Origin of the sequence: Lentzea sp. NPDC003310, from assembly GCF_040610935.1 — a bacterium.
In the GTDB taxonomy this organism is placed as follows: Bacteria; Actinomycetota; Actinomycetes; order Mycobacteriales; family Pseudonocardiaceae; genus Lentzea.
Genome location: NZ_JBEXNC010000029.1, coordinates 8,610 through 64,774, shown reverse-complemented (window position 1 = coordinate 64,774; position 56,165 = coordinate 8,610). Strand labels below are relative to the sequence as shown.

At 69.9% G+C, this 56,165-nt stretch carries 57 protein-coding genes (1 of these 57 only partly in view); 38 read left to right on the top strand and 19 right to left on the bottom strand.

Annotation, left to right across the window (positions count from 1 at the left end; all coding sequences use genetic code 11):
* Nucleotides 1–735, bottom strand: partial view of a GAF domain-containing protein gene (locus ABZX02_RS40970; RefSeq protein WP_355307027.1) — the beginning only. 939 nt of this gene lie to the left of the window's left edge; only the first 735 of its 1,674 coding nucleotides appear in the window; it begins with the start codon at nt 733–735; its stop codon lies beyond the left edge, outside the window.
* A 139-nt stretch (nt 736–874) separates the two neighbouring features.
* Between ABZX02_RS40970 and ABZX02_RS40965 the strand changes: the two genes are divergently transcribed.
* Entirely contained in the window at nt 875–1,873 is a 999-nt protein-coding gene (locus ABZX02_RS40965; protein WP_355307025.1) for a nitroreductase family protein, read from the top strand.
* A gap of 74 nt (nt 1,874–1,947) precedes the next feature.
* Here ABZX02_RS40965 and ABZX02_RS40960 read toward each other — a convergent pair whose 3' ends face one another.
* Entirely contained in the window at nt 1,948–3,321 is a 1,374-nt protein-coding gene (locus ABZX02_RS40960; protein WP_355307023.1) for an MBL fold metallo-hydrolase, read from the bottom strand.
* A 155-nt stretch (nt 3,322–3,476) separates the two neighbouring features.
* Here ABZX02_RS40960 and ABZX02_RS40955 point away from each other — a divergent pair, with 155 nt between their 5' ends.
* The 6 genes from ABZX02_RS40955 to ABZX02_RS40930 all read left to right on the top strand — a co-directional run bounded on the left by ABZX02_RS40955 (nt 3,477) and on the right by ABZX02_RS40930 (nt 7,763).
* On the top strand, nt 3,477–4,169 hold the full coding sequence (locus tag ABZX02_RS40955; RefSeq protein ID WP_355307021.1) for a universal stress protein: 693 nt from the start codon (nt 3,477–3,479) through the stop codon (nt 4,167–4,169).
* Nucleotides 4,117–4,716, top strand: coding sequence for a hypothetical protein (locus ABZX02_RS40950; protein ID WP_355307019.1), 600 nt, complete (start codon nt 4,117–4,119; stop codon nt 4,714–4,716). The genes ABZX02_RS40955 and ABZX02_RS40950 overlap by 53 nt, the downstream gene beginning before the upstream one ends.
* Nucleotides 4,713–5,603: an ABC transporter ATP-binding protein gene (locus ABZX02_RS40945; RefSeq protein WP_355307018.1), complete on the top strand. Its 891-nt coding sequence runs from the start codon at nt 4,713–4,715 to the stop codon at nt 5,601–5,603. Before ABZX02_RS40950 ends, ABZX02_RS40945 begins: the two co-directional genes overlap by 4 nt.
* The gene (locus ABZX02_RS40940) at nt 5,593–6,393 is read left to right on the top strand and encodes an ABC transporter permease subunit (protein WP_355307016.1); all 801 of its coding nucleotides are present in this window, start codon (nt 5,593–5,595) and stop codon (nt 6,391–6,393) included. The genes ABZX02_RS40945 and ABZX02_RS40940 overlap by 11 nt, the downstream gene beginning before the upstream one ends.
* A gap of 210 nt (nt 6,394–6,603) precedes the next feature.
* A complete protein-coding gene (locus ABZX02_RS40935; protein ID WP_355307014.1) occupies nt 6,604–7,044 on the top strand; it encodes a prealbumin-like fold domain-containing protein in 441 nt (146 codons plus the stop codon).
* Between the two features lie 257 nt (nt 7,045–7,301).
* On the top strand, nt 7,302–7,763 hold the full coding sequence (locus ABZX02_RS40930) for a cyclic nucleotide-binding domain-containing protein (RefSeq protein ID WP_355307012.1): 462 nt from the start codon (nt 7,302–7,304) through the stop codon (nt 7,761–7,763).
* A gap of 27 nt (nt 7,764–7,790) precedes the next feature.
* On the opposite strand, the gene ABZX02_RS40925 is transcribed toward ABZX02_RS40930, so the two are convergent.
* Nucleotides 7,791–8,093 (bottom strand): HPF/RaiA family ribosome-associated protein, encoded by a 303-nt coding sequence (locus ABZX02_RS40925; protein WP_355307010.1) that lies wholly within the window; start codon nt 8,091–8,093, stop codon nt 7,791–7,793.
* Between the two features lie 151 nt (nt 8,094–8,244).
* Here ABZX02_RS40925 and ABZX02_RS40920 point away from each other — a divergent pair, with 151 nt between their 5' ends.
* Genes ABZX02_RS40920 through ABZX02_RS40910 form a run of 3 tightly spaced genes read left to right on the top strand, consistent with a single transcriptional unit; the run spans nt 8,245 to nt 11,962 of the window.
* Entirely contained in the window at nt 8,245–10,575 is a 2,331-nt protein-coding gene (locus ABZX02_RS40920; RefSeq protein ID WP_355307009.1) for a phosphoketolase family protein, read from the top strand.
* Nucleotides 10,572–11,630 carry an acetate/propionate family kinase gene (locus tag ABZX02_RS40915; RefSeq protein WP_355307007.1) on the top strand — a complete coding sequence of 353 codons (1,059 nt, stop codon included), beginning with the start codon at nt 10,572–10,574 and terminating at the stop codon, nt 11,628–11,630. Before ABZX02_RS40920 ends, ABZX02_RS40915 begins: the two co-directional genes overlap by 4 nt.
* The gene (locus ABZX02_RS40910) at nt 11,627–11,962 is read left to right on the top strand and encodes a spore germination protein GerW family protein (protein WP_355307005.1); all 336 of its coding nucleotides are present in this window, start codon (nt 11,627–11,629) and stop codon (nt 11,960–11,962) included. Before ABZX02_RS40915 ends, ABZX02_RS40910 begins: the two co-directional genes overlap by 4 nt.
* 12 nt (nt 11,963–11,974) lie before the next feature.
* Here the strand turns inward: ABZX02_RS40910 and ABZX02_RS40905 are convergent, their stop codons facing one another.
* Complete coding sequence (locus ABZX02_RS40905; protein WP_355307004.1) at nt 11,975–12,568, bottom strand: hypothetical protein; 594 nt, start codon at nt 12,566–12,568, stop codon at nt 11,975–11,977.
* Between the two features lie 227 nt (nt 12,569–12,795).
* On the opposite strand from ABZX02_RS40905, the gene ABZX02_RS40900 reads away from it, so the two are divergent.
* From ABZX02_RS40900 to ABZX02_RS40885, 4 genes are read left to right on the top strand one after another with little or no spacing between them, the layout of a single operon-like run.
* On the top strand, nt 12,796–13,254 hold the full coding sequence (locus tag ABZX02_RS40900; protein WP_355307002.1) for a universal stress protein: 459 nt from the start codon (nt 12,796–12,798) through the stop codon (nt 13,252–13,254).
* Nucleotides 13,211–14,134: an ABC transporter ATP-binding protein gene (locus ABZX02_RS40895; protein WP_355307000.1), complete on the top strand. Its 924-nt coding sequence runs from the start codon at nt 13,211–13,213 to the stop codon at nt 14,132–14,134. The genes ABZX02_RS40900 and ABZX02_RS40895 overlap by 44 nt, the downstream gene beginning before the upstream one ends.
* A 2-nt stretch (nt 14,135–14,136) precedes the next feature.
* Nucleotides 14,137–15,306: an ABC transporter permease gene (locus ABZX02_RS40890; RefSeq protein ID WP_355306998.1), complete on the top strand. Its 1,170-nt coding sequence runs from the start codon at nt 14,137–14,139 to the stop codon at nt 15,304–15,306.
* Nucleotides 15,303–16,400 carry an ABC transporter permease gene (locus ABZX02_RS40885; RefSeq protein ID WP_355306996.1) on the top strand — a complete coding sequence of 366 codons (1,098 nt, stop codon included), beginning with the start codon at nt 15,303–15,305 and terminating at the stop codon, nt 16,398–16,400. The genes ABZX02_RS40890 and ABZX02_RS40885 overlap by 4 nt, the downstream gene beginning before the upstream one ends.
* Here the strand turns inward: ABZX02_RS40885 and ABZX02_RS40880 are convergent.
* Nucleotides 16,357–17,664, bottom strand: coding sequence for a wax ester/triacylglycerol synthase family O-acyltransferase (locus tag ABZX02_RS40880; RefSeq protein WP_355306994.1), 1,308 nt, complete (start codon nt 17,662–17,664; stop codon nt 16,357–16,359). The genes ABZX02_RS40885 and ABZX02_RS40880 overlap by 44 nt on opposite strands.
* 190 nt (nt 17,665–17,854) lie before the next feature.
* Here ABZX02_RS40880 and ABZX02_RS40875 point away from each other — a divergent pair, with 190 nt between their 5' ends.
* Complete coding sequence (locus ABZX02_RS40875; RefSeq protein WP_355306992.1) at nt 17,855–18,118, top strand: DUF4342 domain-containing protein; 264 nt, start codon at nt 17,855–17,857, stop codon at nt 18,116–18,118.
* A 5-nt stretch (nt 18,119–18,123) separates the two neighbouring features.
* Complete coding sequence (locus tag ABZX02_RS40870) at nt 18,124–18,765, top strand: LiaF domain-containing protein (protein ID WP_355306991.1); 642 nt, start codon at nt 18,124–18,126, stop codon at nt 18,763–18,765.
* Nucleotides 18,766–18,822: 57 nt separating this feature from the next.
* Here ABZX02_RS40870 and ABZX02_RS40865 read toward each other — a convergent pair whose 3' ends face one another.
* The 5 genes from ABZX02_RS40865 to ABZX02_RS40845 all read right to left on the bottom strand — a co-directional run bounded on the left by ABZX02_RS40865 (nt 18,823) and on the right by ABZX02_RS40845 (nt 23,034).
* Nucleotides 18,823–20,202, bottom strand: coding sequence for a DUF4389 domain-containing protein (locus ABZX02_RS40865; RefSeq protein ID WP_355306989.1), 1,380 nt, complete (start codon nt 20,200–20,202; stop codon nt 18,823–18,825).
* A 54-nt stretch (nt 20,203–20,256) separates the two neighbouring features.
* Nucleotides 20,257–20,691, bottom strand: a complete 435-nt coding sequence (locus tag ABZX02_RS40860) for an OsmC family protein (RefSeq protein ID WP_355306987.1) — start codon at nt 20,689–20,691, stop codon at nt 20,257–20,259.
* A 9-nt stretch (nt 20,692–20,700) separates the two neighbouring features.
* A complete protein-coding gene (locus ABZX02_RS40855) occupies nt 20,701–21,195 on the bottom strand; it encodes a universal stress protein (RefSeq protein WP_355306985.1) in 495 nt (164 codons plus the stop codon).
* An 80-nt stretch (nt 21,196–21,275) separates the two neighbouring features.
* Nucleotides 21,276–21,836: a CBS domain-containing protein gene (locus ABZX02_RS40850; RefSeq protein WP_355306984.1), complete on the bottom strand. Its 561-nt coding sequence runs from the start codon at nt 21,834–21,836 to the stop codon at nt 21,276–21,278.
* A gap of 88 nt (nt 21,837–21,924) precedes the next feature.
* Nucleotides 21,925–23,034 carry a lycopene cyclase family protein gene (locus tag ABZX02_RS40845; RefSeq protein ID WP_355306982.1) on the bottom strand — a complete coding sequence of 370 codons (1,110 nt, stop codon included), beginning with the start codon at nt 23,032–23,034 and terminating at the stop codon, nt 21,925–21,927.
* A gap of 108 nt (nt 23,035–23,142) precedes the next feature.
* Between ABZX02_RS40845 and ABZX02_RS40840 the strand changes: the two genes are divergently transcribed.
* The 6 genes from ABZX02_RS40840 to ABZX02_RS40815 are packed head-to-tail and all read left to right on the top strand — an operon-like array spanning nt 23,143 to nt 29,225.
* Nucleotides 23,143–23,748 (top strand): hypothetical protein, encoded by a 606-nt coding sequence (locus ABZX02_RS40840; protein WP_355306980.1) that lies wholly within the window; start codon nt 23,143–23,145, stop codon nt 23,746–23,748.
* A gap of 1 nt (nt 23,749) precedes the next feature.
* Nucleotides 23,750–24,136, top strand: a complete 387-nt coding sequence (locus tag ABZX02_RS40835; protein ID WP_355306978.1) for a hypothetical protein — start codon at nt 23,750–23,752, stop codon at nt 24,134–24,136.
* Nucleotides 24,133–24,963, top strand: a complete 831-nt coding sequence (locus ABZX02_RS40830; RefSeq protein WP_355306976.1) for a hypothetical protein — start codon at nt 24,133–24,135, stop codon at nt 24,961–24,963. The genes ABZX02_RS40835 and ABZX02_RS40830 overlap by 4 nt, the downstream gene beginning before the upstream one ends.
* Before the next feature lie 20 nt (nt 24,964–24,983).
* Nucleotides 24,984–27,236, top strand: a complete 2,253-nt coding sequence (gene pflB, locus ABZX02_RS40825) for a formate C-acetyltransferase (protein WP_355306974.1) — start codon at nt 24,984–24,986, stop codon at nt 27,234–27,236.
* Nucleotides 27,233–27,961, top strand: a complete 729-nt coding sequence (gene pflA / locus ABZX02_RS40820) for a pyruvate formate-lyase-activating protein (RefSeq protein ID WP_355306972.1) — start codon at nt 27,233–27,235, stop codon at nt 27,959–27,961. The genes pflB and pflA overlap by 4 nt, the downstream gene beginning before the upstream one ends.
* Nucleotides 27,962–27,992: 31 nt before the next feature.
* Complete coding sequence (locus ABZX02_RS40815) at nt 27,993–29,225, top strand: wax ester/triacylglycerol synthase domain-containing protein (protein WP_355306971.1); 1,233 nt, start codon at nt 27,993–27,995, stop codon at nt 29,223–29,225.
* Nucleotides 29,226–29,303: 78 nt separating this feature from the next.
* Here the strand turns inward: ABZX02_RS40815 and ABZX02_RS40810 are convergent, their stop codons facing one another.
* The 5 genes from ABZX02_RS40810 to ctaD form a co-directional block, all read right to left on the bottom strand.
* On the bottom strand, nt 29,304–31,874 hold the full coding sequence (locus ABZX02_RS40810; RefSeq protein ID WP_355306969.1) for a cation-transporting P-type ATPase: 2,571 nt from the start codon (nt 31,872–31,874) through the stop codon (nt 29,304–29,306).
* Nucleotides 31,875–31,993: 119 nt separating this feature from the next.
* A complete protein-coding gene (locus ABZX02_RS40805; protein WP_355306967.1) occupies nt 31,994–32,902 on the bottom strand; it encodes a universal stress protein in 909 nt (302 codons plus the stop codon).
* 3 nt (nt 32,903–32,905) lie between these two features.
* Entirely contained in the window at nt 32,906–33,499 is a 594-nt protein-coding gene (locus ABZX02_RS40800) for a hypothetical protein (protein WP_355306965.1), read from the bottom strand.
* A gap of 105 nt (nt 33,500–33,604) precedes the next feature.
* On the bottom strand, nt 33,605–34,450 hold the full coding sequence (locus ABZX02_RS40795) for a hypothetical protein (protein WP_355306963.1): 846 nt from the start codon (nt 34,448–34,450) through the stop codon (nt 33,605–33,607).
* A gap of 104 nt (nt 34,451–34,554) precedes the next feature.
* Nucleotides 34,555–36,270, bottom strand: a complete 1,716-nt coding sequence (ctaD, locus tag ABZX02_RS40790; RefSeq protein ID WP_355306961.1) for a cytochrome c oxidase subunit I — start codon at nt 36,268–36,270, stop codon at nt 34,555–34,557.
* Nucleotides 36,271–36,794: 524 nt separating this feature from the next.
* Here ctaD and ABZX02_RS40785 point away from each other — a divergent pair.
* From ABZX02_RS40785 to ABZX02_RS40755, 7 genes are all read left to right on the top strand, one after another.
* Entirely contained in the window at nt 36,795–37,220 is a 426-nt protein-coding gene (locus tag ABZX02_RS40785; protein WP_355306960.1) for a hypothetical protein, read from the top strand.
* A 241-nt stretch (nt 37,221–37,461) separates the two neighbouring features.
* Nucleotides 37,462–37,944, top strand: a complete 483-nt coding sequence (locus tag ABZX02_RS40780) for a flavodoxin domain-containing protein (protein WP_355306958.1) — start codon at nt 37,462–37,464, stop codon at nt 37,942–37,944.
* Nucleotides 37,945–38,965: 1,021 nt separating this feature from the next.
* Nucleotides 38,966–39,289 carry a helix-turn-helix domain-containing protein gene (locus ABZX02_RS40775; RefSeq protein ID WP_355306956.1) on the top strand — a complete coding sequence of 108 codons (324 nt, stop codon included), beginning with the start codon at nt 38,966–38,968 and terminating at the stop codon, nt 39,287–39,289.
* An 80-nt stretch (nt 39,290–39,369) separates the two neighbouring features.
* Entirely contained in the window at nt 39,370–40,509 is a 1,140-nt protein-coding gene (locus tag ABZX02_RS40770) for a tyrosine-type recombinase/integrase (RefSeq protein WP_355306954.1), read from the top strand.
* Between the two features lie 163 nt (nt 40,510–40,672).
* Nucleotides 40,673–41,416: an ion transporter gene (locus ABZX02_RS40765; RefSeq protein WP_355306952.1), complete on the top strand. Its 744-nt coding sequence runs from the start codon at nt 40,673–40,675 to the stop codon at nt 41,414–41,416.
* A gap of 17 nt (nt 41,417–41,433) precedes the next feature.
* Nucleotides 41,434–42,144: a type 1 glutamine amidotransferase domain-containing protein gene (locus tag ABZX02_RS40760; protein ID WP_355306950.1), complete on the top strand. Its 711-nt coding sequence runs from the start codon at nt 41,434–41,436 to the stop codon at nt 42,142–42,144.
* Between the two features lie 217 nt (nt 42,145–42,361).
* Nucleotides 42,362–43,582 carry a putative glycoside hydrolase gene (locus ABZX02_RS40755; protein ID WP_355306949.1) on the top strand — a complete coding sequence of 407 codons (1,221 nt, stop codon included), beginning with the start codon at nt 42,362–42,364 and terminating at the stop codon, nt 43,580–43,582.
* Nucleotides 43,583–43,591: 9 nt separating this feature from the next.
* Here the strand turns inward: ABZX02_RS40755 and ABZX02_RS40750 are convergent, their stop codons facing one another.
* A complete protein-coding gene (locus ABZX02_RS40750) occupies nt 43,592–44,185 on the bottom strand; it encodes a TetR/AcrR family transcriptional regulator (protein WP_355306947.1) in 594 nt (197 codons plus the stop codon).
* A 66-nt stretch (nt 44,186–44,251) separates the two neighbouring features.
* Here ABZX02_RS40750 and ABZX02_RS40745 point away from each other — a divergent pair, with 66 nt between their 5' ends.
* Complete coding sequence (locus tag ABZX02_RS40745) at nt 44,252–45,670, top strand: aldehyde dehydrogenase family protein (RefSeq protein WP_355306945.1); 1,419 nt, start codon at nt 44,252–44,254, stop codon at nt 45,668–45,670.
* A 16-nt stretch (nt 45,671–45,686) separates the two neighbouring features.
* Here the strand turns inward: ABZX02_RS40745 and ABZX02_RS40740 are convergent, their stop codons facing one another.
* The 3 genes from ABZX02_RS40740 to ABZX02_RS40730 are packed head-to-tail and all read right to left on the bottom strand — an operon-like array spanning nt 45,687 to nt 48,557.
* Nucleotides 45,687–46,631 carry a TIGR03564 family F420-dependent LLM class oxidoreductase gene (locus tag ABZX02_RS40740; protein WP_355306943.1) on the bottom strand — a complete coding sequence of 315 codons (945 nt, stop codon included), beginning with the start codon at nt 46,629–46,631 and terminating at the stop codon, nt 45,687–45,689.
* Nucleotides 46,632–46,687: 56 nt separating this feature from the next.
* Complete coding sequence (locus ABZX02_RS40735) at nt 46,688–47,611, bottom strand: LysR substrate-binding domain-containing protein (RefSeq protein WP_355306941.1); 924 nt, start codon at nt 47,609–47,611, stop codon at nt 46,688–46,690.
* 34 nt (nt 47,612–47,645) lie between these two features.
* A complete protein-coding gene (locus ABZX02_RS40730; protein ID WP_355306939.1) occupies nt 47,646–48,557 on the bottom strand; it encodes a TauD/TfdA family dioxygenase in 912 nt (303 codons plus the stop codon).
* On the opposite strand from ABZX02_RS40730, the gene ABZX02_RS40725 reads away from it, so the two are divergent.
* The 8 genes from ABZX02_RS40725 to ABZX02_RS40690 all read left to right on the top strand — a co-directional run bounded on the left by ABZX02_RS40725 (nt 48,548) and on the right by ABZX02_RS40690 (nt 56,041).
* Nucleotides 48,548–48,871 (top strand): putative leader peptide, encoded by a 324-nt coding sequence (locus tag ABZX02_RS40725; protein WP_355306938.1) that lies wholly within the window; start codon nt 48,548–48,550, stop codon nt 48,869–48,871. The genes ABZX02_RS40730 and ABZX02_RS40725 overlap by 10 nt on opposite strands.
* Before the next feature lie 77 nt (nt 48,872–48,948).
* Complete coding sequence (locus ABZX02_RS40720; protein ID WP_355306936.1) at nt 48,949–49,953, top strand: ABC transporter substrate-binding protein; 1,005 nt, start codon at nt 48,949–48,951, stop codon at nt 49,951–49,953.
* Complete coding sequence (locus ABZX02_RS40715; protein ID WP_355306934.1) at nt 49,950–50,771, top strand: ABC transporter ATP-binding protein; 822 nt, start codon at nt 49,950–49,952, stop codon at nt 50,769–50,771. Before ABZX02_RS40720 ends, ABZX02_RS40715 begins: the two co-directional genes overlap by 4 nt.
* Complete coding sequence (locus tag ABZX02_RS40710) at nt 50,768–51,619, top strand: ABC transporter permease (protein ID WP_355306932.1); 852 nt, start codon at nt 50,768–50,770, stop codon at nt 51,617–51,619. Before ABZX02_RS40715 ends, ABZX02_RS40710 begins: the two co-directional genes overlap by 4 nt.
* 9 nt (nt 51,620–51,628) lie before the next feature.
* Nucleotides 51,629–53,185 carry an FAD-binding protein gene (locus ABZX02_RS40705; protein ID WP_355306930.1) on the top strand — a complete coding sequence of 519 codons (1,557 nt, stop codon included), beginning with the start codon at nt 51,629–51,631 and terminating at the stop codon, nt 53,183–53,185.
* Nucleotides 53,182–53,535 carry a ferredoxin family protein gene (locus tag ABZX02_RS40700; protein WP_355306928.1) on the top strand — a complete coding sequence of 118 codons (354 nt, stop codon included), beginning with the start codon at nt 53,182–53,184 and terminating at the stop codon, nt 53,533–53,535. Before ABZX02_RS40705 ends, ABZX02_RS40700 begins: the two co-directional genes overlap by 4 nt.
* Complete coding sequence (locus tag ABZX02_RS40695; protein ID WP_355306926.1) at nt 53,532–54,692, top strand: ROK family protein; 1,161 nt, start codon at nt 53,532–53,534, stop codon at nt 54,690–54,692. The genes ABZX02_RS40700 and ABZX02_RS40695 overlap by 4 nt, the downstream gene beginning before the upstream one ends.
* A 2-nt stretch (nt 54,693–54,694) precedes the next feature.
* Nucleotides 54,695–56,041 carry an LLM class flavin-dependent oxidoreductase gene (locus ABZX02_RS40690; protein WP_355306924.1) on the top strand — a complete coding sequence of 449 codons (1,347 nt, stop codon included), beginning with the start codon at nt 54,695–54,697 and terminating at the stop codon, nt 56,039–56,041.
* The last annotated feature ends 124 nt before the right edge of the window (nt 56,042–56,165 follow it).

Sequence of the window (56,165 nt, the reverse complement as noted above, 5' to 3'; positions counted from 1 at the left end):
CACCACCGCCCACGAAGCCGACGCGAGCTCGACGGCGCGCTGCACGATCAGCCGCAGCGCTTCGTCCGCGGTGGCGCCGCCGAGGAGCTGCGCGTTGATCTCCGCAGTGGCCTCGAGCCAGCGTTCCCGCATCCGTGAGCGTTCGAACAGCCTGGCGTTCTCCACCGCGACGCCGGCCGCCGCGGCCAGCGCCTCCAGCACCACCTCGTCGTCCGCGGTGAAGTCACCGCCACCGACCTTCTCGGTCATGTAGAGGTTGCCGAACACCTCGTCGCGCACCCGCACGGGAACGCCGAGGAAGCTGTGCATCGGCGGGTGGTTGGCTGGGAAACCGACAGAGGCAGGGTGCTCCGCGAGGTCGTGCAGACGGATCGCCCGCGGGTCCTTGATCAGCAGGCCCAGCAGTCCCTTGCCCTCCGGCAGATGGCCCATGTGCGACCGGGTCTCGGGGTCGATGCCGACGTAGACGAACTGCGAGAGGTTGTGCCGCGAACCGAGCACGCCCAGCGCGCCGTAGCGGGCACCGACCAGTTCGACCGCTGCCTGCACGATGCGCTGCAGCGTGGAGTCCAACTCGAGGCCCGCGCCGACCGCGAGCACCGCGTCGAGCAGGCTCTGCATCTTGTCCCTGGTCGACCCGATCTCGGCGAGCCGGTCGCGCATCTCGTCGAGCAGCTCGTCCAGCCGCAACCCGCCGAGCAGGCTGCGGGACGGTCCCTCCTGCGGCTCCACCATGGATCAAGCTTTCCACGTGATCGAGGGCGCGCCAACCGGTCCCGGTCAGGTCAGGACCTTCGACAGTGGGATCACCCGGCTGCCTCACAGACAGTGAGAACTCACACGTTCCACCAGGCAACACGACGGGATGAAGGACATGGCAGAAGTGGCGGCGGCGCTGGGGCTGGGGCCCGAACAGATCGAGGACGCCCTCAGAGCCGCCTCGCTCGCTCCGTCCGTGCACAACACCCAACCTTGGCGATTCCGCGTTCAGCGAGACCGGATCGAGTTGCACGCGGACCCGGCTCGCAGGCTGGCGGCGACCGATCCGGAGGACCGCGAACTGCGGCTGTCGTGCGGTGCCGCCCTGTTCAACCTGCGGCTGGCCCTGCAGAGCATGGGCGTGCGCCCGCTGGTGTCGATGCTGCCCGGCCACGACGCGCCCGGCGCACTCGCCGTGGTGCGCCGAGGAGGCACGCTCAAGATCGACGACGAACATCGTGCTCTCCTTGCCGCCATACCTCACCGCCGCACCAACCGCCGGCCTTTCCTCGACGCGGATCTCGACGCTCGCCAGCGACACGCGTTGGTGCGCGCGGCCGAGCTGGAACGCTCCTGGCTGCACGTCATCACGACGCCGGAGGAGCGCGCCCAGCTCAAGCGGTTCGTCAAGCAGGCACATGAGATCCAGCTCGACGACGAAGCCGTGCAGGCCGAGCTCGCCGCCTTCACCGGTCATCGGCCGGACGCCGCCGACGGCGTGCCGGCCGGGTCAGCGGGCGTGCGCCCGGAGATGCAGGACGAGTGGGTGTTCCGCGACTTCCAGGGTCCCGAACGCCACCCCGGCAAGGACTACGAGTCCGACCCCCTGGTCGTGGTGCTCTGCTCGTTCTACGACGGACCTCTCGGCGACCTCCAGGCAGGACAGGCGTTGCAGCGAGTTCTGCTCACCGCGACCACCTTCGGTTTGTCCGCGTCGTTCATGTCGCAGCCGATCGAGGTCAAGCGGGTACGTGAGGACCTGCGGCGGGCGCTCGGTGGCTCGCTCGTCCCTCAAACCGTGCTGCGCGTGGGCTTCAGCACGCCGGTGCCGGCCACCCCACGACGTGCCGTCGCCGAGCTGCTGTTCGACCACGACGAGCACGCGCCCTGCTAGCGGCCGTCTCGCACCGCTGGCATGGTCACGATCCAGAGGTGGAGACCGCACGAGCGGTCTCCACCTCTTCCCGTTCACACCAGGACCCGCTCACCATCCCCCGGCACCACGGCCGTCCAGCCTTGCTCGGCCTCCAACCGGTCCGCCAAGACCGCTGCACTCTCCGGTTCACCGTGCACGACATACGTCGTTGTCGGGGTGGGTCCACTCGTCACCCAACCGAGCAGTTCGTCGGCATCGGCGTGCGCACTGAACGCGTCCAGCACCTGCACCTCCGCCCGGACCGGCACGTACCGGCCGTGGATCTTGATCTCCCGGGCGCCCTCGGCCAGGCGGCGGGCTCGCGTGCCGGCCGCCGCGTACCCGACGACCAGGACGGTGTGCCGGTTGTTCGGCAACATCGCCTTCAGGTGGTGCAGCACGCGGCCACCCGTGGCCATACCGGACGCCGAGATGATGATTGAAGGTTGTTTCGGATCGTTGACCTGCATGGACTGGGTAGCCGTGTGCAGCTCGGCCAGGTGCCCGGGGTCGAACGCGTCCTCCCCGTTCACCAACTCGGGGCGGATCTCCGGCCAGCTCTTCGCGACCGCCTGGCGGTAGACCCGCAGTGACGCCAACGCCATCGGGCTGTCGACGAAGACGGGCAGGTCCGGAATCTCACCCGCCCGCGCCAGCCTCGTCAGCTCGACCAGGACCACCTCGGTGCGGTCGACCGCGAAGGCCGGGATCAGCACGCTGCCGCCTCGTGCCGCGGTGCGCCGGATCGTCTCGGCAAACAGCGCGGTCGCTGCGGCGTCGTCGTGGGCTCGATCGCCGTACGTCGACTCGATCAGCAACGCGTCACAGGCGGGCCGAGGCTGCGGTGGACGCAGGACCCGGTGTGCGGGCCTGCCCATGTCACCGCTGACGACGACGCTGCGGTTTCCCAGTGTCAGGTGCGCCCACGCCGAGCCGAGGATGTGGCCGGCGCGGCCGAATTCGAGATCGACCCCTGCGGCGATGGACCTCCGCGCCTCGAAGTCGATCGGCCGGAACAGCTTCACCGCACGTTCGGCGTCGTCGGAGTCGTACAGCGGCAGAGCAGGGCTGTGCTTCGACCAGCCGACCTCGTTGGCCTGGCGGGCCTCCTCGACCATCAGGTGCGCGCTGTCGGCCAGCACGATCGCGGCCAGGTCCGCAGTGCCTTCCGTGGTGAACACCGGTCCTCGCCAGCCGTGCCGCACCAGCACCGGCAGGTAGCCGCAGTGGTCGAGGTGAGCGTGGGTGAGCACGACCGCGTCGAGCCGGTCGAGGTCCAGCGGCGGTGGCCGCCAGTTCCGTCGGCGCAGGGGCGCGAGTCCCTGGAACAGACCGCAGTCCACCAAGACCTGGGACTTACCGGTGTCGAACAGGTACTTGCTGCCGGTCACCGTGCCGGCGCCCCCGAGAAAAGTCAGCGTGCTCATGGGTCAGCCCTCCTCGTGCCGATGGAACACACGGTGCTTCCCCGGTCCGTTCGTCCCACAGCGGCGCGCGACCTCGCGGCACCGGGACCTTCGTCCCGCACAGGTGGTCACCCTTCGCTCTGGGCGCTACGAGCGCGCCACGCCACCGTGAAGACATGGAACCTGTCGTGGTGATCGCGGACGGCTCACCCTGGAGCCCGGAAGCCGTGGAGTGGGCCACCGCTCACGCCGATCTCGTGGCCGCCCCTGTGGTGGCGCGCTGGGCGGACGACCACTTCCCCGCCCAACTGGTCGTGCTCGGGCACCAAGACCGGGTGAGTTCTTCTCTAGGCCTCGGCAAGCACGTTCTCTCCGTTGTCGGCGCGGCTGGTTGTGACGCGGTGGTGGTGCGTGGAACGGCTGCCGCACGCCTCGGAACGCACCGCCGCGTCACGGCGCTCGTCAGCGGTGGTCCGGACGATGCGGTCGTCCTCACCGCCGCGGCCAGGTTCGCCCGGCTGCGCGGCGCCGTCCTGCGCGTCCTGCACGCGGTCCCGTTGCCCGTGGTACGCGCGGACCAAGACGAGGACCGCGGCTGGGTGCTCGACCGGGCGGCAGAACTTCTCGGTGGGTTCCCGCACAGCGCCGTGCTCGTGCGCCGCCAACCGCACGAGGCCATCAGCCGTTGCCTGGACACCGATCTGATCGTCGTGGGCCCCGGTGAGACGCGGACGTGCGGCTCGGTCACCAAGGCCGCGCTGCACCACGCCCCGTGTCCCGTGCTCGTCCCGCACCGGCCCGATCAGGAGGATCGCCGTGACGCCCCTTCCGTTCCCGCTCCTCGCCGACCAGTTCGCACCCCGGCCTGACTTCGGCAGGACCGACCACGTCGTCGTGAACGCCGATCCGATGACCGCCTACCAGGCCGTGCACGAACTGGATCTGACCGATCTGCACGGATTTCTCGTCACCACCGCCATCGGCCTGCGCGAGTTGCCCGAGCGGTGGCGCGAGCGGCACCGCCGCACTCCCCGCACGCCGACCCGGATGACGATCGACGACCTGGCGAACGGCACCGACTGGGTCGTGCTCGGCGAGCAACCCGGCCAGGAACTCGTCGTCGGTGCGATCGGCAAGGTCTGGCGACCGGTAGTCAGGTGGCGAGCGGTCGACGCGCGGGACTTCCAAGACTTCGCGGAGCCCGGTTACGCCAAGGTCGTCTGCTCCCTCTCGACCCTCCCCTACGGTCAGCGCCGCACGCTCGTCACCGCCGAGACGCGGGTGGTGCTCACCGACCCGCGGGCCTGGCTGAGCTTCCGCCGCTACTGGCGCGTCAGCACCCCGTTCGTCGGGATCATCAGCCGCGCGGTCCTGCGCACCGTCAAGCACTCGGCGGAGACGGGTGAACCGCGATGAACGTCGTGAGCACGCATGGGCTTTCCAAGACCTACGGCAAGACCACCGCACTGCGCGACCTCGACCTGGAGGTCCGGTGCGGCGAGGTCTTCGGCCTGCTCGGACCCAACGGCGCCGGCAAGACGACGACCCTCCGGTTGCTGATCGACGTCATCAGGCCGACGCGCGGAAGCTTCACGCTGTTCGGCGAATACATGTCGCCCCGGTTGCGCGGCCGGATCGGCTACCTGCCGGGCGACCTGGTGCTCTACGACCGGCTGACTGGCGCCGACTACCTGCGCTTTTGCGGAGCTTTGAGGCATCACCCCGAACTCGGCGAGGCGACCAGGCTCGCCAAGCGCCTGGACCTCGACCTCGACCGGCCCGCGGGCGAGTTGTCCAAGGGCAACCGCCAGAAGCTCGGCATCGTCCAGGCCTTCGGGCACCGGCCGGACCTGGTGATCCTCGACGAGCCCGCGAGCGGCCTCGATCCGTTGGCACAACGCGAGTTCCACGCTTACCTGCGGGAGTACGTCGACGGCGGCGGGACCGTGCTGTTCTCCTCGCACGTGCTGTCTGAGGTCGAGCAGGTCGCCGACCGGGTCGGGATCCTGCTGGCCGGCAGCCTGGTCGTGCAGGACACGGTGTCCTCGTTGAAGGCCAACGCGTTGCGGGAGCTCACCTTCACGTTCGGCGAGGAGGTAGCGGCCGCGACGTTCAGCGGAATCGCCGGCGTCCGGGAAGTGGTGCAGACGGGCGCCACCGAGGTGCGCTGCCGGGTGGCCGGGCCGGTGGGCGAACTCGTCCGGACGGCGGCGCGCTTCTCGCTGCTCAACGTCGTCAGCCACGATCCCGATCTCGAGGACATCTTCGTGCACTACACCGAGGAGCGCGGCGATGGCGACTGAACTGGTGACCAAGTCGTTGCGGGACAACCGCGGCAGCACCATCGGGTGGTGTGCCGTCCTCGTCGCGAGCGTCCTGCTGCAGCTGGCGGTGTACCCGGCGGTGCGCGACGCCGCCGGAGAGCTGGACACGCTGCTCGACTCCTACCCGGAGTCGTTCAAGGCGCTCTTCAACGTCCAGCAGTCGCTGTCCAGCGGCGTCGGCTACCTGCAGGGCGAGGTGTTCGGCTTCCTCGCGCCGCTCGTGCTGCTCGGGCTCGTCATCGGCCAGGCCGCCAGGGCCACAGCCGGTGAGGAGAAGGCGCACACGATGGACCTGCTCATCCTCAACCCCGTGTCGCGCAAGCGGTTGCTGCTGGACAAGGCCGCTGCCGTGCTCCTGTCGCTGGCGGCTGTTTCGGCTGCTCTCGGCCTCGTTCTCGTGGTGGGCAGCAGCGTCGCCGGCCTGAACGTTCCATGGCTCCACCTGGTACTCGCCGTTCTCGCGAGCACCGTGGTGGCGTTGCCGTTCGGTGCACTGGCGTTGCTCGTCGGCGCTCTGACCGGCAGGCCCGGGCTCGCCGTCGCCGTTCCGGTCGGGGTCGCCCTGCTGACGTACCTCCTCAACGCCCTGTCCGCGCTTTCGGAGGGGCTGCGGTCGTGGCGGCAGCTCTCGCCGTTCCACCACGCGGCTGTCAACGACGCGCTGAACGGGCATTCGAACTGGCTGGGCTTGGTGGAGCTGGTCGTGCTCGCCGCGGTGCTGACGGGGTTCGGGGTGATGGCGTTCGAACGGCGAGATGTCAGAGCGTGAACCTGCTGTAGCGAGACGCGTTCGATCGAACGCGATGAGTCGTGCTCGACGGGCAGAGGCGATGTTCTTCGCGCGACGCTGACTCTGAGCAACACGGGCAACACGACGCTCACGAATCTGGCAGGCAAGTGCGACGGCGCCGACGTGGGAGAGCTGATGCCGGGAGGCCCCGGCGTCGTACTACGGTCTGGTGAGACCCGCGCCTTTCCAGTGACGCGACAGCCGGTCTCCGACTGGGAGACGTCCTACGGGTACATCTCCATGTACTGCTCGGTCGGCGGGCCTTACCCGTTCAACAGCATCGACGGGATCACCGCACTGGCACGAAGCGCCGGTCCCGTGGCTTCACGCGTGGACGCCACACTGGTGAAGTTCAGGTACAAGCCTCTGATGGGCCTCCCATCCGGCGATCCCTTGCCGGGCGTCAAGATCTACCTGCGCGATCGACTCGACCACGACGTCATCGTCGCCAGCGACGTCTCCGGTGAGAACGGCCGGCTCACGTTCCACAACCTGCGTCCAGGGCTGTACAGGGTCGGCGTGGTCGGGTCCAGCCGGATCCCACGGCTCCACCTCCTCCTGGCACGCCTGATCAGGTGCTGGCCGCGACGGGCGCGGACGTGGCGTGGCTGGCTTTGGGTGGTCTGCTGAGCCTGGTCGCGGGTGCCGCCCTGCTACTGCGAGCGCGCATCGTCCGGTGACAGATGGACGTCCGCACGAACCTCTACCCCGATCCCTCGCGACCGCGAGGGACCGAAGCGCCGGTACCAGAGAGCCCTTCGTCACTGGGACAACGGCGCGCAGGCGCCCACGATAGGAGAACGGCGCGGGAGTTCAAGTCGACTGTGGACAGTGCTCCTCCGTGTCCGGCGCCAGGAAGCAACAACCACCGCGCGAGGTGAGCGACCATGACCGTTCCGATGACAGAGTTCGACGCCCTCCCGTTGTTCACGAACCTGTCGCACACACAACGCGCGGCGATCGCGGGCGTCAGCCGGATCAGGACGTACGAGTCGGGAGCGCGCCTGTTCGACGAGGGCGGACTTGCCGACCAATGCTGGATCGTGCTGAGCGGCTGCGTCATGGTGGACGCCGCAACCCAGCCACGTGGACGGATGGGCCTGCAGAGCATCGGCCCCGGTGAACTGGTCGGGTGGTCCTGGCTCGTGCAGCCCTACCGCTGGCACTTCGGCGCCACCGTCGTCTCTCCCACGCGCGCAGCGGTGATCGACACGGAGGCGTTGCGGCAGCTCGCCGAAGAGGACCCGGCTCTGGGCTACCAGCTGTCGCTGATCCTCATCGAGGCACTCCTGAACCGCTTGCGGGCCACCAGGCTCCGGCTGCTCGACCTCCACCAGGACACCTGCTGAGCTGGTGGAGGTCGAGCGCGGATCCGGTCAGTTGTGCATCTTGAGCAAGCGGGTGTGCAACTGGTCGTGCACGGCGTCGACCGCTTCCTCGAACGTGGGGGCCTCGGCCTTACCGATCACCGGTGTGCCGTTGACGTCCAGGTTGACGTGCACCGAGATCGTGCGGGGGCCCGTCGTGGTGAGGCGCACCCGAGCGAACTCGGTCGGCTCCGGCGCGTACCGGGCCAAGGTGACGATCTTGTCGTGCGCGTACTGCCTGGCGTCCTCCGCGATGCGTTCGCCGAGTTCGACGACGACGTTGCCGATCTCCGTCGCGCCTGCGTGCTTCATCTGAACCTCCATCGACGTGATACCCGCACTCTCGCCATCTCGGCGAGACGCGGACAGGTCCGAAAGAGCCGCGACGGCCGGGACCTGGGTCCCTGGTCCTGGATCCGTTCAGACAGCACCGTTGAAGGCACATCGAGCTGAGGAGTACGTCATGTCCCACGCCGGTCTGGAGCTGGTCGACGCGTACTGGCGAGCCGCCAACTACCTGTCGGCGGGCCAGATCTACCTGATGGACAACGCCCTGCTGGCCGAGCCACTCGCCCCCGAGCACATCAAACCGCGCCTGCTCGGGCACTGGGGAACGACACCGGGCCTGAACTTCCTCTACGCCCACCTCAACCGGATCATCCGGGAACGCGACCTGGACGTGCTGTTCGTGACCGGACCGGGACACGGCGGCCCCGCGCTGCTCGCGAACACGTGGCTCGAGGGCACTTACAGCGAGACCTACCCCGACGTGCCGCCGAACGGCGACGGGATGCGGTCGCTGTTCCGGCAGTTCTCCTTCCCCGGCGGTGTGCCGAGCCATGTGGCGCCGGAGGTGCCGGGGTCGATCCACGAGGGCGGCGAACTGGGCTACTCGCTCGCGCACGCGTTCGGTGCGGCGTTCGACAACCCCGGTCTGATCGTGGCGTGCGTGGTCGGCGACGGCGAGGCGGAGACCGGGCCGCTCGCGACCAGCTGGCACGCCGGCAAGTTCCTCAACCCGCGGCGGGACGGCGCGGTGCTGCCGATCCTGCACCTCAACGGGTACAAGATCGCGAACCCCAGCCTGCTGTCCCGCATCCCGCACGACGAACTGGACGCGCTGCTGCGCGGCTACGGCTACGCGCCGTTCTACGTCGAGGGCGACGAGCCGAAGGCGATGCACGCCCGCATGGCCGAGGTGCTGGACCAGGTCGTGGACGAGATCCGCCGCATCCAGGAGTCCGAGGACCGGCCCCGGTGGCCGATGATCGTGCTGCGCAGTCCCAAGGGCTGGACCGGACCGTCCGAAGTGGACGGCAAGCCGGTCGAGAACACCTGGCGTTCGCACCAGGTCCCCCTCGCCGGAGTGCGCACCACGCCGGAACACCTGCGCCAGCTGGAGTCCTGGCTGCGCGGCTACCGGCCGGAGGAGCTGTTCGACGACAACGGAGCTCCACGGCCCGAACTGGCCGCCCTGGTGCCGGACGGTGCCCGCCGGATGGGTGCGACACCTCATGCCAACGGCGGACTGCTGTTGCGCGAGTTGAGGATGCCCGGGATCCGCGCGCACGCCGCCGAGGTCGTCAAGCACGGCACCACGCACTCCGAGCCGACCAGGGTGCTCGGCCGCATGCTGCGCGACGTCGTGTCCCTGAACGCCGACGCCCGCTCGTTCCGGATCTTCGGCCCCGACGAGACCGCGTCCAACCGGCTCGACGCCGTCTACGACGTGACCGGCAAGCAGTGGCAGGCCGAGACGTTGCCGGTGGACGAGCACCTGGTCCACGACGGCCGCGTGGTGGAGGTGCTGTCCGAGCACCTGTGCCAGGGAATGCTGGAGGGCTACCTGCTCACCGGCCGGCACGGGCTGTTCAACTGCTACGAGGCGTTCATCCACATCGTCGACTCGATGTTCAACCAGCACGCCAAGTGGCTCAAGACGCACAAGAAGCTGGAGTGGCGCAGGCCGATCGCGTCGCTCAACTACCTGCTCAGCTCACACGTGTGGCGGCAGGACCACAACGGATTCTCCCACCAGGACCCCGGTTTCATCGACCACGTCATGAACAAGAAGGCCGAGGTCGTCCGCGTCTACCTGCCGCCGGACACCAACACCCTGCTCTCCGTCGCCGACCACTGCCTGCGCAGCAAGGACTACGTCAACGTCATCGTCGCCGGCAAGAACGAGACGCCGGACTGGCTCGACGTCGACGAGGCGGTCCTGCACTGCACGCGCGGCGCCGGGATCTGGGAGTGGGCGAGCACCGACGACGGCATCGAGGAGCCGGAGGTGGTGCTAGCGTGCGCCGGCGACGCGCCCACCGTCGAGGTGCTCGCCGCGGCCAAGCTGCTGCGCGAGCACCTGCCGTCGCTGCGGGTCCGCGTGGTCAACGTCGTGGACCTGATGCGCCTGCAGCCCGACACCGAGCACCCGCACGGCATGCCCGACCGCGAGTTCGACGCGCTGTTCACCGCCGACAAGCCGGTGATCTTCGCCTACCACGGCTACCCGTGGCTCATCCACCGCCTGACCTACCGCCGCACCAACCACCACAACCTCCACGTCCGCGGCTACAAGGAGGAAGGCACCACCACGACCCCGTTCGACATGCTCGTGCTCAACGACATGGACCGATACCGGCTCGTGATCGACGTCATCGACCGCGTGCCGGGACTCGGTCCCAAGGCGGCCCGGCTGCGCCAGCTCATGCAGGACCAGCGCGCCCGGCACCACGCCTGGATCCGCGAGCACGGCGAGGACCTGCCCGAGATCCGCGACTGGACGTGGCAGTGAACGGCAAAGGCACCGTGCTCGTGGTGAACGCGGGCTCGTCGAGCCTGAAGCTTTCGGTGCTCGGCGAGGACGACTCCGTCCTCGCCGAGCACCACGTCGAGCGCTGGGAGGCGGAACCCGGTCCGTTGCAGGAGTTCCTGGCCCACGCGCCCGCGATCGACGCCGTCGGTCACCGCGTGGTGCACGGTGGTTCCGAGTTCACCAGGCCGACTGTGATCGACGCACACGTGCGGGCGGCGCTCGAACGCCTCACCCCGCTGGCTCCGTTGCACCAGCCGCGGGCGTTGGCCGGCATCGACGCGGCGCTTGAGGCGCTGCCCGGCGTGCCACAGGTGGCTTGTTTCGACACCGCGTTCCACGCCACGATGCCCGCACACACCACCACGTACGCACTTCCCTTGGCATGGCGGCAAAAGTGGGGTTTGCGGCGCTTTGGCTTCCACGGGCTGTCGCACGCCTACGCCTCGCGTCGAGCCGCTGAGCTCGCCGGCATGCCCGACGCGCGCGTGGTCAGCTGTCACCTGGGCGCGGGCGCCTCGCTCGCCGCCGTTCAGCGTGGCCGCTGCGTCGACACCACCATGGGCTTCACTCCCCTGGCGGGCCTGGTGATGGCCACGCGCAGTGGTGACGTCGATCCCGGCATGCTGGTGTGGCTGCTGCACGCCGGTCTCCCGCTCGACGAACTGGAAGCAGGCCTGGAACACCAGTCCGGCCTCGCCGGTCTCAGCGGCACCAGTGGCGACATGAGGGACGTGCGCCGGGCCGCGGAAGCGGGCGACGAACAAGCCGTGCTGGCGCTGGAGGTGTACGTGCACCGGCTGTGCCAGTCCATCGCCGCCATGACCGCCTCGCTGGGCGGGGTGGACCTGCTCGTGTTCACCGGCGGAGTCGGCGAACACGATGCCCAACTGCGCGACGAGGTGGTCGGGAAGCTGGCCTACCTGCACGAACTCGACGTGTTCGTGGTCGAGGCGCGCGAAGACCTGGAGATCGCAGCTCAGACGCGCGCCGTCATGAGGCTGCACAGAGGACACGACGCAGAGGAGGTCTTGTGAAGGTCGACGAACTGATCACGAAGACGAAGGACTCGCTGCAGGCCAAAATGGTCTACGCCGAGCCGTACGAGAAGGACGGGATCACGGTGATCGCCGCGGCCACCCTCGCGGGCGGCGCGGGCGGCGGAACCGGGAGGGACGAGAAGGGCCAGGAAGGTGAGGGCGGCGGGTTCGGACTCACCGCCAAGCCGACCGGCGCCTACGTCATCAAGGACGGCAAGGTCCGCTGGGAGCCCGCGGTCGACGTGAACCGGTTGATCGCCACCGCCGGTGCGGTCGCCGTCGCGGCGCTGCTCGTGGCGCTGCGCATCGTCAAGGCGCGACGTGGATGAGCGGGCGTGTGGTCAACGAGCCGTCCAGTCGTGTGACACCTGCCGCCACTCCCTCTCCCACCGCCGCAGGCGCAACCGCGTGTGCGTGAACCGGGTCAGGAAGTAGAGCAACGCCGCCGCGCCGGTGGAACCGCCCCACACGGCGAGGGCGAAGCCGATCGCGTTGATCACCGCACCCTCGGGCGACCGCGGCGGCTCGGTCACACCACCCTGCCGGTCGATCCAGATCGGCACGGTGGTTCCCGCCAAGGCCCCGAAGTGCGCCTGCACGTCCCCCACCTCCTCTTGACCGTCCGGCCCGTTCCACGTCGCCGCCACGGGCGTCGTCTCCAGGACGGTGCCGCGGTCGTCGACGGTCATCGCGGGCGGTGCGTTCTCGACGAGCGTGGCCACGGCGCGGAGGCGGATCCCCTGCTCTGCCATCACCTGGGCCCGCTGGCGGGCGTGCAGCTCCGAGCCTGCCGCCGCCGCGATCGGCGCGGCCAGCAAGGCGACCGCGACGGCGAGGACGAGCACGGCTCCCTCGAGCCGGTCGCCCGCGGCCGCGAGCTGGTTGCGGCCGGGGAACGCCAGGCGGACGGCTCGGGCGATCGGCTTCGAGTTCACGGTTCACCTCCGTGATCGAGGTTCCTCCGTCCGCACAGTCCGTCACAGGGCCCAAGGTCACTCAGGTCGCCGTGCCGAGGGTCCCGCCAGCACGGCGACCCGCCAGATCCGAAGTGGACAGTCACGTGCCAGGCCCGTTCGACTGTTCGTGGGCGGGACGAAAGGCCCTGCGCGGCAACCGGTCCGCACCGGCACGCTGAGTGGCACACGATCAGGAGGAGCACCCCATGTCATCTCAGTGCCGCATCGTCGTCGGAGTGGACAGGTCGCCGGCGGCGAGGGCCGCCCTGGCTTGGGCCGTGGAGGAGGCGAAACGCCTCGACGCGTCCGTGCTCGCCCTGTCGGTCCGCCAGCTCGGTTCGCCGTCGGAGGACGGCGCCTTCGCCCAGACGCACGCGCGGGAACTCGCCGCCGCGGTGGACGCGCTCGGCGAGGCCGCTCACGGCGTGCGCATCGACCAGGAGGTGCCGCACGGACTGCCCGGTCCCGTTCTCGTCGAGCGTTCGGCGGGCGCGACCCTCCTGGTCGTCGGCGAGCACGGAAACCGCCAGGCGGGCGTGCTCGTGATGAGCTCGGTCACCAGCCACTGCCTGCGGCACGCCCTGTGCCCGGTGGTCGCCGTACCGCTGGAAGGAGCGCGCCATGACGGTCCTCTCATGCTCAGGCCTGAGACGCCGGTTCGGTGACGTGCTGGCCGTGGACGACGTCTCGTTCACCATCGGTGAAGGAGAGACCTACGGCCTGCTGGGACCGAACGGCGCCGGCAAGACGACCACGATCTCGATGATCACCGGAGTGCTGGAGCGCGACGCGGGCGAGGTCGTGGTGGCCGGCGTACCCATGTCGACCACGGACGTCGCGGCGAAGCGCCTCGTCGGTTACGTGCCTCAGGAGCTCGCGCTCTACCCCGACCTCACCGCACGGGAGAACCTGAGGTTCTTCGCGAACCTTTACGGTGCCGGCCGCCACCGCGTCGAGCGCGTGCTCGAGGTCGTGGGTCTGGCGGACCGGGCGAACGACCTCGCGCGCGAGTACTCCGGCGGCATGAAGCGACGGCTCAACGTCGCCATCGGGCTGCTGCACGAGCCGAAGCTGCTCGTGCTCGACGAACCGACGGCGGGCGTGGACCCGCAGAGCCGCAACCAGATCATCGAGAACGTCCGGACGCTCGCCGCCGAGGGCATGGCCATCCTCTACACGACCCACTACATGGAGGAGGCCGAGCGCCTGTGCGACCGCGTCGGAGTCATCGACTCCGGCCGCCTCATCGCCGAGGGCACGCGACGCCAGCTGGTCGAGCGGCTCGGCGAGCGGGACAGGATCTCGCTGCTGCTCGACGGAGACCTCGCCCACGCCGCGGCCGCGCTCGGCACGATCCAGACCGTCCACGGTGTGGCGGCACACGGTCACGGCCTCGAACTGGTGGTGGACGACGCGAGGGAGACCCTTCCCGTCGTGCTCTCCGCGCTCTCGTCCAACGGTGCCGTGGTGCGCTCGGTCGAGGTCGCCGAACCGAACCTCGAGACCGTGTTCCTGCACCTCACCGGCAAAGCGTTGCGGGAGTGACGATGCGGCACGCACTGCTGATCGCCGGGCGGGACCTCCGCGAACGAGCCCGTGACCGGACCGCCTACCTGCTCGCCGTCGTGCTCCCGCTGGCGCTGGCCGGCATCTTCACGCTGATCCTCGGCAACATCGGAGGAGACAGCGAACTCTTCCGCTACGTCGTCGCCGACGCGGACCGCGGCGAGGTCTCCAGGACGTTCACCGACGACGTGCTGGGACGGGCCGCGGCGTCCGGCGCGATCGAGGTGCGTGCCGTCGCGTCGGAGCAGGAGGCCCGCTCGCTGGTCGGCGACGGTGCGGCGACAGCGGCCTTCCTCCTGCCCGCCGGGTTCACCCAGGACGTGCTGGCGGGCCGGGCGGCGCGCATCGAGGTCGTCGGCGACGTCGACGCACCGACCGGCACCCAGGTCGCCCGCTCGCTCGCCCAGTCGTACACGGACCGGCTGGCCGCGGTCCGGGTGGCCGTGGCCGCGACCGTCCACTCGGGAGTCACGACGCCGCCGGCCGCGCTTGCCGCCGAAGCCGCGGCCGCACTGCCGCAGGCGGTGGTCGCGGAGGACACCGCGGCGCGCAGGGAACTCGACACCCGAACGCAGTACGCGGCGGGAATGGCGGTCTTCTTCCTGTTCTTCGCGGTGCAGTCCGGCGTGACCGGACTGCTCGACGAGCGCCGCACCGGCACGCTCGCCCGGTTGCTCGCCGGGCCGGTGCGACGGTCGTCGATCCTCGCGGGCAAGCTGCTCACCAGCGTTGCCGTGGGAGTCGTCAGCATGACCGCGCTCATCGTCGCGAGCTCACTGCTCATGAACGCGCACTGGGGTCATCCCGCCGGGGTCGCGTTGCTCGTCGTCTCCGGAGTGCTGGCCGCCACGGGCGCCATGTCCGTGGTGGCGGCGCTCGCGAAGACCGCGGACCAGGCCGGCGGCTGGCAGGCGATCACCGCCATCGTGCTCGGTGCGCTCGGCGGCGCGTTCTTCCCGGTCGCCCAGGCCGGAGGCCTGCTCGAGAAGTTGAGCCTGCTGGCACCGCACCACTGGTTCCTGCGCGGCCTCGCCGACCTCGCGGGCGGGACCGTCGCCTCGGTGCTGCCCTCGGTCGCCGCGATGACCGCCTTCGCTGCGGTGACCGGCTCGACCGCCCTGGTGCTGTTCCGGAAGGTGGTGCGACCGTGAAGGTCCTGAAGATCGCCTGGACCAACGTGCACCGCGCACTGCGCGATCGCACGGGGTTGTTCTTCCTGGTGGCATTGCCCCTACTGCTGGTGTTCGTCGTCGGCGCCGCGTTCGGCGGCGCGGGAACACCGGTGGTCGGGATCGCCGGGGACGCCGGTGTCCTGCGGGACGACCCGGCGGTCCGGGTCCGGGACTACACCGACGAGTCGTCGCTGCGCGCCGCCGTGGAGCACGGCGAGGTCAGCGCCGGGCTGGTGCGAACCGGATCCGGAACGCCGCTGCTCCTCGTGCGCTCGGACCGGGCTGGGCAACAGGTGCGCACGCTGGTCGTCTCGGCCCTGACCCGTGAGGCGAACCGCGTCGCCGCCGGTGACTTCGTCGCCTCGCACGCCGCGACGAGCCGGGACGCCGCACTGTCCGCTGTGGACTCGGCCCGCGTGGAACCGGTCGAGGTGCGCACCAGCACGACCGGAGAGGCGCTGTTCCCCGACGACTTCTCCGGCTTCGACCTCGGCGCCGCGAACCAGCTCATCGTGTTCACGTTCCTCAACTCGCTCACCACCGCCGCGGCTCTCGTGGAGGCGCGTGCCCTCGGCGTCACCCGACGCATGCTCGCCACGCCGACACCGGTCCGGTCGATCGTCGCGGGCGAGGCGCTCGGCCGGGTCGCGATCGCGTTGCTCCAGGGAGTGATCGTGCTCGTGGGTTCGGCCCTGCTGTTCGGGGTCCGGTGGGGTGATCCGCTCGGTGCGGGCGCGCTGGTCTGCGCCTTCGCGCTCGTCTCCGGCGCCGCGGCCCTGCTGCTCGGTGCCGTGTGCCGCACCCAGCAGCAGATCACCGGTCTCGGCATCCTGCTCGGCCTGGGACTGGCCGCGTTCGGGGGCTGCATGGTGCCGCTCGAGTTCTTCAGCCCCGCGCTGCGCACAGTGGCGATCGCGACTCCGCAGGGCTGGGCCAACGACGGGTTCGCCGCCCTGACCAGACGTGACGGCGACCTCCTCACCATCGCGCCGAACCTGCTGATGCTGCTCGGAACCGCGGCGGTGCTGTTCACCCTCGGCGCGTGGTGGTTGCGCCGCGCGGTGACGCGCTGACCAGCTCCGCGATCGCTTCGCTCAGAGCCGCGGCCAGCACGTCCACGTCCGGCGTGCTGTCGCGGTCCGCGGTGATGCCGATCGACAGCCGGTCGGCGTAGGACAGCACCGCCACCCCCGTTCTGATCCGCACAGCGATGGGGACGTACGGCAGGATCTCGACGATCTCGCGCCCCAGCACCCGCAGCGGCTTCCTCGGCCCGGGAACGTTGGTGGTGACGGTGACGATGCTGCGCTGGGGCAGCGCGGCGCCGAACCGGATGCTCCACGCGAGCGGGGCGAACGGCTCGTACTTCGCGAGCCCGGTGACAGCGTGCCCGGCCTCGGCTTCATGACCGCTCTTCAACGCCGTGAAGCGCTCGTGCACGGTCGACAACGCCTCCACCGCGCTGCGCGCCTCGACCGGCAGGAAGGTCAGCCGCAGACTGATCTGGTTGTCCATCCGGCGATCGGTGCGCACGGACACCGGCACCAGCGCGCGGACGCTCTGCGACAGCGGACGTTCGCCCCGTTCGAGCAGCACCGCGCGGTAGGCACGGGCGACCACCGCCAGCACGACGTCGTTCACGGTCACGCCGAACGCGTGGGCGACGTCCTTCACCTCGGGCAGCGAGGCCCTCACCACCCGGTACAGCCGCGGTGAACCGATCCGGCCGAACAGGGTGGAGACGGGCACCGGGAGCAGCGACCGAGCGAGGGAAAGGAGGCCGCCGGCGAGGGACAGAGGCATTCTCATCACTCCGGCCAGCAACGAGAACAGCCCTGGGGAGCCTCCGTCCTCGCCGTCCGGTACGGGTGCGTCTCCGTACATGACGTCGTAGAGCATCGTTCCGCTGATGCCGTCCGCCATGCAGTGGTGCACCTTCGCCAGGACCGCCCAGCGCCCGTCCGTGAGACCCTCCACCACCCAGTACTCCCAGAGCGGGCGGTCGCGGTCGAGCCGCTGCCCCATGATCCGCGCGACGAGGGCGCTCAGCTCCGCGTCGCCGCCTGGAGCGGGCAACGCGGTGCGGCGCACGTGGTACGAGAGGTCGAACGAGACATCGTCCTCCCACGCGGGAGCCTTCAAGTACCACGGAGCGCGTGTCAGCCGCTGCCGCGCCCGCGGCAGGAGCGGCAGCTTGGAGCGCATCAGGGCGAGGAACTCGTGGTGGGCGGGAGCGGGGCCCTCGATGACGGCTATGGACGCGATGGCGAGTGAGACGTGCGGATCGGCGTCCTCGATCTCCAGGAAGGCGGCGTCGAGCGGGCTGAGGGTGTCCATGTTCCCAGTGCAGCACCGGAGCACCCCGCGTCCCACGGCCCGCTGTCCCGCCCCGGGCAAGCCTTTCGGCCCTGCCACGGCCTGCCTGGTCACATGCATCGGGACCATGGCCGCAGCCCATGACGGACCTCGGTCCCTGCCCCAGGTCCCGGCACGAGGCCATCGTGGTCGGTGGAAGGGAGACGACACCATGACTGTCGAACAGCAACCGAAGGTCCACGTCCGGGGTGACGAACTCGTCGAGAAGGCCAAGCAGCTCCTCCACGAGGGCAACGTCCGGCGTCTCATCATCAAGAACGACAAGGGGCACACCGTTATGGAGGTTCCGCTCACCGCCGGGGTCGTGGCCGCGATCGCCGCGCCCGTCGTGACCGCGATCGGCGCACTCGCGGCGCTCGCCGGCGACTGGTCGATCGTGGTCGAGCGCGAGGAGAACCCCGGAGGGCAAGCGTGAAACCCGTGCGGTTGTGGGTGGGGCTCGTCCTGGTCGCGCTCGGCGTGGCCGGCATCTTCGACGCGACCGGCGTGGTCGACGCCGGGCCGTTCATCGCCGACTGGTGGCCCGCCGCGGTGGTCGTCCTCGGGCTCGTCGCGATGGCGGCGCAGCGCCGGGTGTCGCCTGGGCCCGTAGTCATCACGGCGCTCGGGCTCGTGCTGCTCGCGGGAACGCTCGGCTGGGCGACCGGGGACCTGCTTCTGCCGACGGTGTTCGCCGCGGTCGGCACCGCCGTCCTGGTCGGCCTCCGCAGGCACCACGGCGTTCGCACCCCGGTCGCGTTCTTCGGCGGCACGACGACGAGAGAGCGCTCGCAGCACCTTCGACACGCAGACGTCTCCGCGGTCTTCGGTGGCGCGACCCTCGACCTGCGGGAGGCCCACATCGACGCCGACGCGGACATCGACGCCTTCGCGTTGTTCGGCGGGGTCGACGTTCTCGTGCCGGAAGGGTGGCGGGTCTCCGCAGGCGGACTTCCGTTCATGGGCGGGATCGAGGACAAGACCGACAACGACCGCCGGCTCGCGGACGACGCACCCGTGCTGACGGTGAACGGCACCGCCCTGTTCGGCGCCGTGGTGGTCGCGAACCGGCCGCATCCCTGACCGGTCACCTGATGTGGGCGGAACGGTCTTGTTCCGCCCACATCGGGGTTTCTGCCTCTACCTCGCCGAGGTGGACGTGTCGCCGCGCCGCGATCGGCCGACAACCACCGCGGCGGTGAGCATCATCGCGAGACCCAGCACCAGGACCACACCACCGGCGACGACCAGCCAGACGGACAACGTCCTCAGCGCGGGCACCTGCGCCTTCGCCGCCAGGGTCGTGTCGACGCCACGGGATCCGTCGGCGTTCAGGACCACCGCGGTCCAGCTGCCCTGCTCGGCGCGCCACGTCACCTCGCCGGTACCGGAGGCCACCCAGAAGCCCTGCGCCGAGGGCGGAGCCGGCGAGCCGCCGTCCCGGTGCCGGTAGGTCACCTGGGAACCCGCCGTGCTCACCTCGTCGCGCTCCACACCGGACAGGTACCGGTCGACGTCCTCGGTCCTGCCGATGCCGATGAACACGTCGTCGTCCGCCTTCAGCCCGACCTCGCCGAGCCAGTCGTCGGCGAGCGGCCAGTCCTCGTCGGTCCAGCGCAGCTCCACGGTGCCGAACTGCAGCGCGTACCCGTCGCTGTGGAAGGACTTCGTGGCCGTGGTGAGGAAGCCGGCGGAATCGCGTTGCGCGGTGTCCGCCCACAGCCCGACCACCCCGGTGCCGCCGACAGCACCGCCGGTGATCAGCAGCAGCGCGCCGACGACCACGGCCGCCACCCGTCCGGGAGTCCACCCGCCGTGGCCGGGCGGAGGTGGAGGCGTCTGGTCGATCGTCGTGGTCGCGGGCTCGTCGCCGCCCGCGTCGAAGCGGAACGGCGGGTAGGTGTCCGTCATCAGCCCGGAGTAGGCCGCCACGCGCAGGACCCAGCGGTCCATGCCGAGCACGAAGTCGAACAGCCCCTGGGGATAGCGGCCGGTGAACAGCAACGCGATGCCGGCGAACAGAGCCATCAGCCCGACGAGACCGCCGGAGTTGTAGACGGTCTCCCCCGTCCGGTAGGCGACGTAGCTCCCGCCGCCGAGGAAGAAACCGACGATCAGGTAGTGCGGAATCGCCAGGAGCCACCACTTCACGAGCACCAGCCCTCGCGAGAGGTGCTCGGGGTAGGCGATGTCCAGCGTGGCCGGGTAGTCGGGTTCGGCGCCGAGGCTGAACGGCGGGTAGCGGTCGGTCGCCAGCGCGCCGTAGGTGTAGTACGCGACGCGCCACGACCAGCGCAGCACACCGACGTTGAAGTCGAAGAGCACGCGGGGGTAGTGGCCGTTCAGCAGGATCGCGAAGAACGCCACGACGCTGAAGACCACGAACCCCAGCCAGAGGAACGCGAGCAGCAGGTAGTGCGGAATCGCGAGGAACCACTTCACCAGCCACAGCCAGCGGCTCAGACCGGGGTCCAGGCGGGCGTGCACGTGCACCGGGTAGCCGGCGGTCGCGGTAGTCATCGGAGCCTCCCTACGAGGGGTCGTTCTCCACTGGGGTGTGTTCGTTGACGGGGATCACGACGACCGGCGCACTGCCGCCTCCTCCACGCGGATCTCCACCTCGGGTGGTCGCTGGAGGGTGTTGTGCACGGTGCAGTGGTCCATAACCGCCTGCAGCGCCGACTTCTGCTGTGGTGTCAGTTTCTCTACGACGTACGAGGTGACCTCGATCCTGCTCACCCGTGCCGGCCGGTCAGCTGCCATCTCGTAGTCCGCGTCCACCCGGAGGTCGTCGGCCGAGAGGTCGTGCCGCCGCAGGTATCCGTTGGCGTAGTGGGCGACACAGGTCGCGAGGGACGCGACGAAGAGCTCCACAGGGGACATACCGCGGTCGGTTCCGGGCTGGTCGGTGTGCAGTTCGTGCTCACGCAGCCGGATGACGAACTCGTCGTCCCTGACGTGCGCGACCGTGAGCCTGTGCGACGTCGACGGCCTGGGAACGGTGGTCATGGTGCCCTCTCACAGAAGCGGTCCAGGAGTCAGCGGCGTCATCGGTCGGTCCTCGTGCATTACCCGCTGCTCAGCCGCTTTGACGACCACGACCGGGCAGGAAGCGTGGTGAACGCAGTACGAACTGACCGAACCGAGCAGCAACTCGGTCAGCGGACTGCGGCCCCGGTTCCCGACGACGAGGAGCCGTGCGTCGCGGGCCATCTCGACGAGCATCTTCTTCACGTCACCCTCGATCAGGACGTGCCGCAGCTCGACACCGGTCACATCGGCGGTCGCCTCGTCCAGCACGGCGCGCTGTGCGGCCTCGACGTTCTCCGGGCCCGTCGAGCTCACCGGAGGCACCGGCGCCATCACCACCGCGTAGTCCATGTGCCACACCGAGACCACGTCGATCGGGCAGTTCAGCTCGCGCGCCTGGTCCGCTGCCCAGCGCAGCGCTGCCGCCGCTGCCGGAGAACCGTCGAAGCCCACCACGATCGGCTTGAGTTCGTTGTCGCTCATACATTTCAGCGTCGCGGTTCACCCCTGGCCAGGTCAGTGGCCGCGGGCCCGCACGCCTCAGGACCTTCGTCCCGCGCGGTTCAGGAGGCGATGGCGGACGTCCGCACGCCCGGCACGGTGCGGACCAGGGCCTCGACCACCCTGCGTTCGGCTTCGTCGGCGAACGACCCCGTCACGCGCACGTCGCCGCCGTCCACCACGACAGTCCACCGCGGATCGCGTTGGTAGGCGCGCAGCGCCATCTCCACCCGCACCGCGAGCATGGCGTCGGTCGGGGTGAGGATGCGCAGGAGGTCGCTGCGGCTGACCACGCCGACCAGGACGTCCTCCTCCGCCACGATCGGCAGGCAGCGCAGCCGTTTGGTCAGCATGGTGGTGGTCAGCTCGGCGGGTGACGAGGTGATCGGCGCACTGATCACCCGCTGGCGCATGACCCGCGAAACCGGCCCGTTCGCCATCTCCGGCGCCATCCCTGCGAGCAGGAGATCGGCACCCGAGACGATGCCGACCAGCTTGTTGTCGTCGTCCACCACCGGCAGCGCGGAGAAGCCGCGGTCGCCCAGCAGCGCGCCCGCGTCGCGCACGGTCGTGTCCGGACTGATCGAGACCGGCGGGCTGGTCATCACATCTGCAGCGTTCATACGCACGAGCGTGCGTCTCCTCTGTTCGCCGCGGCAGAGCGGTTGGCCACGCCCCGGCGGTGACGTAGGTCCTCCCCCCGCTCACGCGTCACCGGCGCTGACGCGCCGCCGCGAGGTACGTGGCCGCGGGCATCGCCGCGAACAGGCGCCACTCCTGCGGCATCGAGGTCGCCTCGTCGAGGAACCGCAACGCCGGTTCCGCCGTCCGGTAGCGGAACAAGGCCCCGAAGGCACGTTCCAGCTGAGCGGGCCGCCGGGTGATGACGTCGAGCAGCACACCGTCGAACATCCGGAAGCGGGCCGGCGCCTCCGGCAGGTCGAACGGGTGTCCGCTCCGGCGCAACGACTCCGCGATGGCGGCGCTGTCGCGCTGGATCCGCTGGTAGGCGAACCCGGTCGAGGCCTTGAGCAGGCCTCCCTCCGCGCCGATGCTCAGAACCGAACCGTTGACGCGCGTTGTCGGCCTGGCGCGCAGAGGCAGCACGGAGTGCTCCACGCGTTCCACCTCGTGCCCGCCCGTCCGCACGATCTCGGTCAGGTACTCGCTGAGCGCTTCTTCCTGTGCCGCAGCGTCTTCCGGGGTGCCAGCCGCGACGAAGGACGTGTGCTCAACGAGCGCGTGATGTGCGTCGAACGGCAGCACGTAGACGAAACTCGCCCCGCCCACCTGCGCGGTGCGGAAGTCGAACAACGTCGGTGTCTCGGCGTCGAACGCCGCACGCTCGCTGCGCACGTACCAGCCGCGGAACGCGAGCGAGGCGTCCACCGGCGGCGGCGTCTCCGGCCCGATCACGCTGTCGAACACCCACTTCGCTCGCAGGTGCTGACCGTCGACGACGACACCGTCCTGCTGGACTCGGTCGACGTGACCCCGCAGTGAGGTGAAGTGGCGGAGCGGCCGGGTCAGCCTCTCGACCACGTCCGCCAGATCGGCGCCGTGCACGACGCGGTACCGGTAACCGCCGAGCCGCAGGACCTTCGTCTCCCCGTTCACGTGCACCCGGACCCGGTCGAACCACCGGCTGGCGGCGGCGTCGAGGAGGCCGGGCCGGTTCGTCCAGGACGCCCAAGTCCTGGACGCGATCGGACGGGTCCCGTCGTCGACGACGACCACGGGATGCCGGTGGTCGGCCACGGCGAGGTGCGCGGCGAGGCTCACCCCGCTCAGCCCTCCACCCGCGATCACGATGCGCGTCATGGCTCCAGCCTGTCCGTCGAGGTCCCACGCCCGACACGGAACTGCGGACCGGTCAGGTGGGGACCTTCGTCCCTGCGTTCGCCGACGTCCGCGGAGCACCGTTGAGCCATGAGCACCGAACTGATGACCCGCGAGATCCGACGGACCTGGTTCGTCCAGGTGACCGCGGGCGAGTTCGCGGGCTTCCTCGCCCCCGCACTCGCCGGGGCGCTGGCGGCGCCGACTCCGGTGCTCGTGCCGGCGGGCTTGGCGGAGGGCGCGATCCTCGGTACGGCGCAGTGGTGGGCCCTGCGCCGTACCTTCCCCGCGCTGAGCGGACGGTCGTGGATCAGCATGACCGCGCTCGCCGCGGCCTTCGCCTGGGCGGTCGCGCTGATCGCCGTCGACAACGCCGCGCGCCTGAACTCATTGCCTGCACCCGCGTTGCTCCTGCTCGCCACGATCTCGGGAACCGCGGTCCTGCTGTCGCTCGGCACCGGTCAGTGGCTGGTGCTGCGGCGGCACGTGCGCGGCGGCTCGATCTGGATCTGGGCCAACGCTCTCGCCTGGGCGGCAGGACTGCTCGTCTTCGGCGCGGTCACCACTCCCCTGTGGCAGCCGGGCCAGTCGACAGTTGTGATCGCGCTCATCGGCGCACTGGGCGGTCTCCTCATGGCGGCGACGATGGCGGCCGTCACCGGCCACTTCCTCATCAGACTGGTGGAACGGAGTTGACATGGCCACCACCACGACCGGCCACCCGGTGACCCTGGCGCTGAGCGGCGTCGTCGCGATCGGTGCCTGGGCGGGCGGCATCCTGCTCACCGTCGGCGTCATCGACTTCGGTGCCGACGTGACCAGCCGGCTTCCGTTCAGCAGCACGGCATTCGCGGCAATCGCACTGCTTCTCTTCGTCGCCGTGCCAATGACGCTCACCGCCTGGCTGTGCGCCCGGCACAACGCGTACTGGAGGGTCGCGGGCGCGGGCGCCGGTGCGATGCTCATCGGCTGGATCCTCGTCCAGCTCGCGTTGATCCAGACCTTCAGCTGGCTGCAGCCCGTCATGGCGGCAGCAGGGTGCGCGGTCCTCATGAGCGCGTTGTCCCGCGGAGCTCGCCGATGACCGCGACGACAGCCTCGCGTGCGCGGATCTCGTGGCCCGAGATCGTCTCGTGGCTGCTCGCGGCGGTGCTCGTGCCGGCCACGCTCTACGGCCTGTTGTCCGATCGGGCCTACCGCCTGGACCAGACCTTGCGACTCGAGTCGGTGGCACAGGACGTCCTCACCCTCGCGATCGTCCCGGTGCTCGTCCTGGCCGGCCGCCGTGCTCGGGCGGGCTCGGCCGCGGCACACCTGCTCTGGCTCGGCCTGCTCGCGTACGTCGCCTACACCTACTTGATCTACGCGTTCGGAGTTCCGCAGAACTCCGCGTTCCTGCTCTACGTCGCGGCAGTGGCGCTCTCGGTCGCGGCGCTCGTGGACGGCGTCGCGCGTGTCGAGGTGAGGCAGCTCCGGCTCGGAGACCACGCGGGCGCAGGCTGGTTCCTCATCGCGATCGGGCTCGCTTTCGCCGGCCTCTGGCTCTCCGACCTCCTGCCGTCCCTCGGAGGTCTGCCCGGCACGATCGGTGTCGGGGAGCTCCCCTACCCGGTCTACGTCGTGGACCTGGCGTTCGCCCTGCCCGCGATCACGGCCACGGGCGTCGCTCTCGTGCGCCGCCACCCCGCCGCACCGGTGCTCGCGGCCGTGGTCCTGGTCAAGATCGTCACCCTCGGCCTCGCGATCGAGGCGATGGCGATCACCCTGCTGCTCAACGGCCTGTCCCCCGACTGGCCCGTCGCAGCGCTGTTCCTGGTGATCGTCGTCGTGTGCACCGCGGCACTCGTGCGCGGCACCCGCCGACTCGCCGCACCGACTCCCGGCTGGCTCCGCCCCACCCTCTGGACATGACACAGGAAGGTGCAGTTTCGATGACCACGACCGCGGACCGCACGACCACCCCGGCCTGGCACGGGTTCCAGCCAGGACCGTGGTGCGACACCATCGACGTGCGGGGGTTCATCCACGCGAACTACTCCCCCTACGAAGGCGGCGCGGAGTTCCTGTCCGGCCCCACGCCGCGCACGACAGCGTTGTGGCACAAGCTCACCACCATGTTCGTCGAGGAGCGCGCTCGCGGCATCTACGACGTGGACGCACGCACCCCTTCGTCCATCACCTCGCACGCCCCCGGTTACATCGATCGCGACCGCGAGATCGTCGTGGGTCTGCAGACCGACGCGCCGTTGAAGCGGGCCATCATGCCGCAGGGCGGGCTGCGCATGGTCGAGACGAGCCTCAGGACATACGGCTTCGAACTCGACCCCCACGTTCGTGAGATCTTCGCGAGGTACCGCAAGACGCACAACGACGGTGTCTTCGACGCTTACACCGCCGAGATCAAACGGGCACGCAAGGCCGGCATCATCACGGGCCTTCCCGACGCGTACGGACGAGGCCGCATCATCGGCGACTACCGCCGGGTCGCGCTGTACGGGGTCGACCGGCTGATCACCGCGAAGAAGGCGGAACGCGCGACGCTCGATGAGCTCTGGTCCACAGAGGACGTCATCCGGGAACGTGAGGAGGCGACCGAGCAGATCCGCGCGCTCGACGAACTGAGGCAGATGGCGTCCTCCTACGGGTACGACATCTCCGGACCGGCGACCTCCGGCCGCGAAGCCGTCCAGTGGCTGTACTTCGCCTACCTCGCCGCGGTGAAGGAGCAGAACGGCGCCGCCATGTCACTCGGCCGCACCGCGACCTTCCTGGACGTCTACCTGCAGCGCGACATCGACAACGGCGCACTCACCGAGACCGATGCGCAGGAACTCGTCGACGACCTCGTCATCAAGCTGCGCATCGTCCGCTTCCTGCGCACACCCGAGTACGACCAGCTGTTCTCCGGCGACCCGACGTGGGTCACCGAGTCGATCGGCGGCATGGGAACCGACGGCCGTCCGCTCGTCACCCGCACGAGCTTCCGGTTCCTGCAGACCCTCTACAACCTCGGCCCTGCACCGGAACCCAACCTCACCGTGCTCTGGTCACCCCGCCTGCCGGAAGGCTTCAAGCGCTTCTGCGCCAGAGTGTCGATCGACACGAGCTCGATCCAGTACGAGAACGACGACCTCATCCGGCCGCGGTTCAGCGACGACACCGCGATCGCGTGCTGCGTCTCGGCCATGCGGGTCGGCAAGCAGATGCAGCTGTTCGGAGCGCGCGTCAACCTCGCCAAGGCACTGCTGTATGCGATCAACGGCGGCCGTGACGAGATGACCGGCGAGCAGGTGGCGCCGGTGTCCGAACCGATCACCACGCAGTACCTCGTCTACGACGACGTGCGAGCGGCTTTCGACAGGATGACCGACTGGCTCGCCAAGACCTACGTCGAGGCGCTGAACATCATCCACGCCATGCACGACAAGTACGCCTACGAACGCATCGAGATGGCGCTGCACGACCACCCGGTCCAGCGCCTGCTCGGCTGTGGCATCGCCGGCCTGTCCGTCGTCGCGGACAGCCTGTCCGCCATCAGGGACGCTCGTGTGCGAGTGGTCCGCGACGAGTCCGGTCTCGCCGTCGACTACGTCGTCGAGGGCGACTTCCCCAAGTACGGCAACAACAACGACCGCGCGGACGCGATCGCCGTGGAGCTGGTCGAGAGCTTCATGACCAAGGTGCGTCGCTACCCCGCACACCGCGGTGCCGTGCACACCCAGTCGGTGCTCACCATCACCTCGAACGTCGTCTACGGCAAGCACACCGGCAACACCCCGGACGGCCGCCGCGCGGGCGAACCCTTCGCACCAGGCGCGAACCCGATGAACGGCCGTGACAAGCACGGCCTCGTCGCCGCCGCGCTGTCGGTCGCCAAGCTCCCGTACGACCAGGCCCAGGACGGCATCTCGCTCACCGCGAGCATCACCCCCGCTGGCCTCGGCAGAAGCGAGGACGAGCAGGTGACCAACCTCGTCGGCGTGCTCGACGCCTACACCGACGCCGGCGGCTTCCACCTCAACGCCAACGTCCTGAACCGCGACACCCTCCTCGACGCGATGGCACACCCGGAGAACCACCCCCAGCTCACCATCCGCGTGTCCGGCTACGCGGTGAACTTCATCCGCCTCACTCCGGAACAGCAACGCGACGTCATCAACCGCACCTTCCACGAGTCGCTGTGACCACCGGATCAGTCCACTCCTGGGACATCTCCACCGCGGTCGACGGACCGGGCACCCGCTTCGTGCTGTTCCTGAGCGGGTGCCCGCTGCGCTGCCTGTACTGCCACAACCCCGACACCTGGCACATGCGCGACGGCAGCCGCAAAACCGTCGAGGAGGTAGCCGCCGAGATGGCGCACTACCGCCGCTTCATCGAAGTGGCGGGCGGCGGTATGACGATCAGCGGCGGCGAACCCCTGCTGCAGCCCGGCTTCACCGCCGCCGTGTTCCGCGCGGCCAAGGAACTCGGTCTCCACACCGCCCTCGACACGTCCGGATTCCTGGGAGCCCGCGCGTCCGACGCGCTGCTCGCCGACACCGACCTCGTCCTGCTCGACATCAAGTCGTGGGATCCCGCGACCTACCGCCGTGTCACGCGTGGCGAGGTCACCCCTACGCTGGAGTTCGCGCGGAGGCTGTCCGGCCTCGGCAAGCCGATGTGGGTCCGATTCGTGCTCGTCCCCGGTTACACCGACGCGCTCGACAACGTGGAGGGCGTCGCGCGGTTCGTCGCCGACCTAGACGCGGTCGAGCGGGTCGAGGTGCTGCCGTTCCACAAGCTCGGCGCTCCCAAGTACGCGGCACTCGGCCTCCCGTTCCCACTCGAGGACGTCCCCACTCCAGACCGTGAACTGGTCGAACGCGTGCGCGACCAGTTCGCATCCCACGGCGTCACCGCGCTGTAGCGGCTCGTCCGACTCCTCAGGAGGCGTGGAGGTGGCTCGAACAGACACACCGATCGACCGCGCGAGCGCGGCCGACATGATGTCGTTGGCCTCGGCCATGCAGGTCGGCGCGGTGATCGTCCTGGAACGGGATCCGGGCGACGTCGTCTCCCTGCTCGCCGAGCGAATCAGGACCGTTCCGCGGCTGCGCCGGCGTCTGGTCCGGACGCCGTTCGGGTGCGGTCGTCCCATCTGGGTCGACGACGCCGGCTTCGACATCGCGAAGCACGTCGACCGACTGCGGTGCCCTTCTCCCGGCGACGAACAGGCCTTGCTGGACATCGCCTCGACGCTGGTGACCCGCCCGCTACCGCTCTCGTCACCGTTGTGGTCGGCCACGCTGATCACCGGACTGGCGGGGAACAGGGCGGCGCTGGTCTTCGTGTTCCACCACGTGCTGTCCGACGGCATAGGCGGCTTGGCGGTGCTGGCGAAACTGGTCGACGGCGCGCCTCGTACCGAGCCCGCGCCCTTCCCAGCCCCCGCGCCGTCCCGCGGCCAACTCGCCAAGGACACCTGGTTCAGACTGCCCCGCCCCATCTCGTTCGCCGGGCTGCGGCGGCCCTCAGCCGGTGCGCGTTGCTCGCTGAACCAGCCGACCGGCCCACGGCGTCGGCAGACCATGGCGCGGGCCGACGTCTCCCGGTTGCACACCGCGGCCCACCGCTGTGGGGGCACGATCAACGACGCCTTGCTCACCGCCGTCACCGGTGCGCTGGCGACTTTGCTCGCCAGCCGCGGAGAACATGTCGACGAGCTGGTCGTCTCGGTTCCCGTGTCCACTCGTCGCATGACCACGGCGGATCATCTCGGCAACAGCACCGGCGTGATGCCCGTGGCGTTGCCGACGAGCGGTACGCCGCCGTCGCGGTTGGCTCGGATCGCCGCCGTCACCCGTTCGCACAAGAAGTCCCCCGCCTCGGTCGTTCCGGTCTTCCGATTGCTGAAGGCGATCGGCGTGGCGGAGTGGCTCACGAACCACCAACGCCTGGTGCACACCTTCGTGACCAACGTGCACGGCCCCGATCAGCCCCTGAGTCTGGGCGGCACACCGATCGTCGGACTCCTCCCGTTGTCCGCCACCACCGGCAACGTGACCGTGGCCTTCGCGGCACTGTCTTACGCCGGCGCGCTCACCGTGACCGTGGTCGCCGATCCCGACCGCGTGCCCGACCTGGCCGTGCTCACCGAGGCGCTCCAGGTCGAGCTCGACCTGCTCCGCTGAACGTAGTCGTGGTCCCCGCAGTACGACGGTTCCCGCGACACGGCACAGGCTGGTCCTCGATCCCATCAGCCGCCGACATCACGACGTGGAAGACCGTATCTGCCGACCAGTCGAGCGTGTTCCACGGGCCAGTATCATCTTGGCCGCGGCGTCGGCCGCCACCACGACGGGAACCGACAGGAGCGCCAGCACCCAGCCCAGTCCGGAGGGAGCGCTTCCGCCGAGAAGGTCCGGCAGCGGGGGCACGAAGAGGAACACCGCGAGCACCGCGAGCTCGAAGGCCACCGCCCACACCAGCAACCTGTTCCCCCGCAGTCCCATCTCGAGCACCGGTCTGCTCGCGCTGCGGCACGCGTAGGCGTTCGCCAGCTGACCCAGCACGATCGCCGCGAACGCGGTGCCGGAGGCGGTCGCGAGCAACGCCGCGTCCGGCGTCTCGCCGAGTCGCCAGCCGCCCACCACCAGCACCGTGAGGAAGGCCAGCATCGCCGCGGTGGCCTCGCTGAGGCCCAGCACGAGGAAGGCGCGGCGCACCAGGGCCCGGTCGATGAGCGACCCCGTGCGCAAGCGTCCCACCATGGTGCGCTTGTTCGGCGGCTCGGCGCCGAGGGCGAGTGCCGGGAGCAGGTCGGTGCCGATGTCCAGGGCGAGCACCTGCAGCACGCTGATCGCCAGCGGGATCGAGCCTCCGGACAACGCCCACACCACGAACGGCGTCAGCTCGGCGACGTTGTCGGTGAGGTGGTAAGTGAGGAAGCGGCGGATGTTGGCGAACGTCGCCCTGCCCAGTTCGACCGCGGCGACGATCGTGCCGAAGTGGTCGTCCAGCAGCACCAGGTCGGCGGCCTCCCTGGCCACGTCGGTTCCGGACGAGCCCATCGCCACGCCGATGTCGGCCGCCCGCAGCGCCGGGCCGTCGTTGACGCCGTCGCCGGTCATCGCGACGACGTGTCCTCTGCGCTGCAGGGCTGTCGCGATGCGCAGCTTGTCCTCGGGCGTCACTCGCGCGACCACGACGCCGTCCTGGTCCAGCAACGTCCCGAGCTCGTCCTGGTCCTCGGGCAGGTGCCGCCCCTCCAGCACGAGGCCGTCCGGGCCGAGCAGACCCACCTGTTCGGCGATGGCACGAGCGGTCGTGGGGTGGTCTCCGGTGATCATGGCGAGGCGGATGCCGGCGGACCGGCAGGACGCGATCGCGTCCGCCACGTCGTCGCGCGGCGGGTCCTGCAGTCCCACGAGGCCAAGCAGTTCCAGGTCCCGTTCCGCGTCCTCCCAGGTTCCAGCTGTACCCGGCCTTCGCGCCACCGCCAGCACTCTCAGGCCGCGGTTCGCGAGGTCCTCCAACGCCTCGTGCGCGCCTGGCGTGGTGCCGCACAGCGGCAGCACCGAGTCCGGCGCGCCGGTCACGTGCACACCGTCCGAGTCCGCCACCGAAGAGCGGCGGCGTCTCGGGTCGAACGGGAACCGCAGAGCGTCCTCCGAGGTGCCGTCGACGTCCAGCCGGGCGGCGAGGACGTGCAACGCGACCTCCATCGGGTCGCCGACCGGCTGCCAGCGGCCGTCGTGCAGCAACGCGTGGGCCGTGGGAGAGCACCGCTTCGCGCTCGACGCCAGCGTCCGCACCCCGTCGACGGCCTCGGGAGTCCCGTCGACCGAGCCGATCGGCTCGTAGCCGTTGCCCTGCACGGTCACTTCTCCGCGAGGGGTCCACACCCGGACGACGGACATCTCGTTGCGCGTCAACGTGCCTGTCTTGTCCGTGCAGATGAACGTGGTGGCGCCGAGCGTCTCCACCGCGTCGAGTCTGCGCACCAACGCGTTCTTGGCGGCCATGCTCTGGGCAGCGCGAGCCAGCGACAGGGTCACCGTCGGCAACAGCCCCTCCGGCACCAGGGCGACGGTGACGCCGATGGCGAACAGGAACCCGTCGGAGAGCGGTAGTCCCAGCAGGACGGCGACCCCGAAGAACGCCGCACCGACCGCGACCGCCATCAGCCCCACGACGAGCACGACCTTGTGCAGTTGCGCCGTCAGCGGACTGCGCGGTGGTTTCGCCTCCTGCGTCAGCGCCGCGATCCCGGCCAGTTCGGTGCGCCCTCCGGTCGCCGTCACGACGACGGCGGCCTCGCCCTCGGCCACGTATGTCCCGGCGTGGACTTTCTGCCCCGCCTCTGGCCGCACCGGCACGCTTTCCCCGGTCAGCATCGACTCGTCGACCGCGAGCCCCGCCGCCACCAGCACCTCACCATCAGCGCAGACCCGAACTCCCGCCTCCAGCACCAGTTCGTCGCCCACCACGAGTTCGGAGGCGTCGACCTGCCGGAGGTGCCCGTCGCGGCGCACCGTCGCCTGAGCGGGCATCAGGTCGCGCAGGCGCTGTGCCGCGCGATCGGCCCGGAACTCCTGCGCGAAGGCGAAGAGCCCGTTGAGCAGCACGACGACGACGATGGCCACGGCGAGTGCGGGCATGCCGGCGATCCAGGCGAGGACAGCGGCCGCCCAGAGCATCAGCGCGAAGAAGTGCGCCAACTGCTCCACCAGCAGCAGCACCGGATGCCTCCGCCGAGGGCGTGGCAGTGCGTTCGGCCCGTCGTCGCGCAGCCGCCTGGCCGCTTCGGCGGAGGAAAGTCCCGTGGTCGCCACAGTCATGTCCGCATTCCAGCGCGAACGCGAGCGGCGACACAGGGCGTGACGTCCCTGTCGACTCGGGACCAGTGCACGTGTTCCACCCACCTCGGGCGAGAGTGGCGCCGCAGACCGCGCACGGCTCAGGCCTGCTGCGTCCGCGCGATCTGTTCGCTCAGCGACGGCCGCACCAGCAACACGGGACACGGCGCGTGCCGGAGCACGGCCTGGCTGGTCGATCCCAGCACCATCCCGGCGAGCCCTCCGCTGCCGCGTGCCCCCACGACGAGAAGAGCGGCCCCTTCGGACTGCTCCACCAAGTGGTGGGCGGCGGAGCCGTGTACGACGTGCGTGGTGACCTTCACCCCTGGATGCCGGTCGGCGCAGGCGTTGAGCCGTTGCGAGACGAGGGCTTCGCGCGCGGTGTCGAGCTCCGACCACACGATGCCCACCGACGCGGCGATCCTCGCGGTGCGCAGCGGCGGCTGCCAGGCGTGCACGGCCACCAGCCGCGTCCCGCGTGCCTCTGCCTCCTCGAACGCCCTGTCCAGCACGTACCAGTTCTCCGGCGCGCCGTTCACCCCGACGACGACGGGACCGTCCGGTGCGGAGTCGTCATCACGTACGACGACGACCGGGCAGAAGGCGTGGCAGGACAACGTGACCGCGACCGACCCGAGCACGAGCCCCGCGAAACCCCCGAGTCCGCGAGAACCGACGACGACCAGTGCCGCGCTCCTCGACTCCCGCTCGAGCAGCCGTGAAGCGGACCCGATCTCGATGCGCACCTGCACCCCGACGTCGGGTGCGGACTCCCCCGCCGCCGCGATGGCGGACTGCACCCACCGCACCGCCTCCTCGTGCAGGGCGCGTCTGGCCGAGCCCGAAGGATCGAGAGCCTCCACCGGCAGTGGTGGTTCGGCGTGAACGATCCGCAGGGACGCACCCCGGCGGGCCGCCTCCACCGCCGCCCAGCGCACCGCCCCGCGCGCCGACTCGGACCCGTCGAGGCCGACCACGACGACGTTCCTGTGTCCGATGGGGACGGTCACGGCTCACCTCCCCGTCCAGTCCGACGCGACGCGCTCCCACTCGCTCTCCCACCGCCGCGAACGGATCCGCCGGTGCGCGAACCTCGCGACGAAGTACAGCAGCGCGGCCGATCCCGCAGCCGCAGCCCACAACAGGACCGCGAGGAAGATGGCATCGATCACGGCGCCTTCGGCGCTGATGGGCGCGGAGGTGACATCTCCGTCCTCGTCCACCCAGATCGGCACCTTCGCCCCGGCCACGGCGTCGTAGTGAGCCTGCACAAGGCCCTGCCGGGCACTTCCGTCCGGTAGACGCCACCTGGCGAGCACGGGCGCCGTCTCCACCGCGCCACCCCGTTCGGAGGCGCCGATGGTCTCGGGCGCGTCCTCGACCAGAACCGCGTCGGCGCGGCTGCGGGTCGTCTGCTCGACGGCGACGCGCGCGCGTTCGGCGGCGAAGATCTCGGATCCCGCCGCGGCGGCCACCGGGACGGCCGTCAGCGCCACCGCCACGCCCAGCAACAGCACGGCGCTCTCGAACCGGTCGCCGAGCGTCGCGAGTTCGTTGCGATAGGGGAAGGCTTGCCGGACGAGCCTGGCCATCGGTGTCGCGATCATGGTCCACCTCCTGCTCCCAGGTTTCCGCGTGGAGATCCCGGCCCCCAGGGACCAACGGCTCGATCCCGCTGAGGCCGTGGTCTCGCCGAAAGTGAGCCCGTGCCGTCATCGCCGATCACGCGTAGTCCGGCGCTCGGGGAGCACCATCACGACGAGCGCAACCGTGAAGACCGCGACCACGAACGGCTCGGCCGGGTCGAAGCCGCGCGCTCCCTCGATTCCCGCCCAGCTCTGTGACACCAGAGCCACGACGTAGTTCACCTGGTACAGCGCTCCGAACACGAGCACGGCCGTCGCGAGGACGAACCCCTGGGGATCGCGGCGCCACAGCAGGACCGAGGCCAGCACGCACATCGGCGCGAAGAACGTCAGGTCCAGCACGTACGCGAGGTGTACCGCCGCCATCGGGAGCACGAGTTCGCTCTCGTCCGGCGGTGTTCCGGTCACGGCGAACCGCAAGGACTGGAAGACCCAGGTCCCCGCGAGCCCGACGCCGGCGAGCGCCAACACCGCACTGACCGACCTCACCGGCGTGGACCGCCGGAACCGTTCGCGAACCCCTGCGGCGTCGACATCGCGCCACAGGAGCACCGCTACCGTGACCGACATCGGCAGCAGGGCCGCGTGGACGAGGAAGAGGCCGTTGAAGGCCGATCCGATCGCGTAGATCGCATAGTTGTAAAAGGCGTACATCATCGACCCGAGCCAGACCGTTCGTGCCAGGACCGCGCCTCTCCGCTCGGCCACCAGGGCACCGATCAGCACCGGCGTGGCGAGCACGAGACTGACGAGGTCGTACGCCCGCAGCTCCGCGACCACCTCCGGCGGGTCCCGGTAGAGACCGGGCACCAGCAGGCCGGCCGCGGACGACGCGGCCATCAGCGCCACGACCACCCACGACACCAGTCTCGCGGTGTCACGGCTGTCGGTCCGAACGCTCGTGCTGTTCATCTCCGTCTCTCCCTCGGCGCCGGTGGTCACGTGAAGACGATCTATTCGAGGCTCGGCAGACCTGGAGGCCCGCGACCGTGTCCGAGATCAGCAGGAGATCCGGGCTAGTCGTGTTCGTGCCCGTCCGGCAGTTCCCGCCCGGTGAAGCCGACGTGCGCCTCACGCCGTGTTCTCTCGACCATGTGCGGGTAGTGCAGGTCGAACGCCGGCCGGTTCGACCGGATGCGGGGTAGTTCGGTGAAGTTGTGCCGCGGCGGCGGGCACGAGGTCGCCCACTCCAGAGAGTTGCCAAAGCCCCAAGGATCATCGACGGTGACGACCTCGCCGAACCGGTAGCTCCTCACCACGTTCCAGATGAAAGGCAACGTCGAGGCGCCGAGCACGTACGCACCGACGGTGGACAACGTGTTGAGCGCGGTGAAGCCGTCCGTCGGGAGGTAGTCGGCGTAGCGGCGGGGCATGCCCTGGTTGCCCAGCCAGTGCTGCACCAGGAAGGTGAGGTGGAAGCCGACGAAGGTGGTCCAGAAGTGCACCTTGGCCAGGCGTTCGTCCATCATCCTGCCGGTGATCTTCGGGAACCAGAAGTAGATGCCGGCGAACGTCGCGAACACGATCGTCCCGTAGAGCACGTAGTGGAAGTGCGCCACCACGAAGTACGTGTCCGACACGTGGAAGTCCAGCGGTGGAGCGGCGAGCAGCACCCCGCTGAGGCCGCCGAAGAGGAACGTGACGAGGAAACCCACGGAGAACAGCATCGGCGACTCGAAGGTGAGCTGCCCCTTCCACATCGTGCCGATCCAGTTAAAGAACTTGATGCCGGTCGGGATGGCGACGAGGAAGGTCAGCAGGGCGAAGAACGGCAGCAGGACCGCGCCGGTCGCGTACATGTGGTGCGCCCAGACCGCGAGGGAGAGCGCCGCGATCGACAGCGTCGCCCAGACCAGTCCTTTGTAGCCGAAGACGGGTTTGCGTGAGAACACCGGGACGATCTCCGAGATCACCCCGAAGAAGGGCAGCGCGAGGATGTAAACCTCGGGGTGGCCGAAGAACCAGAACATGTGCTGCCACAAGACGACTCCGCCGTTGGACGGGTCGAAGACGTGCGCGCCCAGCAACCGGTCCGCGAGCAGCCCGAACCCGGCGGCGGTCAGGATCGGGAAGACGATCAGCACGAGGATGCTCGTGACCAGGACGTTCCAGGTGAAGATCGGCATGCGCCACATGGTCATCCCGGGAGCGCGCAGGCAGACCACGGTCGTGACCATGTTGACCGCACCGAGGATCGTGCCCAGACCACCCACCGCCACACCGACGATCCACAGGTTCGCGCCGACACCGGGCGAGTGCTCCGCGCCGGAAAGCGGAACATAGGCGAACCAGCCGAAGTCGGCGGCACCGCCCGGCGTGACGAACCCACCGAGCATGATCAGCCCGCCGAAGAGGAAGAGCCAGAACGACAGGGCGTTGAGCCGCGGGAACGCGACGTCCGGCGACCCGATCTGTAGCGGCAGCACGAAGTTCGCGAAGCCGAACACGCTCGGCGTGGCGTACAGCAGCAGCATCACGGTGCCGTGCATGGTGAACAGCTGGTTGTACTGCTCGGCCGACAGGAACTGCAGCCCGGGCCGCGCCAGTTCGCCCCTGATCAGCATCGCCATCGCCCCGCCGATCATGAAGAAGGCGAAGGTGGTCACGATGTACATGACACCGATCTGCTTGTGGTCCGTGGTGCGGAACAACCCCAGCAGCGACGAGCCCTTGAGCGAGGGACGCCGGGGGCCGGGGTCGACCTCGACCGGCGCGGGAACCAGTGCTGTCACGGATCTCTCCAGTGTCGTCCGAAGGGGAACCCCGCCAGGGTCGTCCAGCCCGCGCGGGACCTTCAGGGCCCAAGGTCATCACCGAGCAGGGACCTTCCCGCGCGGAGACTCACCAGCGTTCGGCGAACACGAAGTAGCTTTCCTCCTCCTGCGCGAAGTGCAGGCGCAGCACGGCATCCAAGCCGTGCAGGGTCGCGGAAGTCGCCGACATGGTCCTCGGTCATCCCCAGCGTTCGTCGACGCCGGGGATAGCTCGTCTTCCTCCGCCCGTTCGTGCGGCAGCAGCCGGGCACGACCTGTCGGTAGTCGGAGCCTGCACGAGCTGTCTCAGGGTCGCGGTAGCCCTTCTCGGCGGGCTCACCTGCTCCTGTTCTTCACGGTGCCGGCGAGCACCGCACTGGCGCTCGTCCACACCGGCGCCGTTCCACTACTCCGCAGTGAAGCGAGCCGGGGCGTGACGTCACTGCCGAACAGGGACCATGTTCCCTGTCTCGCCCCACGTCCCCGCCAGGACCCTGGGTCTCATGGACACCGACAGCTACATCGCCTTCCTACTCGTCAGCGCGTTGCTGGTGACGCTCGACGCGGTGATCATCACGTTCAGCGGACGCAAGTACCTCCGCGACAACGAGCACCCCGGCGTCAGCCTGGCCGCGAGCTGGCTGACCACCACGTTGTTCACCCTGATCGTGCTCGGGCTGGTCGCGCTGATCTCGACCACTGACCTCCCCGTGGAGGGCGACCTGCAGAAGCTCGTGACGAAGCTCGGGATCGTGCTGCTCCTGCTGGCCGTCGCCCACGCCATCACGATGGCGGTCCTGACCCGCCTGCGGGACGAGGAGCGCCAGGAGCACTTCGCCGACGAGCTGGCGGAACAGAGCCGCGGTCACAACCGCGGACCCGAGGTTTCGCGGTCCATCGAACGCGACGAGCCTTACTCGGCCGTGTGAGCTCGAAAGGTCGCGATGACCACCGAGGCCGGCCGTCCGCCCACCACGCCACCGCCTGGGCGGAGCGCCGGCAGGCAGGGCAGTTCCCGACGCCGTCCAGAACTCCCACGCGACCGGATCAGCGGGTATGCCACCACAGCAGTGCGGCGAACTCCACCAGGGACTTACGCCTGCCGGCGTCCCGCAGCCGCCGGGCACTACGGCTCTGTCCTCCGCCAGCAAGTGCGCCGATGGTGTTGGTATGACTGAGATTCTCGTCGCTTACGCGACCAAGATGGGCGCCACGAAGGAGATCGCCACACGGATCCGATCGGCCTCGCATGAGGTGACGCTGCAGGACGCCGCGGATGTGAAAACTGTCCAGCCCTACAAGGCCGTCGTCCTCGGGAGCGCGCTCTACGCGGGCCGCTGGCGCAAGGAAGCGGTGAGACTACTCACCCGCAACGAGAAGCTTCTGCACAGCCGTCCACTGTGGCTCTTCCACAGCGGTCCGCTCGGCAGCGAGATCACTCCTCAACCGGCACCGCGCAAGGTGCGGGAGATCGCCGCCCGCCTGGGCGCCGAAGAGCCCTTCACGTTCGGCGGCAGGCTGACGCGGGAGACCGCGACGGGCTTCATCGCGAGGAAGATGGCGCAAGGGCCGATGGCCGGTGACTTCCGGGACTGGGAGGAGATCGACCGCTGGGCTTACACGATCGGCCAGCGGCTGGTCGCGGCTCGCTGACGCGCCGCCACGCACGCGACCGAGGTGACGACGTGCATCACGCACTCCTTCTCCTCATGCGACGCTGCAGAGTGCCCCAGCCAGCGAGCCGAGCACCATTTCACCGGACGGGGTGAGCACCGCGCGAACCCGCTGCCCTTGTCTGCACCTGTGCGCCGCCCTGACCAAACCTCCGGCGCACAGTTCGTTCGTCGCGGTGAAGTCGCACCACAGGCCGTCCACCGCGAGGCTTGGGACGGAGCCGCCTGAGAGTTCGGCACGTCCTTCGGCGACCGCCTTCAACATGGCTCGGTGCCGTGCGGTGTACCCGTGGATGCTCATCGGACTTCCCTTCCCTCAACGGTTCTCGTGGTGAGGCAAGGCTGCTCTTCCAGACCGGGTGTGACGCAGATCCCAACGCGCTCACCTGGCCGGGACCATCGTCACGAACTCGACGAGGACCGGTCGCCCGGCCCTCCCGGCGTGCCCACACGTCCCGGGCACCAGGCCTCGGCGACCCGCGTCGAGAGGTCCCGGCCAGATCGGGACCAACGACCGCGTACCGACCTCCGTCAGTTCGGCACACGTGCGCCTGGCAGGGACTTTGGTCCCACCCCGGAGCCGTCGTTGCTGTCTACGCCTGGTGCGACCAACGGAGGCTGGTAGTGCTCGCCAAGGCGGTGAGAGTCGGGGACATCGACGGACCGAGGTTGACCATGGCTACAACACAGAAGCAAGTAGACAGGAGGCTACCGATCGGCGGTCCGACCACCCCGAACCACGCTCAGCGGCCCGCACCGCGTGCACTTCCAGACCTCCTGCGGATGGTGGCGAGCCTCTGGTTTGGACCCGAAGAGGAAGAATAGTCGTCCATCAGGCCAGATGAAGCCTGTCTTGAGCATGTCGCCTGTCCCGGAGCACCTTCCTCCTCGAAGTTAAGGGGTGCTACCGACGCGCTCCTCATCGACGAGAGCGTCCCGCGTGAAGGGGTGTGCCTATGACGTTGTCAGTCCAGTTCTCATCTTCGGAGTCGCCTGCACCTGTGAACAACCCCGTAGAGGGCGCGCAGACCGCGATCGACGAGGCCCGCCTACCAGCGGACATACCCACGGGCGAAACGGTCCAGGTTCTGTTCACGCCCGGCCAGGCCGCAAGGCTGTTGCAAGTGCGTGAGTCCTGGTTGCGCCGTCGCGCCGCCCGACGCACGATTCCGTGCTCCTTCCTGGGAAAACACCTACGCTTCTCCCGTAACGACATCGAGAAGATTGCCGCAGCTGCCGAGCAGCCCACGAAGTCGACTCGTATCGAAATCCGCACGTCGCTCACCTCAAATCGCAGGCGTTCCGGACGCAATGAACACATTTAGGTTGCCCTTTTCCTTGAAACGAGCGTCCATGTAGACGCACCGGATAACAGCACATCCGAAACCGCTACAAAGGAGAGTGGATGGCCTGGGTAGAGAAGCATGGCTGCGACTGGCGTGTCCGCTACCGGCTTGACGACGGAACTGTTTACTCGGAGAACGGGTACCCGACGAAGGCAGCTGCGGAGCAGCGTGCGCTGGATGTGGAGTCCGATCAGCGGCGGAAGCAGTTCGCTGATCCGCGGTTGGCCAAGACCACGATCGACGAGTGGATCCGGCAGTGGTCGGACGCTCAAAACGTGAGCCTGAAGACGTGGGAGACTTATGACTCTCAGCTGCGCAATCACATCTTGCCGTTTTGGTCCGGCACAGCACTTGGCGACATCCAGCGGATCAGGGTGAAGGGTTGGGTGAACAAAGTCTTGCGGACCAAGCTCGCCGACGCCAGCGCTCGGCTCGTTGTCGTGCTCTTCTCACAAATCATTGGAGAAGCGGTCGACGAAGGTCTGATCGGATCGAATCCATGTCGCAAGCTGCGAATCACCTTTGCGGATTCGCCGGAGCGACCCCACGCCAGCACAGACGAGGTGGACGCCCTGGCTGGCAGGATGCATCCCGATGACGGACTGTTGACGATCACAGCCGCTTATACCGGTTTGCGCTGGGGCGAACTGGCCGGCCTGCAGTGGATCAGGACCTACCTGGACGCCAATCCCCGCGTTGTGGTGGACCCGGTTTTCGGTGCATTGCACGACGTACATGGACAGGCGCTCTTCCTTGGTGCACCGAAGACGCCAGCCAGTGCCCGCGAGGTTCATCTGCCACCGTTTCTCGTGAACGAACTGCTGGCACACCGCGAGCGCAATCCGGACTCCAAGTTTGTTTTCACCTCGGCGCGTGGCGCACTGCAACGGCGAGGCAACTTCCGCGCGCGCGTTTGGTTGCCCGCGCTCGCGGGCGACGAGGCGCTCGGGTGGGCACCGATCAAGGAAGGAATGCACTTCCACGACCTGCGTCATACGCACGAGACCTGGCTCATCGAGGAGGGCGTGCCGCACGTACTTCGGCTTGAGCGGTTGGGGCACAAGCGCAAAGAAGTCCACGACCGGTACTCGCACGTCACGGATGCAATGATCAGCAGGATGCTGCAGCAGCTGCAGCACCGCTGGGAAGAGGACGGCGGATGGTCCTGGACCATCGACAGTTCGAACGAAGACCGGTGAACACCTTAGAAACCACGAATGTGTTCATGGCCCCTGCTCCCAATTTGCTCCCAATCAACGCGAAAACACCCCTCGCCTAGCCAGCCGACAGGCCATGTGAACAGGCAAAACACAGCGTGGACGGCATCGCGCTCGCCCTCGCGAACACTTAAGGTTCAGCAAGGTGATCACCGCGGTGATCCTGGTCAACGCCGTCACGCTGGGCGCCGAGACGTCCCCGGAGCTGCTCGCGTCCTTCGGTGACGCGCTGCACGTGGTCGACCGGCTCGCGCTGGCGGTGTTCGTCGTCGAGCTCGCGCTGCGCTTCGGCGCGTACGGCAGGTACTTCTTCCGCGACCCGTGGAACTGGTTCGACGCGGTGGTCGTCGCGATCACCCTGCTGCCGGTGGCCTCCCCCGCGTTCTCGGTGCTGCGCGCGTTGCGCGTCCTGCGGGTGCTGCGGCTGGTGTCCGTGGTGCCGAGCATGCGGCGGGTCGTGTCGGCGCTGCTCACCGCATTGCCGGGGATGGCGTCCATCACCGCGTTGCTGGCGCTGGTGCTGTACGTGTCGGCGGTGATCGCCACGAAGCTGTTCAGCACCGTGGCGCCCGAGTACTTCGGGGACCTGGGCGACTCGCTGTTCACGCTGTTCCAGGTCATGACCGGCGAGGCGTGGTCGGAGGTCGCGCGGCAGGTCATGGAGCAGCGGCCGTTCGCGTGGATCTTCTTCGTCGGGTACCTCGTCGTCACGTCGTTCACGGTGCTCAACCTGTTCATCGCCGTGGCGGTGAGCGCGATGCAGACCCAGATGAGCGAGGAGCACGCCGAGCACGACCGCGAGGAGATGGCGGCGACGATGGAGATCCTGGCCGAGGTCCGCAGGCTGCGCGCCGACGTGGAGGCCTTGCGCGGCAAGGCTTCCGTCTGAGCTGGCAGGATCGAGCCATGCGCGTGCTGCTCCCGCTGCCCGACCAGGACTTCGACGTCACCGAGGTCGCGGTGCCGTGGAGGGTGCTCAGCGACGCCGGGCACGAGGTGGTCTTCGCGACCGAACGCGGAGGCGTCGCGCCGGCCGCGGATCCGTTGCTGCTGACCGGAGTCCTGTTCGGCAGGCTCGGTGCCGAGCCCGAGCCGAAGGCGTTCTACCGGGAGCTGCTCGACTCCCCCGCCTACCGGGCGCCGGTGGCCTGGGGTCAGGTGGTGCCGGAGGAGTTCGACGGGCTGGTGCTGCCCGGCGGGCACGCGCCCGGCATGCGGCAGTACCTGGGCTCCGGTGAGCTGCGGCGGGTGGTCGCGCGATTCTGGGCGCTCGAACGGCCGGTGGGCGCGATCTGCCACGGCGTGCTGGTGCTCGCCCGCGCCGGGGTGCTGGCGGGCCGGCGCACGACGTGCCTGCCGAAGTACATGGAGCGGGCGGCGTACTTCTCGACGGCGTGGCTGCGCGGCCGGTACTACCGCACCTATCCCGCCTACGTGCAGGACGAGGTCGTGGCGGCGGGCGCGGTGTTCGAGCGCGGGCCGGTCGAGCTGAGCAGGCGCGGTACGGCCACCGACGACGGGTTCGCGTTCGTGGTGCGGGATGGCCACTACGTGTCGGCGCGCTGGCCGGGGGACGCCTACCTGTTCGCGCGGACGTTCGCGGAGCTGCTCGCCTAGAGAGTGCCTGGCCGGGCTGCGCCACTGTCGGTGTTCCAGGTGAGCACCCGGACAGGAGCGCGCCGAGAACGGGAATCACCCGGCCGAGACGAAACGCGGTACTCACCGTGTCATTTCATCGTGCCGCCGCACCGCACCAGGTGATTCGCGGTATCAGCGCCTTCTCCACGCCGTGAACGGGTATCCGATCAGAACGTTGACGGCGCAAGGAGGAGCAGTGCTTGAGAAAACAGGCAAGGTCCGGAGAATTCTACTGGCTGTTCTGCTCGTGGCGCTCGTGGCCCCCGTGGCGCACGCCCGGGAGGTCGCCCCCGTCGGGCGCGTCCAGTCGTTCTGGCTGCACCTCAACAGCACGCCGGTGTCCGACGCGACGATCGCCACCGAGGCGAAACGGCGTGCCCACGTGGTGCTCAACGCCTGGGAAGGCGATCTGCTCAAGAAGCTGAAGGCGGCGAACCCGCAGGTCAAGGTGTACGTCTACAAGGACATGTCCTCCACCCGCTCCTACGCGTGCAAGGACGGTCGCGACGACGCGCACCTGCCCACCGGGCTGGGCTATTGCGACGTCCGCGCGAAGAACCCCGGCTGGTTCCTGAAAGGCCCGGACGGCAAGGAACTGGTGTATGGCGGTTATGACGGTCATTGGCAGATGGACGTCGGGAATGCCGAATACCGCAAAGCCTGGGTCACCGCCGTGGTGGCGAGCTCCAAATCCACCGGATTCGACGGCGTATTCCTGGACAACGCGCTCTACACCTGCGACGCCTACCACGAGGGTGTGTGTCCCGCTGAATATCCCGACAACGCGTCGTTCCAGACCGCTTACCGAGGCATGCTCGCCGAGGTCAGGACCGGGTTCGCCGCGGCGGGTCTGCTCTCGGTCGCGAACCTGACCAACGCCCGGTTGCAGGAGGGAGGCTGGGAGGCGTACGCGGCGTACCTCGACGGCGGGTTCGACGAGTGGTGGCTGACGTTCTCGAGCGACCGGCTGCTGGAGGACTACCCGCAGGGCTGGCGCAAGCAGGTGGCCGAGATCGCCGCCAACGAGAAGAGCGGCAAGATGACCTGGGTGCAGCCGCACTTCGACGTGGGTGACGAGAAGGCCTTCCGGTACGCGCTCGCCAGCCTGTTCATGACGACCAGCGGGCACGCGGCGATCGCCGAGGTCGCGAAGACCGACGGCTACGGCGACCCGACGCCGTGGCACCCCGAGTACGACTGGTACCTCGGGCACCCGGCCGGCGCCTACCGCGCGGTCGCGGACAGGGTGTTCCGCCGGGACTTCACCTGCGGCGTGGCGCTGGTGAACGCCAACCCGACCGGCAGCGCGCCGGTCAGGGTCGACGTGCAGCGCACCTACACCGACCACGACGGCAAGCAGGTCAACTCGGTGGACCTGCCCGGCACCAGTGGCGTCGTGCTGCGCGCGAACTGCTGACGCCGCGGTTCAGGCGAGGGTGATCGCGGCGAGCAGCAGGCGCAGTTCGGTCTCCGCGGCCTCGCCGTCGTCCGCACGGACGAAGACAGACCTGGCCAGGGCGGTGCCGATGAGCACCAGCGCGAGCACGTCGAGCTGCGCTTCCCCGACAGCCCTGGCCAGCTCCCCGCGCGCGACCCCCCGGTCGACCAGCGCGCCGAGCTCACCCCGCACGGCGAGGTAGACGTCGTCGTGCAGGATCTGCCGCAGCTCCGGGTCGTGCGAGGCCTGGCCCATCAGCGACAGCAGCGCGGGACCGGTGGCCGTCTCCAAGATCCTCCGCTTGCGCGCCAGGAGCTCCCGCACGTCGCCTTCGACGCCGCCGGTGTCGATCCCCGTCAGCTCGGCCTGGGCGATGTGGCGCGCCACGGCTCCGGCGAGCGCCTGCTTGGACGGCCAGCGGCGGTAGAGCGACGCGGTGGAGGCACCCGCCCGCTTGGCCACGGCCGTGGTGGTGAACGAGGCCCAGCCCGACTCGGTGAGCACCTCGATCGCCGCGGTGATCAGGGCCGCGTCCACCCGCGGGTCTTTGGGGCGCCCCTGGGCCACGTCGGCGTTCGTCATCGCGGCCCAGCATACCCGCCGAAAGAAACGAAAAGGATCTGTTTCGTAATGCGGTACGGTGGGGTCATGCCCACGACGACAGCTGACATCCCCGCGGCCGTGTCCGGTGCCCGCCGGGCATTCGACTCCGGCGCCACCCGTCCCCGGGCCGCCCGCGCGGCGAGCCTGCGGACGTTGCGCGCGATGCTGACCGAGAACGAGGCCGCGTTCGAGGCCGCGCTGTGGAGCGACCTGCACAAGGGCGCGGGCGAGGCGCAGCTGACCGAGATCGGTGTGGTGCTGGCCGAGATCGGCCACGCGCTGCGCCACCTGCGGAGGTGGTCGCGGCCGAAGCGCGGGCCGGTCCCGCTCGGGTTGTGGCCGGCGCGGGCGCGACTGGTGCCCGAACCGCTCGGCGTCGTGCTGGTGATCGCGCCGTGGAACTACCCGGTGCAGCTACTGCTCGATCCCCTGGTGGGCGTGCTGGCGGCGGGCAACACCGCCGTCCTCAAGCCGAGCGAGCTCGCCCCCGCGACGTCGGCCCTGATCGCCCGGCTCGTCCCGAGGTACTTCCCCGACGGCACTGTGCGCGTCGTCGAGGGCGGCGTCGAGGAGACCACCGAACTGCTGGCCCAGCGGTTCGACCACGTCGTGTTCACCGGCGGCGGCACGGTCGGCCGGATCGTCATGCGGGCCGCGGCCGAGCACCTGACGCCGGTCACGCTGGAGCTGGGCGGCAAGTCGCCGGTCTGGTTCGACGACGACGCGCACCTCGAGCAGGCGGCGCGGCGGTTGGCGTGGGCGAAGTTCACCAACGCGGGCCAGACGTGCGTGGCGCCGGACTACGTGATGACCACGCCGGAGCGGGTCCCCGCGCTCGTGCAGGCGCTCGGCAGGGCGATCGCGGACCTGTGGGGTGCCGACCCGCGGGCGAGCGAGGACTACGGCCGGATCGTGAACGAACGGCAGTTCGACCGGCTCGTGTCCCTGCTCGACGGCGCGAACGTGGTGGTCGGCGGCGAGCACGACCGGGCGGAGCGGTACCTCGCGCCCACGGTCGTGACGTTGAGCGGCGACCGGGTGTCCGTCGGCCCGGACGCGCCGCACCCCGTGCTGCGCGAGGAGATCTTCGGCCCGGTGCTGCCCGTGGTCGCGGTCGACTCGGCGGAGCAGGCGGTCGAGGTCGTCAACGCCTGGGACAAACCCCTCGCGCTGTACGTCTTCACGGCCGACGCGCGCACCCGCCGCCTGTTCGAGCAGCGCACGTCGTCCGGCGCGGTGGTGCACGACGCGGGCCTGATCCACGTCGCGGCGAGCGGGCTGCCGTTCGGCGGCGTGGGCGCCAGCGGGATGGGCGCCTACCACGGCACCTACTCGTGGACCACGTTCTCACACCTCAAGCCCGTGCTGCGCAAGCCGCTCGCGTTCGACACGCTGCGGCTGGCCCAGCCGCCCTTCTCCGGTCTCGGAGCGCGCCTCGCCCAGCGCGTGATGCGCCGGGGCTGACGCGGGGACGTCGGGCTCACGTCCGGCGACTGAGCTCCCCCGCGAGCCGGCGGGTCCGGGACTGGGTGGCGGCGTCGAGGTCGTGGTGGGCGGTGAGCACCACCTCCGTCGCCCCGGCCTCCACGTACTCGCGCACCCCCTTGGCCACGGTGTCCTCGTCCCCCACGAGGGCCAGGTCGGCCGGGTCCTCGGTGCCGTTGAGCGCGAGCACGCGCCGGTACGACTCGAACCGCGTGTAGAACGCGAGCCCCTCCCCCATCGCGCGACGGGCGTCCAGGTCCGTGGTGACCGCCGCCGGGACCAGAGCGACGACGCGGGGCGCCGGCCGCCCCGCTGCCCGCGCGGCCGCCGTGATCGCGGGCAAGACGTGCTCCGCCAGCACCCGCGGCCCGGCCAGGTAAGGCACGGTGCCGTCGGCCAGCTCTCCCGCCAGCCGCAACGCCTTCGGCGCCATGGCCGCGACGAGCAGCGGGGTCCGCGCCGCTCCCGGAACGTGCGTCGGCAGCGCCGACCGGGCCGTGATCAGCTCGCCCGCGTGCTCGACGGGTTCGCCGCGCAGCAGCGGTCCCAGCACCGTCAGGAACTCGCGCAGGCGGGCGATCGGCCGGTCCCACGCGAGGCCGAACGCCTGCTCGACGATCGGCGGCGCACCCAGCGCGACGGCCAGGTGGAACCTCCCCCCGACGGCCGCCTGCGCGGTCTGGGCCTGGCTCGCCACGAGCAGCGGGTGTCGCGCGAAGATCGGCACCGCCGAGACACCCACGTCGATGCCGGGCACCAGGGTGCCGACGAGCCCGGCGAGGCCGACGGCGTCGTAGTCGAGGCGCTGCCCCATCCAGACGGAGTCGACGCCGGCCTCCGCCGCCTCGCGGGCTTCGGCCACGGCCGCCTCGACCAGGTTGTCCCCCGCCGGTCCCCCGAGGGTGACCCCGTACCGCACGGCCTGTGAAGTGATCGACATGCCCCCATGTCACCGCCGTCGGGACGCGATGGCGCTCGTGATGCCTCTCAACCGGCTCAGTGATGCCTGCGGGGCATCACGCGGGCGAGGCGCTTCCCGGTGCCGGGGCAGTGGGCTCGCGTGACGTCCAGGAAGGCACCCAGCGGAGGTGAGATGTCGTTGGCGCGGAACGACATCGTGAGGTCGGGCAGCCGCAGCGGCGGGTCGACCTCGACCATCACGGTCTCCGGCCGGGCCAGCCTGCGCACGCTCGACGGCACCAGCCCCACCCCGATCCCGCAGGCCGCCAGCCCGATCGCGGTGTGCACGTCGCGGGCGTGCGTGACCCCGCTCGCGGCCTCCAGCAGCGGCGACAGCACCCGCGCGGCAGCGGGTTCGTCCACCGCGGACGCCGCGATCAGTTGCTGCCCGCGCACCTGCTCGGGCGAGATCGCCGCTTGGCTCGCGAAGGGGTGAGCGCGGTGGCACACGACGAGGAGGTGGTCGGCGGCGACCGGGACCGCGGTCAGCCGTTCCGCGCCCTCGCCGGTGGGCGCGCCGCGGCTGATCGCCAGGTCGATCCCTCCCGCCCGCACCGCCGCACCGCTCTGGGCGGTCGACAGCTCCCGGCACTCGAGCACCACCCCGGGGTGCGCGGACCGGAACCGCGCGAGCAACGACGGCAGCAGCTCGATCAGCGCCTCGCCCACGAACCCCAGCCGCAGCAGGCCCGCCTGTCCCCGCGCCGCCCGCTGCGCCTCGGCCGCGCCGGTCTCGACCTGCTCCAGCACCCGCCGGGCGTGCCGGACGTAGACCGCGCCCGCCGCCGTGGGCACCACCCCGCGCGGCGTCCGTTCGAACAGGACGGTGCCCAGTTCCCGTTCGACGGCACCGACCTGCCGCGACAGGGAGGGCTGGGTCAGGCCGAGCGCCTGGGCGGCACGGCGGAAGTGGCGGTGTTCGGCCACCGCCACGACGTACCGCAGTTGTCTCAGTTCCACCCTCCCAGCCAACCAGGTCGATGCCTTGCGGGCATCAGAGCGAGGAGAAGTGCGCGGCGTTGCCGACGACGGTCGTGCTCGCCACACCGTCGACGCTCACCGGCACGTCGCCCGCGATCGTGATGCGGTGCAGGCGGCGGCGCTGGTCGTCGTAGTCGGCGACTCCGTAGTGCTGGGTCGCCCGGTTGTCCCAGATCGCGAGGTCGCCGTCGGACCACTGCCAGCGCACGGTGTTCTCCAGCCGTGTCACCCGGTTCTGCAGCAGGTCGAAGATCGCCTTCGACTCCGCCGGGCTCACGCCGACGATCCGCTTCACGAAGTGCCCCAGCAACAACGCCCGCTCACCGGTCTCGGGGTGCACACGCACCAGCGGGTGCTCGGTCTCGTAGCGCTGCGACACGAACTCCTCGCGGTAAGCCTGCTCCTTCACGTCCACGCCGCCGATGCGCGTGGAGTCAACGTGTCCCGCGTAGTCGTAGACGTTGGTGTGCACGGCCCACAACCGATCCACAAGCGCCTTCAACGCCTCGGGCAGCTCCTCGTAGGCGCGCACGGTGTTGGCCCAGACCGTGCTGCCGCCGTAGGGAGGGAGCTCAATCGCGCGCAGGATGCTGATCGCCGGCACACGGTCGACGAACGTCACGTCGGTGTGCCAGCTGTTCGCCTTGCCGTGCTCGGAGTCGATCGCCAGGACGTGAGCGTGCTCCTGCCCCTTCACCGTGGGGTGCGCCAGCGTCGGCTCGCCGAGCAACCGGGCGAACGCGAGCTGCCCGGCGTCGTCGAGGTGCTGCTGGCTGCGGAAGAACACCACCTTGTGGGCCAGCAACGCCGCACGGATCTCCGCGACCACGCCGTCGGGCAGATCACCGCCCAGGCGGACGCCGTCGATCCGCGCGCCGATACCCGCGCCCAGCTTGGACACGGTGACGGAAAGCTGTGCGGTCATCACGAACTCCCTTTCACGGAGGAGAAAACGCTCTCCACCATCACGACGTCCGAACGCCCGGGGCAACTTTGCGACGAGAGAAATTAAGTCCTCTCAAAGGGTGGAACGTGGTGGCCCGCGGACTTCGTTCCAGCGCGAAAAATAGGCGGCCAGGTCCAGCACGGCTTCATGATGTGGGACAGCGGTTCCGACCGTTGACCCACCTCGGCCTGGGTGTGACAGTCCTTGCCGTGAGCCAAGCCGCCTCCCTCACCTCGCGCCGGCACGTCGATCTTCGACGGCACGCCAGCGCATTCTGTCGCACCGGTCGCTGATTCCCGTCCCATTCCACCCAGGACTGGTCGTCCTGTTCTTCGGCGTGCCCTCATCCCTTCTCAGCAAAGGACCTGACGTGACCACCACGCGACGGAACTTCCTCAACCTCGCCCTCCTGGGGGTGACAGCGGCGACGGTCGGCTGCTCGACGGCCGCGGGTGCGGGCGTCGAGACGAAGACGCTGCGCTACCAGGGCTCGGCGGGCGACGTGACGCTGCCGGAACTGGCCGCGGACCTCGGCCACCTCGGAGACCTGAAGCTCGAGTGGGTCGGCAACACGATCAGCGGTCCGCAGGACATCCAGTCCGCCGCGACCGGGCAGGTCGACTTCGGCGGCGCGTTCAACGGCGCCGTCGTCAAGCTCAGGGCCGCCGGCGCCCCGATCCGGTCGGTGATCGGCTACTACGGCTCCGACGAGCAGGCCTACAGCGGCTTCTACGTGCTCGACGACAGCCCGATCCGCGGTCCGCGCGACCTGCTCGGCAAGAAGGTCGGCATGAACACCCTCGGCGCGCACCACGAGGCGATGCTCGGCATCTACCTCAAGCGCGCGGGCCTGAGCCCTGACGAGGTCAAGAAGGTCGAGCCGATCGTCGTGCCGCCGGTCAACACCGAGCAGTCGGTGCGGCAGAAGCAGATCGAGGTCGGCGTGCTCGGCGGCATCCTGCGGGACAAGGCCCTGGAGAAGGGCGGTGTGCGCAAGCTGTTCTCCGACTTCGACCTGCTCGGCCCGTTCACCGCCGGGTCCTACGTCTTCACCGAGAAGTTCCTGCGCGACAACCCCGGGACCGTCCGCACGTTCACGAGCGGCGTGGCCAAGGCGATCGAGTGGAGTCGCACCACGCCGCGCGAGCAGGTGGTCGCCCGCAAGGTCGAGATCCTCACGAAGCGCGGCCGCAACGAGGACCCCGCGGCGCTCAAGTTCTGGAAGTCCACCGGTGTCGCGGAGAAGGGCGGCAAGATCCTCGACAAGGAGCTCTCGATCTGGGTCGACTGGCTCACCGAACGCGGCGAGATCGCCAAGGACCAGGTCAAGCTCACCGACCTGTACACCAACGAGTACAACGAGTTCGCCCGATGAGCGCGCACATCGCCTTCCGCGGCGTCACGAAGCGGTTCGAGGTCAAGGTGCGCGGTACGCGGCAACGCACCGAGTTCACCGCCGTCGACCGGATCGACCTCGACGTCGACCGCGGCGAGTTCGTCGTCCTGGTCGGGCCCAGCGGCTGCGGCAAGTCCACCCTGCTCGACCTGCTCGGCGGTCTGACCGAACCGAGCGAGGGCGAGATCCTGCTGGACGGCCGGGCGATCACCGGCCCGGGCCTCGACCGCGGCATCGTCTTCCAGCAGTACGCGCTGCTGCCCTGGCGGACCGCGCAGGGCAACGTCGAGTTCGGGCTGGAGGCGACCGGTGTCCCCCGCCGCCACCGCGCCGCGCGGGCGCGCGAGTTCCTCGACCTGGTGGGGCTCGACGGCTTCGAGGACCGGCACCCGCACCAGCTGTCCGGCGGCATGCGGCAGCGCGTCGCGATCGCGCGCAGTCTCGCCTACGACCCGCAGGTGCTGCTGATGGACGAGCCGTTCGCCGCGCTCGACGCGCAGACCCGGGAGTCGTTGCAGGACGAGCTGCTGCGGATCTGGCAGCGCACCGGCAAGACCGTCGTGTTCATCACGCACTCCATCGACGAGGCCGTCTACCTCGGGCAGCGCGTGGTCGTGCTGACCTCGCGACCGGGGAGGGTCAAGGAGACCGTGCCGATCGACCTGGGCGACCGGACGCGGCAGGCCGACCTGCGGTCCAGCCCGGAGTTCGCCCGCTACCGGCACCGCATCTGGGACCTCCTGCACGACGAGGTCTCCCGCGCACAGCGTCAGGAGAAGGAGGTGGTGGGCGCATGACCGCGCTGCTGGAGAACCCGTCGCACACCGAGGACCGCGGCACCCCGGCCCCTCGCCGTCCACACAGGACCCTCGCCCGGTTCGTCGACCTGGTGCTGACCGGCGCCGGGAAACTCGTGGCCATCACGGTGCTGCTGCTCGCCTGGGAGGCGGCACCACGCCTCGGCCTCGTCGACGCCACGTTCCTGCCGCCGTTCTCGACGGTCATGGCGTCGTGGTGGGACCTCGCGGTGAGCGGGAAGCTGCTCGACAACACGCAGGCGAGCCTCGTGCGGTCGTTGTCCGGCTTCGGTCTCGCGGTCGCGGCCGCCGTGCCGCTCGGCCTGCTCATCGGCTGGTACAAGCCGGTGGCGACGCTGCTCAGCCCGTTGCTGGAGGTGTTCCGCAACACCGCCGCGCTCGCGTTGCTGCCGGTGTTCGTGCTGCTGCTCGGCATCGGCGAGACGTCGAAGATCGCGATCGTGTTCTACGCCTGCACGTGGCCCATCCTGCTCAACACGATCAGCGCCGTGCGCGCCGTCGACCCGACGCTGCTGCGGCTCGCGAGGTCGATGGACCTCGGCGGGTTCCGGTTGTTCCAGAAGGTGATCCTGCCCGCCGCGGTGCCGACGGTGTTCACCGGCATCCGGCTCGCGGGCGCGTTGTCCATCCTGGTGCTCGTCGCGGCGGAGATGGTCGGCGCCAAGGCGGGCCTGGGCTACCTGATCAACGCCTCGCAGTTCAACTTCGCCATCCCGCAGATGTACGCGGGAATCGTCACGCTGTCGGCGATCGGCGTGCTGTTCAACCAGGTCCTGGTCGGTCTGGAGCGCCGCTTCACCTCGTGGCGCGTCCCGGTCGGAGCGTGAGGAGAAGCCATGACGCTCACTGCTGACGTCCTCGTGGTCGGGGGCGGTCCGGCCGCCACCTGGGCCGCGTTGAAGGCCGCGGAGTCCGGTGCCTCCGTGGTGCTGGCGGACAAGGGGTACTGCGGGACGAGCGGCGCCACGGCGTCGGTCGGCACCGGGGTCTGGTACGTGCCGCCGGAGCCAGAGGCCCGCGAGGCCGCCATGGCGAGCCGGGAGGCGCTGGGCGGGTACCTCGCCGACCGCCGCTGGATGGCCAGGGTGCTCGACGAGACCTACGACCGGGTCAACGAACTGGCCGACGCCGGGCGCTACCCGTTCCCCGTCGGACCGGACGGCACGTCGCTGCGCAACGGCCTGCAGGGCCCGGAGTACATGCGGCGCCAGCGGATCCGGGTGAAGCGGGCGGGCGTCACGATCCTCGACCACAGCCCGGTGACCGAGTTGCTCACCGCGGCCGACGGCGCGGTGGCGGGAGCGGCCGGGTACCAGAGGCAGGCGGACCGGGCGTTCGAGGTGCGTGCGGGCGCGGTCGTCGTCGCCACGGGCGGGTGCGCGTTCCTGAGCAAGGCGTTCGGGTGCAACGTGAACACCGGTGACGGGGCGCTGCTCGCCGCCGAGATCGGTGCCGAGCTGTCGGGCATGGAGTTCTCCAACGCCTACGGCATCGCCCCCGAGCACACGTCGGTGACCAAGACGGCGTTCTACAACTACGCCACCTTCTACCGGGCGAACGGCGAGGTGCTGGAGGGCGCGGGCAGCCAGCGCGGGCGTTCGGTGATCGCGCGGACCCTGTTGTCGGAGAAGGTGTTCTGCAAGCTCGACCTGGCCGACGAGGCGGCCCAGCGGGCGATGCGGCTGGCCCAGCCCAACTTCTTCCTCACCTTCGACCGGCTGGGCGTCAACCCGTTCACCGACCCGTTCGCCGTCACGTTGCTGGCGGAGGGCACCGTGCGCGGCACCGGCGGCATCCGGATCGTGGACGACGGTTGCGCCACCACGGTTCCCGGTCTCTACGCGGCGGGCGACGCCGCGACCCGCGAGCTGATCTGCGGCGGCTTCACCGGCGGCGGCAGTCACAACGCCGCGTGGGCCATCTCGTCCGGGTCGTGGGCCGGCCGGGCAGCCGCGGGGTTCGCCCGCTCACTGGGCCGCGGCACCCGCCAGGTGACCGCCGCGGGCGGCGCGGGTCTGCGCCCGACCGGCCGGTCCTCGGACGTCGACGTCGTGGAGATCATCCGGACCGTGCAGGCCGAGGTGCTGCCGTACGACAAGAACTACCTGCGGCACGGCGACGTCCTCCGGGCGGCGTTGCGGGAACTCGACGGTGCCTGGAGCTCGGTCCGCACCGGGCTGCGCGCCGAGGGCGCGGCGGTGCTGCCCGCCCGGCAGGCGGCCGCGATGCTCGCCCACGCCCGGTGGATGTACACCTCGGCGCTGCTGCGCCACGAGAGCCGCGGCATGGCCCGGCGGCTCGACCACCCCGACCTCGACCCCGCCCAGCACCACCGGATCACCTCCGGCGGGCTGGACGAGGTGTGGGCACGACCGGAGGGAGCGGCGGCGTGATCGAACTCGTCTCGGCCCAGCAGTGCATCGCCTGTGACAAGTGCATCGAGGTGTGCCCGACCAACGTGTTCGACCGCGGTGAGGACGGGATCCCGGTCGTCAGCAGGCAGTCCGACTGCCAGACCTGCTTCCAGTGCGAGGCCAACTGCCCGGCCGACGCGCTGTTCGTCGCGCCGCACACCCACCCGCTGCCGCCGGACTCGTTCGCGCACGACGAGGACCACCTGCGGCAGAGCGGTCTGCTCGGCAGCTACCGCCGCGAGATCGGCTGGGGACGCGGCCGCACGCCGGGTGCCGCGCGGGCGATCGGTCCCGCGCTCTCCCCCACCGCTCCCCCGCTGATCTCATGACCACGACGGCCTCGGTGGTGCTCGGGACGGTGCTGCGGTGCGGGCCGATCGCGCGCAGCGGCATCGCGCGCACGTCCGGGCTGAGCCCGGCGGCGGTCACCCGCACCTGCGCGGCGCTCGCCGAGGCCGGCCTGCTCGTCGAGGTCCCGCAGGCCGTGCCGTACCAGGGCATGGGCCGCCCACACGTGCCGGTGGACATCGACACAGGCCGGCACGTCGTGGCCGGGATCCACATCGCGCACCCGTACTGCACGCTGACGCTGCTCGACCTGCGCGGACGGGTCCTGGTCCGGCGCACGATCCCCCACGCCACCCCGGACGACCCGCACGAGGTGCTCACCACGGCCGCCGACGCGCTGCTGCGGCTGCACGCCGACCGGTTCCCCGGCCACGTCCCGCTCGGGCTGGGGGTGGCGGCGGGCGGCTGGGTCGACCCCGAGACCGGCGTGATCGTGCGCCACGCCTCCCTGGGCTGGCGTGACACCGAGGTCAGGGCGCTGCTCACCGCGCGGACCGGGCTGCCGGTGCGCGTCGACAGCCACGCGAGGGCGCTGGCCCGCGCGGAACAGCTGTTCGGCGCCTCCCGGGGCCACGACTCGTTGCTGCACCTGTTCGTCGGCAACGTCGTGGACGCGGCGATCGTGACGGGCGGTGCGGCGCACCGGGGTCCCCGCTCGGCGGCGGGCGACGTGGCCCACCTGGCACTCGGCGATCCCGCGATCACCTGCGAGTGCGGGAAACGCGGCTGCCTGGAGGCCACCTTCTCCGACCGAGCGTGGGCCGCCCGCGCGCACCGCGACGGGGTGATCGGCAGGCCGTACGTCTTCGACCTCGTCGACGACGCCGTCGCCGGGTCTCCCGCCGCCACGGCGCACCTGGCCGAACGGGCCCGCGGCGTCGGGCGGGCGGCCGCCGTGCTGTTCGACTTCCTCGACCCCGAGGTCCTGGTCGTCACCGAACTCGGCACGAACCGGCTGCCCGCGTGCGCGGCGGCCCTGCGCGACGAGGTGGTGGCGATGTCCCGCGCATCCGCCGACGCGGTGCTCACGAGCAGCTTCGGCGAGGACGTGCTGGCGGTCGCGGCCGGTGCCGTGCAGCTCGACGTCCTCTACGCCGATCCGTTGACCATCCGAAACCCCGTCTGGCAGGGAGTCTGAAGTTGTCCGCACGCGAGTTGCACCTCAACGCGTTCCTGATGGGCGTCGGCCACCACGAGGCCGCCTGGCGGCACCCGCGCACCGATCCGCGCGCTCTGGACGACGTCGCGCACTTCCAGAACCTCGCCCGCATCGCCGAGCGCGGCACGTTCGACTCGGTGTTCCTCGCCGACGGCGTGCAGATCTGGGGCGACGTGCGGCACACCGCTGCCGGCCGCTTCGAACCCCTCACGCTGCTCACCGCGCTCGCGCAGGTGACCGACCACATCGGACTGATCGCCACCGCGTCCACCGGTTTCAGCGAGCCCTACAACCTCGCCCGCCTGTTCTCCTCCCTCGACCACATCAGCGGCGGGCGCGCCGGCTGGAACATCGTCACCACCGCGCAGGACCGGTCCGCGCAGAACTTCAACCGCGAGGTCAACACCGAACACGCCGAGCGCTACCGGCGGGCCGACGAGTTCCTCGACGTCGTCACCGCGTTGTGGGACTCGTGGGAGGACGACGCCCTGGTCGTGGACCAGCGCACCGGTGTGTTCGCCGACGAGACCAAGGTCCACGAGATCGGCCACAAAGGACGGTTCTTCTCGGTGCGCGGCCCGCTCAACGCCGTGCGCAGCCCCCAGGGGCACCCGCTGCTCGTGCAGGCGGGTTCCAGCGAGGACGGCAAGGCGTTCGCCGCGGCCTGGGCCGAAGCCGTGTTCACCGCCCAGCAGACCCACGCCGAGGCGACCGCGTTCTACGCTGACCTCAAACGCCGCGCCGAAGCGCTCGGGCGACCGGCGGACGGGCTGAAGGTGTTGCCGGGCATCGTTCCCGTGCTCGGCGGCACCGAGGCGGAGGCCCGGGCGCTCGCCGCGGAGCTCGACGACCTGATCATCCCCACCCGCGCGGTGCGCCAGCTGACCGAGCTGATCGGCGTCGACCTCACCGGGCACCCGCTCGACGAACGCCTGCCCCCGCTCCCTCCCGTCAGCCACGTCAACGGCGCCAAGAGCCGGTTCGAACTGGTGCGCGACCTCGCCGAACGCGAGAGGCTCACCCTGCGGCAGCTGCTCGGCAGGCTCGGCGGCGGTCGCGGCCACCAGGTCGTCGCCGGCACCCCCGAGCAGATCGCGGACCACGTCGAGCTGTGGTTCACCACGGGCGCGGCGGACGGCTTCAACGTGATGGCACCGCTGCTGCCCTCCGGCCTGGAGGACTTCGTCGAGCACGTCGTGCCGCTGCTGCGCGCCCGCGGCCTGTTCCGCACCGAGTACACCGGCCGCACGCTGCGCGAGCACTACGGCCTGCCGCGCCCGGTCAGCCGGTTCACCGCCGCGGATCACGCCAGCGCGCGCCTGGCGTAGGCGCGGACGTCGGCGTCGGTGTCGTGGGGGGGGCGGGGATTTGCGCGGGCGCCCCCCGCGGATAGGGCGCCACCCCCCCCCGGGGGCCCCCCCCCCTGAAGGGGCGGGGGGGTGTGTTGGGGCC

Coding starts and splice junctions, on each gene's coding strand:
- ABZX02_RS40965 (WP_355307025.1), top strand. CDS start 875: ATGGCAGAAGTGGCGGCGGCGCTGGGGCTGGGGCCCGAACAGATCGAG.
- ABZX02_RS40960 (WP_355307023.1), bottom strand. CDS start 3,321: ATGAGCACGCTGACTTTTCTCGGGGGCGCCGGCACGGTGACCGGCAGC.
- ABZX02_RS40955 (WP_355307021.1), top strand. CDS start 3,477: ATGGAACCTGTCGTGGTGATCGCGGACGGCTCACCCTGGAGCCCGGAA.
- ABZX02_RS40945 (WP_355307018.1), top strand. CDS start 4,713: ATGAACGTCGTGAGCACGCATGGGCTTTCCAAGACCTACGGCAAGACC.
- ABZX02_RS40940 (WP_355307016.1), top strand. CDS start 5,593: ATGGCGACTGAACTGGTGACCAAGTCGTTGCGGGACAACCGCGGCAGC.
- ABZX02_RS40930 (WP_355307012.1), top strand. CDS start 7,302: ATGACCGTTCCGATGACAGAGTTCGACGCCCTCCCGTTGTTCACGAAC.
- ABZX02_RS40925 (WP_355307010.1), bottom strand. CDS start 8,093: ATGAAGCACGCAGGCGCGACGGAGATCGGCAACGTCGTCGTCGAACTC.
- ABZX02_RS40920 (WP_355307009.1), top strand. CDS start 8,245: ATGTCCCACGCCGGTCTGGAGCTGGTCGACGCGTACTGGCGAGCCGCC.
- ABZX02_RS40900 (WP_355307002.1), top strand. CDS start 12,796: ATGTCATCTCAGTGCCGCATCGTCGTCGGAGTGGACAGGTCGCCGGCG.
- ABZX02_RS40895 (WP_355307000.1), top strand. CDS start 13,211: ATGACGGTCCTCTCATGCTCAGGCCTGAGACGCCGGTTCGGTGACGTG.
- ABZX02_RS40890 (WP_355306998.1), top strand. CDS start 14,137: ATGCGGCACGCACTGCTGATCGCCGGGCGGGACCTCCGCGAACGAGCC.
- ABZX02_RS40880 (WP_355306994.1), bottom strand. CDS start 17,664: ATGGACACCCTCAGCCCGCTCGACGCCGCCTTCCTGGAGATCGAGGAC.
- ABZX02_RS40875 (WP_355306992.1), top strand. CDS start 17,855: ATGACTGTCGAACAGCAACCGAAGGTCCACGTCCGGGGTGACGAACTC.
- ABZX02_RS40865 (WP_355306989.1), bottom strand. CDS start 20,202: ATGACTACCGCGACCGCCGGCTACCCGGTGCACGTGCACGCCCGCCTG.
- ABZX02_RS40860 (WP_355306987.1), bottom strand. CDS start 20,691: ATGACCACCGTTCCCAGGCCGTCGACGTCGCACAGGCTCACGGTCGCG.
- ABZX02_RS40855 (WP_355306985.1), bottom strand. CDS start 21,195: ATGAGCGACAACGAACTCAAGCCGATCGTGGTGGGCTTCGACGGTTCT.
- ABZX02_RS40850 (WP_355306984.1), bottom strand. CDS start 21,836: ATGAACGCTGCAGATGTGATGACCAGCCCGCCGGTCTCGATCAGTCCG.
- ABZX02_RS40845 (WP_355306982.1), bottom strand. CDS start 23,034: ATGACGCGCATCGTGATCGCGGGTGGAGGGCTGAGCGGGGTGAGCCTC.
- ABZX02_RS40840 (WP_355306980.1), top strand. CDS start 23,143: ATGAGCACCGAACTGATGACCCGCGAGATCCGACGGACCTGGTTCGTC.
- ABZX02_RS40835 (WP_355306978.1), top strand. CDS start 23,750: ATGGCCACCACCACGACCGGCCACCCGGTGACCCTGGCGCTGAGCGGC.
- ABZX02_RS40830 (WP_355306976.1), top strand. CDS start 24,133: ATGACCGCGACGACAGCCTCGCGTGCGCGGATCTCGTGGCCCGAGATC.
- pflB (WP_355306974.1), top strand. CDS start 24,984: ATGACCACGACCGCGGACCGCACGACCACCCCGGCCTGGCACGGGTTC.
- ABZX02_RS40810 (WP_355306969.1), bottom strand. CDS start 31,874: ATGACTGTGGCGACCACGGGACTTTCCTCCGCCGAAGCGGCCAGGCGG.
- ABZX02_RS40800 (WP_355306965.1), bottom strand. CDS start 33,499: ATGATCGCGACACCGATGGCCAGGCTCGTCCGGCAAGCCTTCCCCTAT.
- ABZX02_RS40795 (WP_355306963.1), bottom strand. CDS start 34,450: ATGAACAGCACGAGCGTTCGGACCGACAGCCGTGACACCGCGAGACTG.
- ABZX02_RS40785 (WP_355306960.1), top strand. CDS start 36,795: ATGGACACCGACAGCTACATCGCCTTCCTACTCGTCAGCGCGTTGCTG.
- ABZX02_RS40780 (WP_355306958.1), top strand. CDS start 37,462: ATGACTGAGATTCTCGTCGCTTACGCGACCAAGATGGGCGCCACGAAG.
- ABZX02_RS40770 (WP_355306954.1), top strand. CDS start 39,370: ATGGCCTGGGTAGAGAAGCATGGCTGCGACTGGCGTGTCCGCTACCGG.
- ABZX02_RS40760 (WP_355306950.1), top strand. CDS start 41,434: ATGCGCGTGCTGCTCCCGCTGCCCGACCAGGACTTCGACGTCACCGAG.
- ABZX02_RS40750 (WP_355306947.1), bottom strand. CDS start 44,185: ATGACGAACGCCGACGTGGCCCAGGGGCGCCCCAAAGACCCGCGGGTG.
- ABZX02_RS40745 (WP_355306945.1), top strand. CDS start 44,252: ATGCCCACGACGACAGCTGACATCCCCGCGGCCGTGTCCGGTGCCCGC.
- ABZX02_RS40740 (WP_355306943.1), bottom strand. CDS start 46,631: ATGTCGATCACTTCACAGGCCGTGCGGTACGGGGTCACCCTCGGGGGA.
- ABZX02_RS40730 (WP_355306939.1), bottom strand. CDS start 48,557: ATGACCGCACAGCTTTCCGTCACCGTGTCCAAGCTGGGCGCGGGTATC.
- ABZX02_RS40715 (WP_355306934.1), top strand. CDS start 49,950: ATGAGCGCGCACATCGCCTTCCGCGGCGTCACGAAGCGGTTCGAGGTC.
- ABZX02_RS40710 (WP_355306932.1), top strand. CDS start 50,768: ATGACCGCGCTGCTGGAGAACCCGTCGCACACCGAGGACCGCGGCACC.
- ABZX02_RS40705 (WP_355306930.1), top strand. CDS start 51,629: ATGACGCTCACTGCTGACGTCCTCGTGGTCGGGGGCGGTCCGGCCGCC.
- ABZX02_RS40695 (WP_355306926.1), top strand. CDS start 53,532: ATGACCACGACGGCCTCGGTGGTGCTCGGGACGGTGCTGCGGTGCGGG.